A 55634-nucleotide genomic window follows, 5' to 3' on the forward strand; every position below is an offset into this window, starting at 1 on the left:
AAGAATGAAAAACGGGCGCTTGCGCGCCCGTGGACCAACCAACGGTATCAGCCGTTGCGACGCGCCTGCGTTTCGGCGGGGCGCAGCTTCGCGGCCAGCTTGTCGAGCACGCCGTTCACGTACTTGTAGCCGTCGGAGCCGCCGAACGTCTTCGCGAGTTCGACGGCTTCGTTGATGATCACGCGGTACGGCGTTTCGACGTGGTGCGTGAGCTCGAACGTCGCGATCAGCAGCACCGCGCGTTCGACCGGCGACAGCTGATCGATCGGACGGTCAAGCGACGGCGCCAGCGCGTCGACGAGCGTCGCATGCTCGCGGATCACGCCGTGCAGGATCGCTTCGAGCAGTTCCTTGTCAGCCTTGTCGTAACCGAGCGCGCCGCGCAGTTGCGCGTCGATCTCGCCGGAGGGCGCGTTCGACAGCAGCCACTGGTACAGGCCCTGCGTCGCCAGCTCGCGCGATTGTCGGCGGGCGCTCTTCTTCATGCGCGCTCCTCTTCGTCGTCTTCGTCTTCCTCTTCGTCCTCGTCGTCGCCGAGCTGGTCGAGGGCCATCGTCAGGTTGGCCATCTCGACGGCGACGCGTGCGGCGTCACGACCCTTTTCGGTCATGCGCGCGACGGCCTGCTCGTCGGTTTCGGTCGTCAGGACCGCGTTCGCGATCGGCAGGTTGAAATCGAGACCGATGCGGGTGATGCCCGCGCCGCTTTCGTTCGACACGAGTTCGAAGTGGTAGGTCTCGCCGCGGATCACCGCGCCGAGCGCGATCAGCGCGTCGAACTGGCCGCTTTCGGCGAGCTTCTGCAGCGCGAGCGGGATTTCCAGCGCGCCGGGAACCGACACGAGCAGCACGTCTTCACCGGTGACGCCGAGGCGCTCCAGTTCTTCGACGCACGCGTCGGCGAGGCCGTTGCACACGGGTTCGTTGAAGCGCGATTGCACGATGCCGATACGCAGGCCGTCGCCTTCGAGATTCGGTTGGTATTGTCCGATTTCCATGATCTGGTCCGTGGTGTGGATGAACGGTTGTAGGGCGAAAGCGCCGTGGCGGGTTACGCGTGGGACGCCGGGCAGGACGTGGCTTCGCCGCCGGGCATCGGGATGAAGCCCGTGACTTCGAGGCCGTAGCCGGACATGCTGCCCAGCTTGCGCGGATTCGACAGCACCTGCATCTTGCCGACGCCGACATCGCGCAGGATCTGCGCGCCGATGCCGAACGTCTTGAAATCGACCGGCCGGCGCTTGAGCGCAGCGGCCTTTTCTTCCTCGTCGAACGCCTTGAAGACGTCGATCAGGTGTTCCTTCGTGTCGCCGCAGTTGAGCAGCACGATCACGCCGAGGTCGCGTGCGGCGATCTCGCGCATCGCCGCGTCGAGCGTCCACGAGTGGGTCGACACGCCCGTCTCGAGCAGATCGAGCACCGACAGCGGCTCGTGCACGCGCGCCGGCGTGTCGACGTCGGGCGACGGCGTGCCGCGCACGAGCGCGATGTGCGGCGAGCCGCTCGGCTGGTCGCGGTACAGCACCGCGCGGAACGTGCCGTGCGCGGTCTGCATCGTGCGCTCGGCGATCCGCTCGATGATCGACTCGGTGCGGCTGCGGTACTGGATCAGGTCGGCGATCGTGCCGATCTTCAGGTTGTGTTCCTTCGCGAATTCGATCAGGTCGGGCAGGCGCGCCATCGTGCCGTCGTCCTTGATCACCTCGCAGATCACCGCGGCCGGCGTGAGGCCCGCGAGCGCCGTGAAGTCGCAGCCGGCTTCGGTGTGGCCCGCGCGCACGAGCACGCCGCCCGGTTGCGCCATGATCGGGAACACGTGGCCCGGCTGCACGATGTGCTCGGGGCGCACGTCGTGCGCGACCGCCGTGGCGATCGTGTGCGCGCGGTCGGCGGCCGAGATGCCGGTCGTCACGCCTTCGGCCGCTTCGATGCTGACCGTGAACGCGGTGCCGTACTGCGTGCCGTTGCGGTAGGTCATCAGCGGCAGGTGCAACTGCTTGCAGCGTTCCTGCGTCAACGTCAGACAAATCAGGCCGCGGCCGTACTTGGCCATGAAGTTGATCGCTTCCGGCGTGACGAATTCGGCGGCGATCACGAGGTCGCCCTCGTTTTCGCGGTCTTCTTCGTCGACCAGGATCACCATCCGGCCGGCTTTCAGCTCGGCGATGATGTCGAGCGTGGAGGCGAGCGTCATAAGGGGGCGAGAAAGAGGAAAGTGCGTATTTTACGCCAGCCGGACGGCGTTTCGGCTGGCGCGGGCGGCGCGGGGCCGGCGAGCCTGCCGGAAAGCGGTGCGGCCGGCCCGTGAAGCAGGCCTGCCCGGACTGCCCCTGCCGCGCTGGGCGGGCGGCCATGGGGCGCTCCGGGCCCGGCCGCGCGTCACGCGTGGTCGTTGCGGCCGCCGAGGTAGTCCAGCTTGCCGAGTTCGACGCCGCTGTGGCGCAGGATGTCGTACGCGGTCGTCACGTGGAAGAAGAAATTCGGCAGCACGAAGTTCAGCAGGTACGACTGGCCGGTGAACTCGATCGGGCCGACGCGCATCTTCAGCACGATCTGGCGCGCCTCGCTGCCGTCGATCTGCGCGGCGTCGAAGCTTTTCAGATAGTCGATCGTCTTCTGGATGCGCGCATGCAGTTCGTCGAAGGTTTGCTCGACATCCGGGTAGCTCGGGATCTCGGCGCCGGCGAGCCGCGCGGCGCAGCCCTTGGCCGTGTCGGTCGCGATGTAGACCTGGCGGACGAGCGGCAGCATGTCCGGATAAAGGCGTGCGCCGATGAACACCGACGGATCGATCTGCTTCTCGGCCGCATGCGCCTGCGCCTTGCCGAGGATGTGCTGCAGGTTGGTGAGACCGCGGATCAAGACGGGCAGCGAAGCCTGGTACATCGAGATGGACATGGGGACGACTCCAATGGGAAGAATGGCGGCCGCTACGCGGCGCGTCGTACGTGGCGGCATGGGAACCGCTGTCGACGCATCTTAGCGCGGCGGCATGACCCGTGCGCGTCGTTGGCCGTTCGGCCAGGTATCGGCTGGCCGGATGGTCAACGAGCAAACGCGATCGCGATGCTGTCGCTTGGGATGGCCGACGGGGCGGCCCAGCACGAAGTAGGGCGGGAGCAACGCTCGGTGGAGCGACGGGGCTGCGGCGACGCCCGGACAATGCCGGGCCGAACCGTCAGCCGTCGTTACATATATGGGACCGAACTGCCCGATCAGTCCTGCTGGACGCCCTGCGACGCCGACAGCATCCGCTCCACGTACCGCGCGATCATGTCGACTTCGAGGTTGACCTTGTCGCCGGCCTTCACGTGACGCAGCGTCGTGACTTCGACCGTATGCGGAATCAGGTTGATCGAGAATTCGCAGCCGTCCGCGCGATCGTCGACCGTATTGACGGTCAGGCTCACGCCGTTCACCGTGATCGAGCCCTTGTACGCGAGATAGCGGCCGAGCTCGCGCGGCGCGACGATTCGCAATTCGTGCGACTCGCCGACCGGCGCGAAGCGCGTGACGGCGCCGAGGCCGTCTACATGGCCCGACACGATATGCCCGCCGAGGCGGTCGTGCGCGCGCAGCGCCTTCTCCAGGTTCACTTCGCCGGGCTGCGCGAGACCGACCGTCCGGTTCAGGCTTTCGCGCGACACGTCGACGTCGAACGTGGTGTCGGTGTTCTCGATCACCGTCATGCACGCACCCTGGATCGCGATGCTGTCGCCGAGCGCGACATCCGCCAGGTCGAGGCCGCCGGCCTGCACGGTCAGGCGCACGCCGGCTTCGGCCGACGTGCCGAGCGCGGCGATCGATTCGATGCGGCCGACGGCCGCGACAATTCCGGTAAACACCGTGACGATCCCGTTCAGTGAGAGGCGTCGGGCGGCGTGAGCCGCGCGAGGATCCGCAAGTCGTCGCCGATCCGCTCGAGCCCGTGGAACGACAGCCGGGTGCGCGCATCGAGGCTGGCCGGCGCGGCGAGATCGAACATGCCGGCCGCGTCGGCGCCCAGCAGGCTCGGCGCCAGATAGACCAGCAATTCGTCGACGCACCGCTCGCGCAGCAGCGAACCGTTCAGCTTGTGGCCGGCCTCCACGTGCAGTTCGTTCACGCCGCGCGCGCCGAGCGCGGCCAGCATCGCGGGCAGGTCGACCTTGCCGTGCGCATTCGCGAGCGGCACGATTTCCGCGCCGCGCGACCTCAGCACGTTCGCTCGGACTTCGCCGGCGGCGTCGAGCCGGCCGCAGAAAATCAGTAGCGGCGCGCCTTCGAGCAGCCGCGCGTCGAGCGGCAGGTCGAGGCGGCTGTCCACCAGGATGCGTTGCGGCTGACGCGGCGTGTCGATGCCGCGCACGGTCAGCAACGGATTGTCCTCGCGCACCGTGCCGATGCCGGTGAGGATCGCGCACGCGCGTGCGCGCCACGCGTGCCCGTCGAGGCGCGCGGCCTCGCCGGTGATCCACTGGCTTTCGCCGGACGGCAGCGCGGTGCGGCCGTCGAGCGACGCGGCGGTCTTCATCCGCACCCACGGGCGGCCGCGCGTCATCCGCGACACGAAGCCGATGTTCAGCTCGCCGGCCTCGTGCGCGAGCAGCCCGCAGCGCACGTCGATACCCGCGTCGCGCAGCATCCCGAGGCCGCGCCCCGACACCTGCGGGTTCGGGTCTTCCATCGCGGCGACGACTTTCGCGACGCGCGCGTCGATCAGCGCGTTCGCGCACGGCGGCGTGCGGCCGAAATGGCTGCACGGTTCGAGCGTCACGTAGACGGTCGAGCCCGCGACGTCGTAGCCGCGCGAGCGCGCGTCCTTCAGCGCCTGCACTTCCGCGTGATCCTGGCCGGCCGGCTGCGTGAAGCCTTCGCCGATCACGTCGCCGTCCTTGACGATCACGCAGCCGACGCGCGGATTCGGCGCGGTCGTGTACATGCCGTGCGCGGCGAGCGCGAGCGCGCGCTGCATGTGGGCGAAATCGGTATCCGAGAACATGCGCGCGGCCCCGGGTCAGGCGGCGAGTGCCGCGAACGCGCGGCGCGCGGCCGCGAGCGTCGCGTCGATCACCGCGTCGTCGTGCGTGCTCGACACGAAGCCGGCTTCGTATGCGGACGGCGCGAAATACACGCCCTCGTCGAGCATCAGGTGGAAGAAGCGGTTGAAGCGCGCGATGTCGCTCTGCGTGACTTCCGCGAAGCTGCCCGGCACGCGCTCGGCGAAGTACAGGCCGAACATCGCGCCGATCGAGTCGGCCGCGAACGGCACGCCGGCCGCGCGCGCTTGCGCCGCGAGGCCGTCGGCGAGCCGCTTCGTCTGCGCGGTGAGCGCGTCGTAGAAGCCCGGCGCCTGGATCAGTTGCAGCGTCTTCAGGCCCGCGGCGACCGCGATCGGGTTGCCCGACAGCGTGCCGGCCTGGTAGACGCCGCCGAGCGGCGCGAGGTGGGCCATGATGTCGCGGCGGCCGCCGAACGCGGCGGCCGGCATCCCGCCGCCGATCACCTTGCCGAGGCAGGTGAGGTCGGCCGCGATGCCGTAGTACGCCTGCGCGCCGCCGAGCGCGACGCGGAACCCGCACATCACCTCGTCGAAGATCAGCACGGCGCCGTGCTTCGTGCACAGCGCGCGCAGCGCGCCCAGGAATTCTGGCGTGCCGCGCACGAGATTCATGTTGCCGGCGACCGGCTCGACGATCACCGCGGCGATCTCGTCGCCGAATGCGCCGAACGCTTCCTCGAGCGCGGCGACGTTGTTGTATTCGAGGACGGTCGTGTGCTTCGCGATGTCGGCGGGCACGCCAGCCGAGGTCGGGTTGCCGAACGTCAGCAGGCCCGAGCCGGCCTTGACCAGCAGGCTGTCCGCGTGGCCGTGGTAGCAGCCCTCGAACTTGACGATGCGGCTGCGGCCCGTGAAGCCGCGCGCGAGACGCAGCGCGCTCATCGTGGCCTCGGTGCCGCTCGACACCATCCGCACCTGCTCGATCGACGGCACAAGCTTGCAGATTTCCTCGGCGATCTCGATTTCCGCTTCGGTCGGCGCGCCGAACGAGAAGCCGTCGGCGAGTACGTTCTGCACGGCCGACAGCACTTCCGGATGGACGTGGCCGACGATCATCGGGCCCCACGAGCCGATGTAGTCGATGTACTGCTTGCCGTCGGCATCCCAGAAATACGGGCCTTGCGCGCGCGCGACGAAGCGCGGCGTGCCGCCGACCGACCGGAACGCGCGCACCGGCGAGTTGACGCCGCCCGGAATGGTCTTCTGGGCGCGTTCGAAGAGAAGCTGATTGTTGGACATGAGCGAAACCTGCGAGAGAAGGGCGCGGGGGCCGGTGCACGGGCCGCGGCGCCTGGGCGGAACGATCGTCCGATTGTACCGGAGACGCGCGCGGCAAGCCCGCCGGCCGGTCCGCGGCCTTTCGGCGCGCGGCATCGGCCGGCCGGAAAGGCGCGCGTGATGCGACCCGGTTTCCGCTTATCGCGGCGGCTTGCGCTTGCCGGTCAATTCGGCCCAGCGCTTTTCGAGCGGGCCTTCGACCATCGGCTTGATCGACGTGCCGGAGCTCTGCGCATCCCAGGTCTGGACCGAATACGGATGGACGCGCAGCGCGTCGCGGGCGATCACGACGTCCTGATGCGCATCGACCAGCCAGTCGTACACGAAGTCGATGCACAGCCGGTAGCCGCGCTTCGTCGACGGATCGGGCACCTCGTACGGCGCGCGCGTCACGTAGCCGGAGCCGAACACGCCCTTCGGTTCCTTCGCGACGCGGTGCAGGAACACGCGGTCGCCCGGCAGGATGCCGCGCGCGAAGCCGCAGCCCCACACGTCATGCACGGCCTCGCCGGCCTTCACGCGCGCGGCGACGTCGGGCAGCTCGGGCCACGGCCATTTCTTGGGGCTCCAGATCAGCAGGAAAGCGGTCATCGGGTGGGTCGTACGTCGAATGGTCAGACGAGAGTGGCAAGCAGCAAGCTTAATCGAATCCGCCCGCGCGTTCGTTCCGCGCATGACGAACATGGGCGTTTCGCGGCGTGCCGCCGCACGCGGCCCAAGGCACGCAAAAAAGTTGCGCGTACAATCATGAGCCTGAACGCGTCGCTTGCGGCGCGGTTTCCCGTCTTCACCGCCACGCGCGCCCCGATGCGCGCGGGCTCCCATTCCGGATACCCATGTCTCACGTCGTCCGGCGCCGGCCCGATGCCCGGCTGATCCTGTTGCTCGGCGCGCTCGCGGCCTGCGGGCCGATCGCCACCGACATGTACCTGCCGAGCCTGCCGTCGATCGCCGACAGCTTCTCCGTCAGCGCCGGCGCCGCGCAGCGCACGCTGACGAGCTTCATGGCCGGCTTCTCGATCGGCATGCTGCTGTATGGCCCGCTGTCCGATACGTGGGGCCGCCGCCCCGTGTTGCTCGGCGGCATTGCGCTGTTCACGCTCGCGAGCATCGGCTGCTTCGTGTCGGGTTCGATCGACATGCTGATCGTCGTGCGTTTCCTGCAGGCGCTCGGCGCCGGCGCCGCGTCGGTGCTCGCGCGTGCGATCGCGCGCGACGCGCACGAGCCGAGCGATGCGGCGAAGGTGCTGTCGATGGTCGCGATCGTCACCGCGGTCGGGCCGCTGCTCGCGCCGCTGATCGGCGGCCAGATCCTGCGTTTCTCCGGTTGGCGCGGTGTGTTCGTCGTGCTGGCCGTGTTCGGCGCGATCTGCGCGACGACCGCGTATCTGCGCGTGCCCGAAACCTGGCCGAAGGAGCGGCGCAAGAGCGCGGCCGTGCTCGCGTCGTTCGCGTCGTACGGGCGCATCCTGTCCGACCCTGTCGCATGGGGGCACATGCTGTGCGGCGGGATGGCGTTCGCGTCGATGTTCTCGTACATCACCGCGACGCCGTTCGTGTACATCGAATATTTCCACGTGTCGCCGCAGCACTACGGGCTGCTGTTCGGCCTGAACGTCGTCGGGATCATGATCGGCAACTTCGCGAACACGCGGCTCGTCGGCCGCATCGGCTCGCTGCGCATCATCTCGGCCGCGTCGCTCGTGAGCTGCATCGCGTCGCTCGCGGTCGCGTTCGTCGCGCTGACGGGGTTGGGGGGGCTGTGGTCGATCGTCGTGTGCCTGTTCTTCGTCGTCGGCGTGGTCGGGATCCTGTCCGCGAACTGCACGACCGACCTGATGCACCGCTATCCGCACAACGCGGGCGCGTCGGCTGCCGTGTTCGGCGCGATGCAGCTGGCGCTCGGTGCGCTCGCGAGCGTCGCGATCGGCGCGCTCGCGGACGGCACGCCGTTCGCGATGGGCGTGACGATCGGCGTTACCGGCGTGTTGTGTTTCGTCGGGCGCTATCTCGTGCTGCGCTGGCACGGACGGCCGGTGAAGGCGGGTGCCTGAGCGGCGTGACGGAACTGACGGAGGGCGCGAGTATGTCGACGCTGTTCGCCCAAGCGACAACCTGAGCGAACACCATGCCGATGTAACCCGGCCAGCGATGCGGGGCAAGCATTGGGTTATTTCCGCGTCCGCATCACTTGGACCGGTCTGACGAGCGATTGTCGAGTCGATAGCTGCGCTTCGGGTTGATCACGAATCGCCTGACTTCGGTCTCGAGTTCCTGGCTGTGATACAGATCCAGGCATTTCAAAAAATCAAACCTCACGCCCTTGATTTCGGACTCGACGACCGGATTGCGATAGTCGCGTGCAAGAAAACGATTGACCAGCGATTTGCCCGTGTCGGGGTTCCGTTCCAGATCGAAGTCGGTCCAATCCATTAGTGCACTGGCGCTGCTTCCCGCGTCCATCGCAGCGGACGGTTCATTCCGATAAGCGGTCGCGACGCATTCGGCGAGCACCATGTCCTTGTAGTTCTGCGCGTAGGTTCGGGCGCCGGCTTGTGGCGACGACGACGTATCCGTGGCGTGGCTGGGTTGTGCCGCGAACATCAGGGCCCAGAACATCACACACCGGAGCAGTGGATTTTGTCTGATGGCAGACTCCAGAGGTATGCACAGATCCAACACATCGCCTAAAAGATGAACCGGCTATGTGGCTAGGAGCAATCAGCGCGGTAGGCTTTCCAAGCGCTGATTGCTCCACTCTCCATCCAAAATAGCCTGATAGAGCATGCCTAGAGTCAGTGGTACTTTGTCATATTTTTCTCGGCGTTTTCTGGAGAAAGCCATCCGCGCCACTTCAATCAAGCTAAAGCCCTCTCCTGAGAAGTAGCGATTGAACTCAAAATCTCCAACTTGTACTGGAAATTTATCGAAGAAGCGCTCCATAAACTCAACCGCATCGTCGCCAGTGATATCCAAATCGCCCTCGACGGCATGATCTTTTGTGAGAATTTTTTGGGGACTAACACCGGTCTCCCTTCTCACAAAATCCTCAAACTCGTTCCACGTAAACTGGCTCATCAGAACACCTTGTCCTCAGGCTTAACAAGCGCGTTATAGCGCGACACGGAACGAATGCTGATCATCGTGACATCCTTGGCAGCAATGACCCAACCAACGACAGGAACTGCGCGCCCAACGAAAACCCCAATGTCTGCGCGTAGGTGCGGCCGAGTGTTTGCAGTGAAGATGGGCCGTTGTCTGCCCGACTCGGGTTAGCCAATAGCATGAGCGCGCAAACATCGAGTACGGTAGCTTGTTGACGAGAGATCCATGACCGGTAACCCAAATACCGCATTTATTCCCGGTCGACATGTTTCCTTCCCGCGGGATTGAACCGGGGTTTCCAGATGACGTTCGATGTGCCGATAGGCAACTTTCCAGAGCAGGTTCCTTAATGTGCTTGCATCCAACTCAAAAGTCTCCGCCAGATTCCCTTTTGGCCGGGCCGCTCTTCGCGATTTTTATCGGAAGAAAGGTAGTCGAATATAAAATTCGAAATTCCTTCTATTGTAGGTGGGCAGTCTGGGTTGTTTATTGTTGGCATGTTGAAGTGTCGAAACACTGCTAACAAGAATAAGGAGATGTCATCGTGATATATCTTAAAATCGTCAAGGACGTTCGTGTTTTTTGACACTTCGCTTCGGTCAATGAATGCAACTTCCCTGACGAAAATTTCAATCACCGTTTCAATTATTTCTTGTTTCGAGGGGCGTGTTTGAGATTTGGTTTCCATGTCTTGCATCATACGCGCACTTTCCTATGAGGGCTGCATCAATCACAGCCATGGCAATGGCACCCGCTCCGGAGGCTCGTCCAAGTACTCCAAATACACGAACCGTGCCGAACGCTTTCTTGGCGAAATTTGCAATCGGGCCGTGCGGCAATAATAACCTCGGGAAAAATCTAACTCCAATGTCGCTGACGATATTCGTGTACTTACTTGAATTTCCTATTACTGGGTGTCCAAGTATTGATTTTTTGATTGGGATTCCTCCCGCTGCGACTAGCAGCGTTGTTCCGGTTAGACCGTAATACACTTTCGCGCATTTTCATAGATCTGCTCCGACGGATTCAGTTGACTTTCCCGGGTCGAGGGGTGTTGAAGAATATAGTAATTCATAGTCGAGCTTGTTTTTGGAAGGGACTGCAATAATCCCGCTCGTGTTGGTGGGGAATCTGTTGAGTTCGAGTGACAGTTGCGATGTATTGGGTGTGAAATTGCTGTTGGTTGATCGATTTATTTCTTTTGTTGCAGAAATTATTTCAAAATTAAGTGACATATTTTTTGGTTTGGAGATTGTCGTGTTTGAGCCAGTTGCGGTAAAGGAATCATTCCATGTGGCTTCGAGGATATCCGAATTTCGAGCCCTTCAGTCTCCCTGGCCAATTGGCGCAATATCGCCATGGCGCTGTATCCCTTGTCACCATTGGCGATGCAGCTCGAATTGCAAAGACGTGGCCTTGTTGCACAGTGTTAATTCGTCGACTCGTCCACTGCGGCACGCCAACGCCAAGCGGCTCCCCAATGCAAAACACCCCGAACGCCGGGCCTGAATCCAGCGTTCGGGGTGTCGTTCACCGAGGCGTTTTTTTTACCGCTGCGTCAATCCCGCGCGACATCCTTCGCCGCCGGCGAAGCCCCATGACTCAACCAGTCGAGCACGTCGGCCGTTTCGTCGTCGGTGGCGCGCGCCCGCGCCTGCGCGACCGCCTCCGGCAACTCGCCGTTGGTCGACGCGCGACGGATCGCGACGCCCACCGCGAGGATGTCGATCATCAGCAGATGCAGGATCCGCGAGATCATCGACAGTTGCGACTCGCGCATCTCGATGTGGTCGGTCTCGAGCGCGACGGTCGCGCGCTTCGCGAGCGGCGTGTTGCTCGACGTGATCGCGATCACCTTCGCGCCGGCCTGCATCGCGACGTCGAGCACGCGCAGCAACTCGGGCGCGCGTCCCGACTTCGACACCGCGACGATCACGTCGCCCTTGCCAAGCAGCGCGGCCGATGCGGCCTGCATGTACAGGTCGCCGTACGCGATCGTCGGAATCCCGAAGCGGAAGAATTTGTAGTGCGCGTCCTGCGCGACGATGTTCGAGTTGCCGAGCCCGTAGAACTCGATGCGCCGCGCGCCGTTCAGGATCTCGATCGCGTTCTCGACGTGCTCGAAATTCAGGTGCTCGCGCAGTTGCAGGATCGCGGACACCGTGTTGTCGAGCACCTTCGCGCCGAAGTCGGTGGCCGTATCGCCGAGGTGCACCTGGCTGTGGCTCATCGGGATCGTGCCGGTGAGGCCGGTCGCGAGCTTCAGCTTGAAATCCGACAGCCCCTGGCAGCCGAGCGAGCGGCAGAAGCGGATCACGGTCGGCTGGCTCACGTCGGCCTTGCGCGCGATGTCGACGATCGGGTCGTTGATGATCGAGCGCGGATGGTTCAGCGCGAGATCGGCCACGCGGCGCTCGGCCGGCGTCAGCGCGTCGCGCATCTGGCGGATTCGCTCGAACACCGCCGACGACGCGCCGCCGGAACGGTTCGACAACTGTTCCGCGAGAATCGCCGACACACCGAGGAACGCCGGATATTCGGCGGTGATCAGGTACGTCGGGATGTTCTCGAGGTAGTGCGTGAAGCGGCCCTTCGCCTCGAAGCGCGCGCGGAACGACGAGCGCGTGAACAGTTCGCCCAGCTTCAGCGCGACGCCGCCGCCGATGTACACGCCGCCGAGCGCGCCGAGCGTGAGCGCGACGCTGCCCGCGAACGCGCCGAGAATCCCGCAGAAACATTCGACCGTCTCGAGCGCGAGCGCATCGCCCGCATGCGCGCGCTCGACGATCTCGACCGTGTCGACGGATGCCGCGACGCGCTTCTTGTCGCGCGCGGCGAGTGCGCGATAGATGATCTCCATGCCGGGGCCCGCGCACACACGCTCGAACGACACGTGCGGAAACTTCTTGCGCGCGTACTGCAGCACCAGATCCTCGCGCTCGTCCTGCGGCGCGAACGACGCGTGGCCGCCCTCGCTGCCGAGCGCGATCCAGCGGTCGTCCGCCGGGATCAGCCCCGACACGCCGAGCCCGGTGCCGGGCCCGAGCAGGCCGATCACGCTGTTCTGGCGCCGCGTGCCGCCGCCCACCTGCACGCGTTGCGCATCGGTCAGGCCCGGCAGCGCCATCGCGAGCGCGGTGAAATCGTTGACGACCAGCAGCGTGTCGAAGCCGAGCGCGCGGCGCGTCGCCTCGATCGAGAAGCTCCAGTCGTGGTTCGTCATCGTGACCTGGTCGCCGTCGACCGGGTTCGCGATCGCGATCGCCGCGTGGTTCACGCGGCTGATCTTCACGTCCTTCAGGTATTTGCGGATCGCATCGGTGATCGTCGGATAGTCGGCGCCGGGATACACGCGGATCTGCGTGATCTCGCCGGGGCCGGTTTCCAGCGCGAAGCGCGCGTTGGTGCCGCCGACGTCCGCGAGCAGGCGCGGGCCGTCGGCATGCTGACCCGCGACGACCGCCTTACTTTGCACACCAGTAGACATCGAGCTGGGTCCCCTTGTCGTTGGCCAGTTGGGAAATCGCGTTCTTCTGCAGCGACGCGGCCGCGGCGTCGAGCACGTCGCGTTTGCGCTCGCCCGCGATCAGCAGGAACAGCCGATCGACGCGCTTGAGCGCATCGAGCGAATAGCTCACGCGTGCATGCGGCGCCGCGCCCGGATGCACGGCGACGAAGCGTTCCGGCGTCGTGATCGCGTGGTCCCATTCGGGTGCGTCGGCGAAGATCGACGCGGTGTGGCCGTCCTCGCCCATGCCGAGCACCGCGACGCTCGGCACGCGGTAGTCGGCGTTTGCGTTCAGCGCGGCGACGTGCGCGTCGAGCGTGCCGCGCGTGTCGACGAGCGGCAGGAAGCGGGCAGGGGCCGCCGCGTGCTGCAGCAGCGTGTCGCGCACGAGTTGCGCGTTGCTGGCCGCGTCGTCGTCCGGCACCCAGCGGTCGTCGACCAGCGTGACGTCGACGCCGGCCCAGTCGAGCGCCGCATGCGACAGCGTGTGCAGGAACGGGCGCGGGCTGGTGCCGCCGGACACCGCGAGCAACGGGCGCGCGGGGCCGGCGAGCGCCGCGCGCAGCGCATCGCCGACGGCGCGCGCGAGCGCTTCGCTTTGCGCTTCCTGGGTGTCGAAAGCGTGGATCTCGATCACATCTCCTCCGGACTGCTTTGTCTGTTCAAATCGTACGAATCGTGGGGCACGTTGTCGCGTACGGTGGCGTACGCGGCAACGGTTTGCATCAGTTTTCTTCTTCGAGCCAGCAGGTATCGTGCTGCGCGAGCATCGCGCTCGACGCGGCCGGCCCCCACGTGCCCGCCGCGTACGGCTTCGGCGGCTTCAGCGTGCGCGCCCATTCGTTCAGGATCGGCTCGACCCACTGCCATGCCGCTTCCTGTTCGTCGCGACGCACGAACAGCGCGAGCCGGCCGTTGATCACGTCGAGCAGCAGGCGCTGGTACGCCTCCATCTGCCCTTCCTTGAAGAACTGGTCGAACGCGAGGTCGAGGTGCACGCTCGCGAGGTTCATCCCTTCGCCCGGCTGCTTCGCGAGGCAGTACAGGCGGATCGTCTCGTTCGGCTGCAGCCGGATCACGAGGCGGTTCGAACCGGGGCGCAGCGCGGTCGGCCCGAGCGCCGAATGCGGCACCGGGCGGAAGTTGACGACGATCTCCGCGACGCGGTCGGCCAGCCGCTTGCCGGTGCGCAGGAAGAACGGCACGCCGGCCCAGCGCCAGTTCTCGATCTCGACCTTCAGCGCGACGAAGGTCTCGGTCTGGCTGTCGGGCTTCACGCCCGGCTCGGTCGCGTAGGCCGGCACCTGCGCGCCCTTGATCACGCCCGCATGATACTGGCCGCGCACGGCAACCTTGCCGATGTCGCGCGGATCGATCGGCTTCAGCGCGCGCAGCACGCGCAGCTTCTCGTCGCGTACCGAGTCGGAATCCATCGAGTGCGGCGGCTCCATCGCGACGATCGACAGCAACTGCAGCAAGTGGTTCTGCACCATGTCGCGCAGCGCGCCCGTATTGTCGTAGAAGTCGCCGCGCGCCTCGACGCCGAGCTCCTCGGCGATCGTGATCTGGATGCTCTCGACCCATTCGCGGCGCCACAGCGGCTCGAACAGCGCATTGCCGAAGCGCAGCGCGAGCAGGTTCTGTACCGGCTCCTTGCCTAGGTAGTGGTCGATCCGGTAGATCTGGCCTTCCGCGAAGATCTCGCCGACCGCGTCGTTGATCGCGTTCGACGATTTCAGGTCGTAGCCGAGCGGCTTCTCGAGCACGATGCGCGCGCCTTCGTTCAGGCCGACCGACGCGAGCGCCTTGCAGATCGGCACGAACAGCGACGGGCCCGTCGCGAGATAGAACACGCGGATGCCGGGCAGCGACGCCACCGCGTCGCGCAGCACGCCGTAGTCTTCCGCGCGGCCGAGGTCGAGGTGCACGTAGTCGATGCGATCGAGGAAGGACTTCCACGCGGCGTCGTCGAACGCGTTGCCGGCCGCCTTCGCCGCATGCGGCTTCACGTGCGTGTCGACCCATTCGAGATAGGCTGCCCGATCCGATTCGTGTCGCGCCACGGCGACGATCCGGCCGCTCGCCGCCAGCATGTTCGCGCGGTGCGCTTCGAACAGCGCGGGCAGGATCTTGCGCATCGACAAATCGCCGGTGCCGCCGAAAAGTACGAAGGTAAAGCTGGAATCGGTATGCATGTGTCTCCGCCGTGTTGGGGTGCCCGGAAGCGATCCGTAGTGCGATAAAAATATTTTTGACACTGAATTGTAGTTTAACTACAATCCGCCGCAAGGGGTAGCACCTGGGTGAAGAAAAAAAGAAGTGCGGTCGATGAACTGCGCGAGCTTCGCCTTCGGGAGCGCCTTGTGCCGAATGTTATCGGACATTGGCGGTGCGCATCGTCGGCGCGCCGTCGGCCCCGGGCTCGCGTCGCATCATCGCGGCGGGCCAGAAACACAAAGAGGAGACACGCCGTTGAATCTCGATTCACGCTTTCTGTAAGAGCCCGGCCGGTCATCGGCCCCGTACGCTGCATGCGTCCCGCGGCTCGATTTCCCCGTCGTTATCAAGAAGCCGGTTCCCGGTCAGGGAACCTCACGAGTTGATTCAGTCTGGAGGAGATAAGTAATGAAAGTTCGCTCGATCATGGGCGCGCTCTGCGCCGCAGGCCTGATGGCTGGCGCCGTGGCGGCGCAGGCAGCCGAGAACGTAACCGTGCTGCACTGGTGGACCTCGGGCGGCGAGTCGAAGGCCGTCGGCGTGCTGAAGGACGACCTGCAGAAGCAGGGCTACGTGTGGAAGGACTTCGCGGTCGCGGGCGGCGCCGGCGCCGCGGCGATGACCGCGCTGAAGACGAAGGTGATCAGCGGCGATTCTCCGTCGGCCGCGCAGATCAAGGGCCCGCTGATCCAGGACTGGGCCGATCAAGGCGTGCTCGTCAACATCGATTCGGCTGCCGGCGACTGGAAGCAGAACCTGCCGCCGGAAATCGACAAGATCATCAAGTACAAGGGCCATACCGTCGCCGCGCCGTTCTCGGTGCACCGCGTCAACTGGCTGTACATCAACAAGGCCGCGCTCGACAAGGTCGGCGCGAAGGTGCCGACCACCTGGCCTGAATTCTTCGCGGTGGCCGACAAGCTGAAGGCCGCGGGCATCCAGCCGATCGCGATGGGCGGCCAGCCGTGGCAGGACCTGACGCTGTGGGAGGACGTCGTGCTGTCGCAGGGCCCGGCGTTCTACAAGAAGGCGCTGGTCGACCTCGACCAGGCGACGCTGACGTCGCCGCAGATGGTGTCGGTATTCGACACGGTGCGCAAGATCCAGGGCTACTTCGATACCGGCCGTAACGGCCGCGACTGGAACCTCGCGACCGCGATGGTCATCAACGGCAAGGCCGGCATGCAGTTCATGGGCGACTGGGCGAAGGGCGAGTTCGAGAACGCGGGCAAGAAGTCGGGCAAGGACTACATCTGCGCACCGGTGCCGGGCACGGCGAACGCGTACACGTTCAACGTCGATTCGTTCGTGTTCTTCCAGCAGAAGGGCGAGAAGAACGCGACGCCGGGCCAGCTCGCGCTCGCGAAGACGATCATGACGCCGGACTTCCAGGAGCAGTTCAGCCTGCTGAAGGGCTCGGTGCCGGTGCGTCTCGGCGTGAAGATGGACAAGTTCGACGACTGCGCGAAGAAGTCGTATGCCGACGAGCAGACCGCGATCAAGTCGGGTGGTTTCGTGCCGTCGCTCGCGCACGGCATGGCGCAAGGCGACGCGACCGCCGGCGCGATCACGGACGTCGTGACGAAGTTCATGAACTCGCAGCAGGATTCGAAGAGCGCGGTCGCCGCGCTCGCGAAGGCCGCGAAGGTCAAGTAACGCGCGCCAGGCGCCCGGCCGGACACGCTTCATCGGCCGGGCGTTTTTGCATGTGCAGCAAACGGGCTCGCCCGCGAGCCCGTGCCGTACCCGGCGCCGGCCAGGCCTGCGTCGCCCTCGTTCCAGGAGTCGAATCAAGTGGCTGCCCCTCTTAGCGGAAACGGATCCGGCGCTGCCGCCGCACGGCGTACGTCGCCGATGTCGGCCTTCGCCGATCGCTGGATCCCGAAGCTCGTGCTCGCGCCGAGCGTCGCGATCGCCGTCGTGTTCATCTACGGCTTCATCCTGATTACCGGCTATCTGTCGCTGACCAACTCGCGGCTGTTGCCCAACTACGAATTCGACGGTTTCGGCCGTTACACGGACCTGTTCCAGAACGACGTGTGGTGGACCTCCGCCGCGAACCTCGGCTGGTTCGGGATCCCGTTCATCGCGATCTGCGTCGCGCTCGGGCTGTTCCTCGCGATCCTGCTCGACCAGCGGATCCGCAACGAAGGTGCGCTGCGCGCGATCTTCCTGTACCCGATGGCGCTGTCGTTCATCGTCACGGGCACCGCGTGGCAGTGGATCCTGAACCCCGGCCTCGGCCTCGAGAAGGTGATGCACGACTGGGGCTGGACGAGCTTCTCGTTCGGCTGGCTCGACGATCCGGACAAGGCGATCTTCTGCGTGGTGATCGCGGCCGTGTGGCAGTCGACCGGCTTCGTGATGGCGCTGTTCCTCGCGGGGCTGCGCGGCGTCGACGGCGAGATCTTCAAGGCCGCGCAGGTCGACGGCGCGACGCTGCCGACCATCTACCGCAAGATCGTGATCCCGAGCATGCGCCCGGTGTTCTTCTCGGTGCTGCTGATCCTCTGCCACATCACGATCAAGACCTTCGACCTCGTCGTCGCGCTGACGGCGGGCGGCCCGGGCACGTCGTCGTCGCTGCCGGCCATGTTCATGTACACGTTTTCGTTCAACCGCGGCCAGCTCGGGCTCGGCGCGGCGTCCTCGGTGATGATGCTCGCGACCGTGGTCGCGGTGCTGGTGCCGCTGATGTATATGGAATCGAGGAGCACCCGCAATGCAGCCTAAGATGACGATCAGCCGGGCGGTGATCTATGCGGCACTGATCCTGTTCGCGCTGTATTTCCTGTTTCCGATCTACGTGATGCTGTCGACGTCGTTCAAGGACCTCGACCAGCTGCGTACCGGCAACCTGCTGACGCCGCCCACCACGTGGACCGTCGACCCGTGGGTGAAGGCATGGAGCGGGGCGTGTACCGGCGTGCGCTGCGACGGGATGAAGCCGTTCTTCCTGAACTCGCTGCAGATGGTGATCCCGGCCGTGCTGATCTCGTCGCTGATCGGCGCGTTCAACGGCTACGTGCTCACCCACTGGCGCTTTCGCGGTGCGGACGCGTTGTTCACGATGATGCTGGTCGGCTGCTTCATTCCGTTCCAGGTGATCCTGCTGCCGATGGCGCGCCTGCAGGGAATGCTCGGCCTCGCGAACACGATTCCGGGCCTCGTGTTCGTGCACGTCGTGTACGGGATCGCGTTCACGACGATGTTCTTCCGCAACTTCTACGTGAGCGTGCCGGCCGAACTCGTGAAGGCCGCGCGCATCGACGGCGCCGGCTTCTTCACGATCTTCACGAAGATCCTGCTGCCGGTGTCGCTGCCGATCTTCATGGTGTGCCTGATTTGGCAATTCACGCAGATCTGGAACGACTTCCTGTTCGGGATCGTGTTCTCCGGCGTCGATTCGATGCCGATCACGGTCGCGCTGAACAACCTCGTCAACACGTCGACGGGCGTGAAGGAATACAACGTCGACATGGCCGGCGCGATCATCGCCGCGCTGCCGACGCTGCTCGTCTACATCGTCGCCGGCCGCTACTTCGTGCGCGGGCTGACGGCAGGCGCGGTGAAGGGGTAAGCGCGGCTTTTCCGATACGACGAACCGGCCGCGCACCCCGCGCGGCGCATCGAAACGAACCCGACGCGGCGCCGGCGTGCGCCGCGCGAGACGAGACAGAGGATTCACAGCATGGCAAGCCTTTCCATCCGTGACGTGTACAAGACCTACCCGAACGGGGTGCCGGTCCTGAAGGGTGTCGACATCGAGATCGAGGACGGACAGTTCCTGATCCTGGTCGGCGGCTCGGGCTGCGGGAAATCGACGCTGCTCAACATGATCGCCGGGCTCGAGACGGTCACGAGCGGCGAGATCTGCATCGACGGCAAGGTCGTCAACGACCTGTCGCCGAAGGATCGCGACATCGCGATGGTGTTCCAGTCGTACGCGCTGTATCCGTCGATGACGGTGCGCGAGAACATTTCGTTCGGGCTGAACATCCGCAAGGTGCCGAAGAGCGAGCAGCAGCAGATCGTCGATCGCGTGTCGGCGATGCTGCAGATCCAGCACCTGCTCGACCGCAAGCCGGGCCAGCTGTCGGGCGGCCAGCGCCAGCGCGTCGCGATGGGCCGTGCGCTTGCACGCGATCCGTCGCTGTTCCTGTTCGACGAACCGCTGTCGAACCTCGACGCGAAGCTGCGTATCGAGATGCGCGCGGAAATCAAGCTGCTGCACCAGCGCCTCGGCACGACGATCGTCTACGTGACGCACGACCAGATCGAGGCGATGACGCTCGGCGACCGGATCGCGGTGATGAAGGACGGCGTGGTCCAGCAGTTCGGCGCGCCGCAGGAGATCTACGATTCGCCGTCGAACCTGTTCGTCGCGGGCTTCATCGGCGCGCCGCCGATGAACTTCATCAACGGCCGCCTGGTCGAGCAGGGCAGCGGCATCGCGCTCGAGATCGACACGGGCCTCGCGCGCAGCGCGCTGAACCTGCCGTTCGACGCGGCGAAGCTGAAGTCGCACGTGGGCCGCGAGGTGATTCTCGGGTTGCGCCCGGAGCGCATCACCGACGCACGCAACGCACATCACGGCGAGGCGTCGAAGCTGCAGCCGATCGACGTGCGCGTCGACGTGACCGAGCCGACCGGGCCGGACACGCACGTGTTCGCGCAGGTGAACGGCAAGCGGATCGTGAGCCGCGTGCATCCGGCCGCGAACCCGCAGCCAGGGCAGACGCAGTCGCTGCTGTTCGACGTGTCGAAGGCCGTGCTGTTCGATCCGGCGTCGGAAGAACGGATCGCGTGAGGCAGGCGGAATCAGGCCTTCGGCGATGCGTCCGGATCACCGTTCGATCCGGATGCCGTCGATTGCCGGGATTCATGGGCGTAGCGGACTTGTCCGCGCAGGTGCCGTGGCCCGCGCACGTCGTGATAGCGGATGGAGGCAGTCACGGGCTCGGCAATGACAAGAAGTACGAACCGATCGCATGCATGAGCGGCATGAACAGAAGGCACGCGAAGACCGCCGGAAAATAAAATCTCGAGCGGCGGACGGTGGAGAACAGGCCGGCCACGGCGACGACCAGACAAACGGTCGCGAGTGTACCGAACAGGTCGCTATCTGCGATTACCGAAAAGAACGCACGCATCCTTGCCTCGGCATTACTGATTGAATGCAGCGAAATTCCAGCGATACAGCTGGAATTGCTTTAGAAAGTCCTTCACTTCGGCGCCTGTGGTCTCGTTTCTGTAGTCCCACCCTTCCTCGCCGGGGGTGTAGTACCCGTTTTCGACGCCCATACCTGCATAACTGGCGCTTTGCGGATCTGCACGATTGTGGCCGAATATCCTCATGATCGTCGTGAATGGACGGACGATCACACCGCTCGAATTGCCCTGCATGATCGAAACAGACGAGGGCGAGGTGTTCGTGACCAACTGAACGTGATGCCCGATGCCTGCGCGATCATTGGCCTGTACGAGCATGTCTCCCGCGCGGAGCGACTCGGCCGTCGTAAGTCGTACGGTATTCGAACCGGTGCGTTGTGTGTCCGGTGCGCCGAAAGTCAGCGCGACCATCTCGGCGAAGCCGTACATCGTCGAATCGTATCGCTGGTGTTCCGATTCGCCGTAGATTTCCATGTTTCGATAACTGCGCACACCGGTGGTCAACTTGAGCGGCAACCCGCGCAGGGCCGCGAACTGGACGAGTAACCGTAGCGCGAAGTCCTCGCATGTAAATCGATTCTCACGCGTACTGCCGTTGCGGTCCCAGTACGTTTCCTTCTGCAGCTGTTGTGCCAGTTGCGGAATTGCGCGCTGGTATTCGCCGACGTCGGCGTCGGTCCATCTGCGGACCGTTTTCCAGAATGTCTTGAATCGGACGGTGACGGGTTTCGGCGACGGGTCGTTTGTCGGCGTGGTCTTGCGTGCCGCGATCCGTTTGTATCGATTGCCTTCAGGAGAAACGTGGACGCGTTCGGGCATGACTATTCCGCGAGATAGATCGTGATGTTTTCGGCACAGGAAGTGGACGCGAGCAAGTGCGTTTGTCCGTGCGCGTCCGTTCGTCCGTATTCAAACGCCCCGGTGTCTCGCTGCAATGCATAGGCGACGTCGCTCAGAGGGGCACCCTCGGCGTCCCGAAGAACGAAGCAATCGTTATAGACGAGTTGGGGCGCTGCCGTGACCGTATCGGTTGTGACGAGTTCGGATTGCGTCCGGGGGGCGCAATTCGAAGCGTCTATTTTCCATTGACGGCCGTATCGGGAAATGATGCGGGGAGGGCGCTCACAGCGACATCGGACCCAATCGTTGCTCAGGGCTTGAACTCGTCCCGCGGAAGTGAAATCGCGCAGTCGCTTTTTGCTCGGCGCGCCAGGGGCCGCCTCAATTGTCCCGACGCTCTCGCATGTGCTGCACCACGCGCGTTGTCCGACGAACGTAATCTTCCGGCGTTTGCCGTCGTCACCCACGATCGTTCCGCACTTACCGCCATCGAGTACGTAGCCGCCGCTGTCCAGCGGATCGTCTTCAACTACCGCGTAAAAAATTGTCATCCCAGTCCACTCGTTCGCGTTTGTTCGGCGGAACGTAACACGGCACTGCGGAGCATGAAAGGTAAATGTAAATAATTGTGTCCGATAGACCGCGTGTTTTGGGATCACCGGCGTGCGGCGACGAGAGCCGGTTTCGACGGCTCCCCGTGACTCAAACGACGCCCGGATTCAATGCGGCAACCGCACGTCGAACTTGAACGTCGCCAGCCGCGCGGCGAGGATGAAGCCGGTCGCGAGCAGCACGCTGTACACCGAGTCGAACTGCAGCCACACGAGCAGCAGGTAGAACCAGCAGCCGACGAACGCGCAGGTCGCGTACGGCCGCGAATCGCGCAGGATCAGCGGGATGTCGTTGCACAGCACGTCGCGGACGATCCCGCCGACCACGCCGGTAATCACGCCCATCATCACCGCGATGAAGCGCGGCATCTCGGCGTCGAGTGCGATCGACGTGCCCGAGATGCTGAAGATGCCGAGCCCGATCGCGTCGGCGATTAGCAGCAGCCGTTCGGCCGACAGCCGCGACAGCATCCGCAGTACGAACGGCGCGAACAGCGCAAGCACGAAGATCGCGATCACGTAGTCGTCGTGCACGACCCAGTAGAACGGCCGGCGCTCGAGCAGGATGTCGCGCAGCGTGCCGCCGCCGAAGGCGGTCGCGAGCGCGACGACGAACGTGCCGACCGAGTCGAGGCGGTTCTTGCGCGCCTCGATGAACCCCGAAATCGCGAATGCGAGCGTGGCGATCGCCTCCAGTACCGCGATCGCGAGCGTCAGCCTAGGATGCGGCACGCGGCCCCCGGTCGGCCGGCGTCGCATGGGGCTGCAGCAGCACGAGCACCGCGCCCGCGCCGCCGTCGTGGCCGCGCGCCTCGCAGAATGCGATCACTTCCTCCTTCTGCACGAGCCATGCGCGCACCTTGCCCTTCAGCACGGGTTCCTTGCCGATCGAGCCGAGCCCCTTGCCGTGGATCACGCGCAGGCAGCGCAGCCCTTTCTTGCCGGCTTCGCGGATGAATTCGGCGAGCGCGTCGCGCGCTTCGTCGCGCCGCATGCCGTGCAGATCGATCTGCGCCTGCACGATCCACGCACCGCTCCTCAGCCTGCGCACGACGTCGCGGCTGATGCCGGGGCGGTGGTAATACAGCGAATCGTCGCTGTCGAGCAGCGTCTCGGGATCGAACTCGTCGGACAGCGTCGCGTTCAGCACGGCTTGCTCGTCGCGCTGCGTCTGCTTCGGCACCGGGTCGGGCGGCGTGCGGCCCGACGACGCGCGCGGCGGCGCGTTCAGCGGCCGGATCGCGCCGATCTCGTTGCGGAACAGATTCGCGTCGGCTTCCGCCTTGCGCTCGGCCTTCTCGGTTTCGATGCGCGCGCGTTCGCGACGATCGGCTTCGCCTTGCAGCGACTTGCGCAACGCGCCGAGGCCCGCGAGGCCCTGACCGCGCAACGCGGCCGCGTCGAGGGCGGGCGGCGGCGCCTCGGGCGCCGGGGTCACGGGGCGGGCAGCGATCTTCCGCTTCGCGGGATCGCTCGGGTGGGGCTGGTTCTTCGCCATGATTCGGTAACGGGGCAGGCGCGTTCGGGCGCGCGGGCAGAAAAAAAGCCGCTGCGCGGCGGCAGCGGCTTTCCGGTCGAGCCCGCTTCGCGGCAGCGGACGCCATTGTAGCGCCCGCCGCGGCGAGGCTCCCGGCTCACTTCTTGTCGTGCAGGCTCTCGAGGTAGCGCTGCGCGTCGAGCGCGGCCATGCAGCCCGTGCCCGCGCTGGTGATCGCCTGGCGATACACGTTGTCCTGCACGTCGCCTGCCGCGAACACGCCCGGCACGCTCGTCGACGTCGCGTTGCCTTGCAGGCCGCTCTTCGTCAGGATGTAGCCGTCCTTCATTTCGAGCTGGCCCTGGAACAGGTCGGTGTTCGGCTTGTGGCCGATCGCGACGAACACGCCCTGCACGTGCAGGTCTTCCGTCGCGCCGGTCTTCACGTTCTTGATGCGCAGGCCCGTGACGCCCGATTCCTCGCCGGTCACTTCGTCCAGCACGTGATCCCACTTGATGTCGACGACGCCTTCCTTCTGCTTCTCCAGCAGGCGGTCGATCAGGATCGGCTCCGCGCGGAACTTGTCGCGGCGGTGGATCACGGTGACCTTCTTCGCGATGCCGGTCAGGTAGAGCGCTTCCTCGACGGCCGTGTTGCCGCCGCCGATCACCGCGACTTCCTGGTTGCGATAGAAGAAGCCGTCGCAGGTCGCGCAGGCGGACACGCCCTTGCCCATGAACGCTTCCTCGGACGGCAGGCCGAGATACTGCGCGGATGCGCCGGTCGCGATGATCAGCGAGTCGCACGTGTATTCGCCCGAGTCGCCGATCAGGCGGATCGGCTTTTCGTGCAGCTTCGCGGTGTGGATGTGGTCGAAGACGATTTCGGTGTTGAAGCGCTCCGCGTGCTCCTGGAAGCGCGCCATCAGTTCCGGGCCTTGCACGCCCTTCGCGTCCGCCGGCCAGTTTTCGACATCGGTCGTGGTCATCAGCTGGCCGCCCTGCGCGATGCCGGTAATCAGCACCGGGGACAGATTGGCGCGTGCCGCGTAGACGGCGGCCGTGTAGCCGGCGGGGCCGGAACCGAGAATCAGGACTTTGGCGTGTTTGGGCGTGGACATATGCGAATCCGTAAAAGGCGGCCGCGGCGGGCGGGGTAGGGCTCGCCGTACGATCCGGGTTGACCGGGATGCCGTCATAGATGGGTATCAGACGCGCATTATAAAGGCCCCGTTGCTGCGCTGCCGAACGAGAGTTTCAATCGTGGCGATAGCGTTTGGCGGCCTGCCGTCCGTACCGGGGCGGCGGGGCGGGCGGCGGTTTGCCATGTGGCGGCGCGTTTTCGCAGGGGCGGGCATCCGGCCGGGTGGCGGCCGCCGCCGGCGCCGGTCCGGCACCCCCGTTCCCGTCATGTAACCGTCATTTACACTTGGCGGCGCGATGCAGCGTTTACAATAAGCGCGATCGAACGACAGGCGGGCGCACGGCCCGTCCTCTTTATACGGATTCATGGCAAAAGCTCCTTATTCCGCCCAGGCACAGGCGTTGCCGCACCGGATGTCGAAGCTCCTCACGGAGATCCGCTGGATTCTCCAGGTCGCGCTCTGCGCCTTTCTGGTGATGGCCCTGCTGAGCTACAGCCGGCGCGATCCGAGCTGGACGCACGCGGCCCAGGTCGATCACATCTCGAACTGGGCCGGCCGCGTCGGCGCGTGGACCGCCGACATCATCCTGCTGCTGTTCGGCCTGTCGGCCTACTGGCTGATCGTGCCGCTCGGGCGGCGCATCGCCGTCAACTACCGCCGCATCACGCGTCACGAGGCGATTCCCGACGAACCGGAGCGGCCGATCGGCTGGCTCACCGAAATCTTTGCGTTCGTGCTGGTCGTGCTCGCCTGCGACGGCATCGAGGCGTTGCGCATGTGGTCGCTGAAGGTGCAGTTGCCGCGCGCGCCGGGCGGCGTGGTCGGCGAGGCCGTCGCGGGCGCGATGTCGCATGCGTTCGGCTTCACGGGCGGCACGCTGCTGCTGCTGATCGCGCTCGCGATCGGCCTGTCGCTGTATTTCCGCTTCTCGTGGCTGTCGGTGGCCGAGCGCGTCGGCGGCGCGATCCTGTCCGCCGTCAACGTCGCGAAGCTGCGCCGCGAGGCCGAGCGCGACCGCAAGCTCGGCGAGGCCGCGGCGGTGCGCCGCGAAGGCAAGGTCGAAGAGGAGCGCGTGCGCATCGAGGATCACGAACCGGTGACGATCGTGCCGCCGGTCGTCACGCCGGCGAAGTCCGAGCGCGTCGAGCGCGAGCGCCAGGTGCCGCTGTTTACCGACCTGCCCGGCGATTCGACGCTGCCGCCGGTGTCGCTGCTCGACCCGGCGCCGAAGACGCAGGAAGCGATTTCCGCCGATACGCTCGAATTCACGTCGCGCCTGATCGAGAAGAAGCTGAAGGACTTCGGTGTCGAGGCGAGCGTCGTCGCCGCGTATCCGGGCCCGGTCGTCACGCGCTACGAGATCGAGCCGGCCACCGGCGTGAAGGGCAGCCAGATCGTCAACCTCGCGAAGGATCTCGCGCGTTCGCTGTCGCTCGTGTCGATCCGCGTGGTCGAGACGATTCCCGGCAAGAACTACATGGCGCTCGAGCTGCCGAACCAGCGCCGCCAGACGGTGCATCTGTCCGAGATCATCGGCTCCGAGGTGTATGCGGCCGCGCCGTCGGCGCTGACGCTGAGCCTCGGCAAGGACATCGGCGGCAAGCCGGTGTGCGCGGATCTCGCGAAGATGCCGCACTTGCTCGTGGCCGGCACGACCGGCTCGGGCAAGTCGGTCGGGATCAACGCGATGATCCTGTCGCTGCTGTACAAGGCCACCGCCGAGCAGGTGCGCCTGATCCTGATCGATCCGAAGATGCTCGAAATGAGCGTCTACGAAGGCATTCCGCACCTGCTGTGCCCGGTCGTCACCGACATGCGCCAGGCCGGCCATGCGCTGAACTGGACGGTCGCGGAGATGGAGCGCCGCTACAAGCTGATGAGCAAGCTGGGCGTGCGCAACCTCGCGGGCTACAACAACAAGATCGACGATGCGGCCAAGCGCGAGGAGAAGATTCCGAACCCGTTCAGCCTGACGCCGGACGATCCCGAGCCGCTCGGCCGCCTGCCGAACATCGTCGTCGTGATCGACGAGCTGGCCGACCTGATGATGGTCGTCGGCAAGAAGGTCGAGGAACTGATCGCGCGGATCGCGCAGAAGGCGCGTGCGGCCGGCATCCACCTGATCCTCGCGACGCAGCGCCCGTCGGTCGACGTGATCACGGGCCTGATCAAGGCGAACGTGCCGACGCGGATCGCGTTCCAGGTGTCGTCGAAGATCGACTCGCGCACGATCCTCGACCAGATGGGCGCCGAATCGCTGCTCGGGATGGGCGACATGCTCTATCTGCCGCCGGGTAGCGGGTTGCCGGTGCGCGTGCACGGCGCGTTCGTCGCCGACGACGAAGTGCATCGCGTCGTCGAGAAGCTCAAGGAGCAGGGCGAGCCGAATTACGTCGAGGGCCTGCTCGAGGGCGGCACCGCCGACAGCGACGAGGGCTCGGCCGGTGCGGGAACCGGCGAAGGCGGCGGCGAGTCTGATCCGCTGTACGACCAGGCGGTCGAGATCGTCATCAAGAACCGCCGCGCGTCGATCTCGCTCGTGCAGCGTCATCTGCGGATCGGCTACAACCGCGCGGCGCGGCTGCTCGAGCAGATGGAGCAGTCGGGGCTCGTGTCGGCGATGTCGTCGAGCGGCAACCGCGAAATTCTTGTGCCGGCGCGCGACGCGGAATGAGTCCGCGGCGCCCGCAGCGCCGGCCACCCAGGGAGAAAACCGCAATATGCAGCAACTTTCGTTCGTCCCTTCCCTTCGTTCGACGCGGCGCTGGCTCGGCGCGGCGCTCGCCGGCGCATCGCTGATGCTCGCGGCGACGCACGCGTTCGCGGGCGGCACCGAGCAACTGAAGGCCTTCGTGTCGCAGGTGCGTTCGGCGAAGGGCGATTTCACGCAGCAGATCGTCAAGGCGCCGGCCAAGGGCGCGAGCGCCGCGCAGGCCGCGCCGAAGCCCACCGACAATTCGAGCGGCACGTTCGTGTTCGCGCGGCCGGGCAAGTTCATCTGGACGTATCAGAAGCCGTACCAGCAGGTGCTGCAGGCCGACGGCGACAAGCTCTACGTGTACGACCGCGACCTGAACCAGGTCACCGAGCGCAAGCTGAACGGCGCGCTGGGCGCGAGCCCGGCCGCGATCCTGTTCGGCAGCAACGATCTCGACAAGAGCTACACGCTGCGCGATGCGGGCGAGAAGGGCGGCATCGAGTGGCTCGAGATGCTGCCGAAGGCTCAGGACACGCAGTTCCAGCGGATCGGCATCGGCTTTCGCAACGGCACGCTCGCCGCGATGGAGTTGCACGACGTGTTCGGCAACGTCACGCTCTTGACCTTCACGAACATCCAGACGAACCCGTCGCTGAAGGGCGATACGTTCAAGTTCGTGGTGCCGAAGGGGGCCGACGTGATCAACGGCTGACGTTCGTTGCGCCGTTTTCCCGACACGGGCCTGCCGTCAACGGCAGGCCCGTGTTGTTTGGGGACGCGTGTAACGGGCGCGTGCAACAGACGCGTGTAACGGACGCGTGTAACAGGCGCGTGCAACAGACACGAGTACCGGCGCGGGCACCAGACGCGTGTACCAGCCCCGGCGGCGCGCTCGCGCGGCTGTCATAATGTCGGGTCCGGCGGCCGGTTCGGCCGCTACCGTTTGATGTGGAGCGAGGGTTCATGTCCGACCTGTTTCAAGTCGAGCCGCGCCGCCCGCTCGCCGAGGCGCTGCGGCCGAAAACGCTCGCCGAGGTGATCGGCCAGACGCATTTGCTGGGCGAAGGCAAGCCGCTGCGGCTCGCGTTCGAATCCGGCAAGCCGCATTCGATGATCCTGTGGGGGCCGCCCGGCGTCGGCAAGACGACGCTCGCGCGGCTCACCGCGCTCGCGTTCGACTGCGAGTTCATCGCGCTGTCCGCGGTGCTCGGTGGCGTGAAGGACATCCGCGAGTCGATGGAGCAGGCGAAGGACACGCTGAACCGCACCGGCCGCCACACGATCCTGTTCGTCGACGAGATCCACCGTTTCAACAAGGGGCAGCAGGATGCGCTGCTGCCGTTCGTCGAATCGGGCCTCGTGACCTTCATCGGCGCGACGACCGAAAACCCGAGTTTCGAGGTCAATTCGGCGTTGCTGTCGCGGGCGCAGGTGTACGTGCTGAAGTCGCTGAACGACGACGAGATGCGCCAGTTGCTCAAGCGCGCGCAGGAAATCGCGCTCGACGGCCTCGCGTTCGACGACAAGGCGGTCGATACGCTGATCGGCTATGCGGACGGCGACGCGCGCCGCTTCCTGAACCTGCTCGAACAGGCGCAGACGGCGGCGACGTCGGCCGGCGTCGCGACGATCGATGCCGATTTCGTCGGCAGCGCGATGACGCTGAATGCGCGCCGCTTCGACAAGGGCGGCGACAACTTCTACGACCAGATTTCGGCGCTGCACAAGTCGGTGCGCGGCTCGAGCCCGGACGGCGCGCTGTACTGGTTCTGCCGGATGATCGACGGCGGCGCGGATCCGAAGTATCTCGCGCGGCGTATCGTCCGGATGGCGTGGGAAGACATCGGCCTGGCCGACCCGCGCGCGCTGCAGGTGGCGAACGACGCGGCCGAAACCTACGAACGCCTCGGCTCGCCGGAAGGCGAACTCGCGCTCGGGCAGGCCGTCATCTATCTCGCGTGCGCGGCGAAGAGCAACGCCGGCTACAACGCGTTCAACCAGGCGATGGCGTTCGTGAAGCAGGACAAGTCGCGCGAGGTGCCCGTGCATCTGCGCAATGCGCCGACCAAGCTGATGAAGGAACTCGGCTACGGCCACGCCTATCGTTACGCGCACGACGAGCCGAACGCGTACGCGGCCGGCGAGACGTACCTGCCGGACGGGATGCGCGAGCCGCGCTGGTACCAGCCGGTGCCGCGCGGGCTCGAATCGAAGATCGCCGAGAAGCTCGCGTGGCTGCGCGAGCTCGATCGCGAGGCCGGCAAGAAGGACTGATCGAACTGATGGCGCCGCGCGGGCCGGTTCGATCCGCGCAGCCGTGGACGCATCAGCGCTTGCGGCCCGGCTGCTGTCTCTTCCAGTATTCGAACGGCTCTTCGTGGCATTCGATGTCGAGTTCGGCGACCCGCGCATGCAGGCGTTCCTGCGCGTCGGCGATCGCGAGGTTGTAGATCGCGGGTGCGATCTCCTGAATGAAGAAATGCAGCAGCGCGCCGGCCTGGATGTTGCCGATCGGCTCGTCCATGTTTTCCGTGAAATAACGTTGCAGCGACGTGATCGCGCGGTCGCGCACGTCCTTGTCGAGTTCGATGGTCATCGGATTCCTTCGCGTGCTGTGACGCGGAGCTGGCGCTCCGCCTGATACGGTTGCCGCCCGCCGGGGCGGACATGTTGCGATCCGTCATGACGACGCGCGCGGCAATTCGCCGTCCGCCGATGCGGCGGACAGGCAACGCGATACTGCCATGGCCGGCCGTTTGCGGCATTGTCCGTCCGGCCAACGCCGTGGCGGCCGCGGGGTGCGTTAGAATTCCCGTCTTACACAACGATTTTCCAAGTCCTCCCATGCTCGACATCCAGTTGCTGCGCAAAGACCTCGACGGCGTCGCCAAGCGCCTCGCCGATCGCGGCTACACCCTCGACGTCGCAGCGTTCTCCGCCCTCGAAGCGGAACGCCGTGCGATCCAGACCCATACCGAAGAGCTCCAGGCGCGCCGCAACAGCCTGTCGAAGCAGATCGGCGCGATGAAGGGGAAGGGCGAGGACACGTCGGCCGTGATGGCCGAGGTCGGCGGGATCGGCGACGCAATGAAGGCGTCGGAAGCCAGGCTCGGCGACATCCAGGCGCGCCTGTCGGAGCTGATGCTCGGCATGCCGAACGTCGCGCACGAAAGCGTGCCGGTCGGCAAGGACGAAGCCGACAACGTCGAGGTGCGCCGCTGGGGCACGCCGCGCCAGTTCGACTTCGCGGTGAAGGATCACGTCGACGTCGGCACGCCGCTCGGCCTCGATTTCGAGACGGGCGCGAAGCTCGCCGGCGCGCGCTTCACGATGCTGCGCGGCCCGATCGCGCGCCTGCACCGCGCACTCGCGCAGTTCATGATCGACACGCACACGCAGCAGCACGGCTATACCGAAACGTACACGCCGTACATCGTGAACCCGGAGATCCTGTACGGCACCGGCCAACTGCCGAAGTTCGCGGACGACATGTTCCGCGTCGAGAAGGGCGGCGAGGAGAACAAGGTCACGCAATACCTGATCTCCACGTCCGAGATTTCGCTGACGAACACCGTGCGCGAGTCGATCGTCGACGCATCCGCGCTGCCGATCAAGCTCACCGCGCATTCCCCGTGCTTCCGCTCGGAAGCCGGGTCGTACGGCCGCGACACGCGCGGGATGATCCGTCAGCACCAGTTCGACAAGGTCGAGATGGTGCAGGTCGTCGCGCCCGAAACGTCGTATGCGGCGCTCGACGAGATGGTCGGCCACGCGGAAGCGATCCTGCAGAAGCTCGGCCTGCCGTACCGCGTGATCACGCTGTGCACGGGCGACATGGGCTTCTCGGCCGCGAAGACGTTCGACCTCGAGGTGTGGCTGCCAGCGCAGAACACCTATCGCGAAATCTCGAGCTGCTCGAACACCGAGGCGTTCCAGGCGCGCCGGATGCAGGCGCGGTTCCGCAACGCACAGGGCAAGCCCGAACTCGTGCACACGCTGAACGGTTCGGGTCTGGCGGTCGGCCGGACGCTCGTCGCGGTGCTGGAGAACTACCAGAACGCGGACGGCTCGGTCACGGTGCCGGAAGTGCTGCGTCCGTACATGGGCGGCATGGAGCGTATCGACGCGCCGGCGCAGGCGTCGTAACGCGGCCGTTCGGCGCCTTCGCAAAAAATTTGCAAAAAGGGCTTGTCGGCCACGAAGAGATCGTCTTATAATCTTTTTCTCGCGGAAACGACCAGCCGCGAAATGCAGTAAGGAAGGAGAGGTGGCAGAGTGGTCGAATGTACCTGACTCGAAATCAGGCGTACGGTTTCCCCGTACCGTGGGTTCGAATCCCACCCTCTCCGCCAAAATACGAAGCCCCTTGATCCGGAAGGATCAAGGGGTTTTTCGTTTTGGGTCGCCGGTGCAATGTGCCGATTGCCGATGCAGTGACAGCGGGCGGGCTACCGGCGCATCGGATCGTGCGGATGCCGATAGCAGCGCGATCGTGCCGCATCTTCAATGCAGGCTCGCTGCATGGACGACGACTACCACCGCTAGTGCCGCACCGACTGTCGGAAGTCCTGACGGTTGTTGCATTGCTGCCTCCCGTCGTCACGGGGCCATGTTCCTGCTGCCGGAAACGGTGTGACGGGCTCGCTTCGGCACCGCGCGTGCGAAACCGGACGCCGGCGCCCGAACCGTTTCAAGCGGTGCCCGCCGGTTTCCACACCGTCCTCGCCGAACCGTCACGCCCCAGCCGGATACTGCGCCAGCACCTTGTCTCGGATCGACGGCTTGATGTTCGATTGCGCCATGTCGCCGCGATAGTGCGCGACGACACGCGGGTTCATCACGCGATACCAGAGCGGCGGCACGTACGCGAGCAGGATCATCGTCGCGTAGCCGGCCGGCAATTGCGGCGCATCGTCGAAGTGGCGCAGCGCCTGGTACGAGCGCGTCGGATTCGCGTGATGGTCGGCGTGCCGCTGCAACTGGTACAGGAACAGGTTCGTGACGACGTGATTGCTGTTCCACGAATGCTGCGGCGTGCAGCGTTCGTAGCGGCCGCTCGGCAGCTTGCGGCGCCCGAGCCCGTAGTGCTCGACGTAGTTCACCACTTCGAGCAGCGAAGCGCCGTAGACGGCCTGGATCACGAGGAACGGGATCACGATCTTGCCGGCCATCGCGATCGCGATGCCCCATACGACCGCGGTCATCGCCCATGCGTGCAGTACTTCGTTGCGCCACGTCCAAGGCGAACGCCCGAGGCGCTCGAGGCGGGTTTTTTCGAGTCGCCATGCCGAGCGGATGCTGCCCGTTACCGTGCGCGGCAGGAACGCCCAGAACGATTCGCCATAGCGCGCGCTGGCCGGGTCCTCGGCGGTCGCGACGCGCACGTGATGGCCGCGGTTGTGTTCGACGTAGAAGTGGCCGTACGCGACCGGTGCGAGCGTGATCTTCGCGAGCCAGCGTTCGAAGCGGTCGGTCTTGTGCCCGAGCTCGTGCGCGGTATTGATCGAGATGCCCGTCGCGGCGCCGAGCGACAGCGCGAAGCCGACATAGTCGTACCACGCGAGCGCGTGCGTGCCGACGATCCACACGCACATGAAGAACGCGACGTATTCGACGAAAGTCGCGAGATAGACGATGTACCGGTAATAGCGTTCGCGCTCGAGGTGCGGCACGACGGCCTCGGGCGGATTGTCGCGATCGTCGCCGATGAGCGTGTCGAGGATCGGGATCACGCCGAACGCGAACAGCGGACCGAACCACCAGAACACATGGAAGCCCGTCGACCGCGCGAGCTGCGCGGCGAGGATCGGCAGCGTGATCGTCAGCGCGCCGAGCAGCCACAGGTAACGCTTGCCATCCGACCAGCCCGAAGCCGATCCGTCGGTCGTTGCCATTGTCTCCCTCCAGCCGGCCGGCCCGCAGGCGACCGCATGCAAGATCTTCGAATCCTCGTGGTCCGCGACGCGCGCGGCGGCCCCCGGATCGTCGCCCGGATCTGCCTGTTATACGACCGGCGTGCGCGCTTGCCAAACCCCCGCGCTAGGCGTGATGCTCCAAACGGCGGAGCATGCGCCACGCGCGTATCGAAGCGCCCAGACGCGCCGATTGAAACATGCAGGTAGGGGCGAATCTGTCCGTGGGGTTGGCGCGTTCGTCAGATGAATGGCCCGGCGCGTGATGCGCGCATGCCGATGCGATGGGACTGCAACAAATGTTGCATCGCAATAAGAAGGCCGGCGAAGTATTGCTGCAGCGCGTGTTTCGTTTGCTTGTATTACGTCGCATTACGGCCGCGGCAAGGCAATGGAACGCGGCTCGAAACCGGAGGGCCGCGCATCGCAAGGAGAACGAGGCGAAACGCGGGATCACGACAGCACATTTACCGTCCAACAATCTGCGCCGATGCATCGATGCTGCACGTGCACACCGATCAGCGCGGGCCGTTGCCGATGACCTCCGCCGCCTTTCGATCCGCGCCGCCGTTTGAAAATTACGATTTGACTCATGCCCCGCTTTCGGTTGAAGCTACTAGCTTGCTGTCCGAAGGGGGCTGTGCCTGCATGAGTTCGACCTTGACCGTTCGTCGTATCGCTGCCGATCAGGGCGGCGTGTATCGCGAACTCCGCGCTGCATCGCTGCGTGAGCCCTACGCGCCCGGCGAAGCGCCGGAGGCCGAATTGCTGACCGTCGAAACGGACGCAGCGTCGGCGATCGCCGCGCAGCGCGCCGTGTCCGACGAGTCGACGACGTTCCTGCTGTACACCGAAGGCCATCCGGCCGGCATGATCGGCGCGTATTTCGACAACACGCCCGATCGGCGCGCGTTCGTCAGCGAACTGTGGGTCGCGCATGCGGTGCGTCACCTGCGCGGTGGCGTGCTGCTGCTGGAGACGGCCACTGCATGGCTCGCCGAGCGCGGCGCCACCGACGTCTATGCGTGGATCGCCGATGCGAACCGCAACGCGATCCGTTTCTACGAGCGTGCGGGTTTCGGCAACACCGGCGAACATGCGCCGATCGCGCGGATGCCCGGCGCGATGAAATCGCTGTTCGTGTCGCAGGTGAAGCACTGACGCTATCCCGACACGCCAGCCGGGCGGCGCGATGACAGCGCGATCGGCCGCTGGCCTGCCCGCCTGCCGGTTGCGCGTCCGCCCGGGCCGCCGCAACCCCGAGTCCCAAAAATAATGGCCGCACGCGTGGACGCCTGTAAAATACGCAAAAAATTTTTGCAGAGTGTCCATGTCGCTTAAAAAATCGCCATTCTTCGAGCTGCGCAGCGGATCGGTCGATACGTTGCTGTTCACCGTGAAGACGACCGATCTCGATGCGTTGCGTGCCGAACTGGTCAAGCGCTTCGAAGCGACTCCCGAGTTTTTTGCCGACGATGTCGTCGCGATCGACGTCCGCCGCCTGGCTGACGGCGAACGCGTCGCGCTCGCGGACATCCGCCAGATGCTGAACGACGTGCGGATGCGTCCGGTGGGCGTCGTCGCGCTGGCTACGCAGGGCTGGGCGGGGGAAGCCGGCCTGCCGTTGCTGGAGGCGCGCGATCGCCGCGCGCCGGCCGCGAAACCTGCCGACGAAGCGGAACCGGCGGCCGTGCCAGCCGTCGACACCGCCGCCGCCGGGGAACCCGAAGCGGCGCCCGAACAGTCGCCGGAACCCGCGCCGGCGCTCGGGCAAGCCGGCGCGCAGACGCTGGTGATCGACCGGCCGTTGCGTTCGGGGCAGCAGATTTACGCGAAAGGGGACCTCGTGGTGCTCGCGCCGGTCAGTCACGGCGCGGAGATCATCGCGGAAGGCAATATTCATATCTACGCGCCGTTGCGCGGCCGTGCACTCGCCGGCGTGCACGGCAATCACGACGCGCGCATTTTCTGCACGTGTCTCGAACCGGAACTGATTTCGATCGCGGGTATCTATCGAACCACCGAGAACCCGCTGCCCGCCGACGTACTGGGCAAATCGGTGCAGATCCGGCTCGAAGAGGAAAAACTGATGATCGAACCGCTGCGCCTGACGTAATCCACGCGGTGCGCTCCGGATCGATCGGCTCTCATTGACGAACACAGGGTATTGGGTAAATGGCAAAAATCATCGTGGTGACCTCGGGCAAGGGCGGCGTGGGCAAGACGACGACGAGCGCGAGCTTCGCGTCGGGTCTCGCGCTGCGCGGCCACAAGACGGCCGTGATCGACTTCGACGTCGGCCTGCGCAACCTCGATCTCATCATGGGCTGCGAGCGTCGCGTCGTGTATGACCTCGTGAACGTGATCCAGGGCGAAGCGAACCTGAACCAGGCGCTGATCAAGGACAAGAAGTGCGAGAACCTGTTCATCCTGCCGGCGTCGCAGACGCGCGACAAGGATGCGCTGACGCGCGACGGCGTCGAGAAGGTGCTGAACGACCTCGTCGCGATGGACTTCGAATACATCGTCTGCGATTCGCCGGCCGGTATCGAAGCCGGCGCGCTGCACGCGATGTACTTCGCGGACGAAGCGCTGATCGTCACGAACCCGGAAGTGTCGTCGGTGCGCGATTCGGATCGCATTCTCGGCATCCTGTCGTCGAAGACGAAGCGCGCGACCGAAGGCAAGGAGCCGATCAAGGAACACCTGCTGATCACGCGTTACAGCCCGAAGCGCGTGAGCGAAGGCGAGATGCTGTCGCTCGAGGACATCAGCGAGATCCTGCGCATCAAGCTGATCGGCGTGGTGCCCGAGTCGGAAGCCGTGCTGCACGCATCGAACCAGGGTCTGCCGGCCGTGCATATCGACGGTACCGACGTCGCCGAAGCGTACAAGGACGTCGTCGCCCGCTTTCTCGGCGAGGACAAGCCGCTGCGCTTCACCGATTACCAGAAGCCGGGCCTGCTGCAGCGCCTCTTCGGCAGCAAGTAACGGAGGCCGCCCATGTCCATCCTTTCGTTTCTCCTCGGCGAGAAGAAGAAGTCCGCATCGGTCGCGAAGGAGCGCCTGCAGCTCATCATCGCGCACGAGCGGGTCGGCGGCCGGCCGCCGGCCGATTACCTGCCGGCGCTGCAGAAGGAACTCGTCGCGGTCATCTCGAAGTACGTCCATATTTCGGACGATGACATTCGCGTGAGCCTCGAGCGCCAGGACGATCTCGAAGTCCTCGAAGTGAAGATCGAGATTCCGCAAGCCTGACGCTTGCGCGTGTCCCTCCGCACGGCGGCGCCCGCCGCCGTGCGCGTCTTACGCCCTGTTGCACTTTCGGGCACGCCGTAACACGGCGCCTGTCGGCCGTCATCCCCCGTCGCGCATTGAACGAATACGCTCGCGTAACTTGTTCAACCAGGAGGTTGTGATGGCTGTCTCTACCGTTTCACGTCGTCTCGTTTCGCTCGCGCTGTTCGCCGCGGGCCTGTCAGCCGTCGTCGCGCCGCTTGCCGCGCATGCGGACGAAATTCTCGTCGGCACGCCCGTGATCGCGCCGCAGGGGCGCATGGTCATCGCCGAGCCGGTCGCCGTGCGTACCGAGGAAGTCGTCGTCGTCGCGCCGAATGCGCCGCCGCCCGTGCGCTACGAGGTCGTACCGGCCACGCGCGTGGGCTACGTGTGGGAGCGCGGGCACTGGCGCTGGGACCATGGCCGCTACGTGTGGATCGGCGGTCACTGGGAAACCGAACGCGTCGGCATGCATTGGGTGCCGGGCCACTGGGATCAGCGCGGGCCGAACTGGTTCTGGACGCGTGGCCACTGGGCTTGAGGCAGGCGTGCGATGAAAAGAACCGCAATCGCCATCGCGCTCGTCGCGATCACGCTGGCCGGGTGCATCGTCGTGCCGGCGCGGCCGGTCTACTACCGGCCGGCGCCCGTCGTGATCTATTGAGTGTCGCGCGGGCCGGGCTGGGCCGGGCCGTCTGCGCCGGTCGCAGCCGGCGGCCCGGTATCGTCCGACGCCGGTGTCGGCGCGGCGCGGTCGGCCACCGCCGCGGCGGCCGGCTCGTCGCCGCCTTCGTCGCGCAGCGTATCGAGCGGGTCGGCGGGGGCCGCGTTTTCATCCTGGGGTTCGGCAACGTTGCTCGCGGTGGCTGCCGTCGCCGCAGCGGCCGCGACGGGGGGCGCGAGATAGCGCTGCGCAAGCGTTTCGTAGAGCGGCGGCGCGAAAAAGCGCGAGACCCGGCTCGATACCAGCGCGGTCGCCATCAGCGAAATCACGAGCGCATGCCCGTTGATCATTTCCATCACGATCACGAACGACGTGATCGGCGACTGCGTAACGGCCGCCAGATAGCCGACCATCGCGAGTGCGATCAGCATCGGCAGGCTCATGTTGCTGAACACGGCGTGCAGCAGGTTGCCGAAGCCGGCACCGATCGACAGCGACGGCGCGAAGATCCCGCCCGGGATGCCCGGCAGGTACGACGCGACCATCGACACCATCTTCAGGAACGGATAGAACACCGACAGTTGCTGACTGCCGTCGAGCAGGCCGCGCGCCTCGGCATAGCCGCTACCGAACGTCGTGCCGCCGGATACGAGCCCCACGACGGCGATCACGAAGCCGCACAGCGCGGCGAACCTGATCGGCCGCTCGCGATACAGGCCCAGCAGTTGCGCGGGTAGCCAGCGCCCCGTATTGAGCAGCAGCCAGCAGAACAGGCCGCCCGCGATGCCCGTCACGATCGCGGTGACCAGCACCGCCACCGCCAGCAGTTTCGGGAAATGGAGGCCGGCGTTGATCGTGCCGAAATACGTGTAGTTGCCGTTCAGCCCGAGCGCGACGACGCCGGCGAGGATGATCGCGGTGATCAGTACGCCGCTGGCGCGCGCGGAGAAGCTGCGAGTCAGTTCCTCGATCGCGAACACGATGCCGGCGAGCGGCGTATTGAACGCGGCCGACAGCCCGGCTGCCGCGCCGGCCAATACGAGCTGGCGTTCGATCTGCGCGTTCGAGCGCGGGTAGAAGCGCCGCAGGTTGAACATCAGCGCCGCGCCGACCTGCACGGTCGGCCCTTCGCGGCCGATCGTGAAGCCGCCGAGGATGCCGAGGAACGAGATCAGTACCTTGCCGAACAGGATGCGCAGCGTCAGCAGGCGGGCGCCGAACGCGCTCGGCCGCGCATGCAGTGTCGCGATCACCTGCGGGATGCCGCTGCCCTCGGCGCCGCGGAAGAAGCGGCGCGTGATCCATGCCGACAGCGCGGCGATCGCCGGCGTCAGCAGCAGCGGCAGCCACACGGCGTGATCGCGCATCGCGCGGAAAGTCTCGTAGCCCCAGTCGATCAACCGGGCGTACAGGACGGCCGCGAGCCCGACGACGATCGCCCCGAGCCAGAAAACACCATATTGGCGCCAGATTCGCAGCGAGCGGCGGGTGAGGGCGGGAAACAGCGCGGGAAGGGCGGGGCGCGGCATTGGCTCGGGCCGGAGGGCAAAGAGGGAATTATAAAAAGAACCGGATGCCAGCGGGGGACCGCGGAAGCCGATAGGGAATGACAAAAATCCACAAAAGAGATGCAATTTGTTGCAAATGTAATGCTCGCGTAATGTCTGTACATAGCAAGCGTCGTTAGCATGCCAAGATAACCCGTCGAGAACCCCGCCAATCGTGAAACGCATCCTCATCGTGAAAGTGACGTCGCTCGGCGACGTCGTCCAGACGCTGCCTGTCGTCGCCGACCTGCATCGCGCCTTCCCCGGCGTGACGGTCGACTGGGCCGTCGACGAATCGTGCGCGGAGGTCGTACGCTGGCATCCGGGCGTGAGCGCCGTCCTGTGCGCGCCGCTGCGCCGCTTCAAGAAAATGCGCAATGTCGGCGACCTGAAGGCGATCTCGGCATCGATCGGTGCGTTGCGTGCGCATCGTTACGATGCGGTCATCGACCTGCACGGCGTCTACAAGAGCGCGATCATTTCGTCGCTGGCGCGTGCCGCGCGCCGTGTCGGCTACCAGACGCAGGATCTTGGCGAAACGGGCGCGCGCTTCGCGTATTCGCACCGTTTCGGCCCGCGGCCGGACTGCGACGCATGGCACGGGATGCGCGTGAGTGCCGGCGAAGCGCTCGGCTACGTGCCCGAAGGGGCTGCCGCGTACGGCATCGTCGCGCCGCAGGATGCGAGCCTGCCCGCGGCCGTGACCGACGGCGGGCCGTTCATGCTGCTGTTCCATGCGACGTCCAACCCCGACAAGAAGTGGCCGGCCGAACACTGGGCCGCCCTTGCCACGGAGATGATGGCGCGCGGCGTGCGCGTGTTGCTGCCGTGGGGATCGGCGGCCGAGCACGACGATGCGCGGGATATCGCCGCTCGTGCGCCGGGCGCGATCGTGTTGCCGGCGATGACGGTGCGCGAGCTGGGCGCGGCGCTGGGCCGGGCCGCGCTCGTGGTGGGGGTCGATACGGGGTTCGTGCACATGGCGCACGCGTTGCAGCGGCCGACCGTGATGATTTTCGTCGCGACGTCGCGCCACCATTGCGGCATCGGCGGCGCGCCGCATGCGCTGTCGATCGGCGAGCCGGGCGCGATGCCGACCGTCGACGAGGCGCTGGACGCGATCGATACGGTCTGCCCGGCCTACGGCACGTTGCGCGCGCGGCTGTCCGCCTGACGCGGCGCGGCGGCCGTGGTCAGGCCAGCAACATCTCGACCGTGACGACGGCGGCGATGGCCGCCAGATTCGCCAGCAGCGCCTCGAACACGACGCCGCGCCAGGTCTTCGGCCGGAACCGTAGCGCGAGCAGCAGCGCGCCACCCAGCGCGAGCGCGAGGATCACGACGAGATCGGCATTGGCGAGGCGGATATTCATGGCGGCGGCTCCTGTCGGGGCGGGATATCCGGGCGCGCGACGACGCGCCCAGGATCGAGTATAGAGCGCGCCCGCCGCCGTACAACCCGGGTCGCCCCGGAGGGTCAGACGAGCGACGCGTCGCGCGTTTCGCGCATCAGCAATACGCCGATCAGGCTGATCGCCGCCGCGACCGACACGTAGCCGCCGACCCACGACAGCCCGCCGCGCGCAGCCAGCAGTTGCGCGATATACGGTGCGATCGACGCGCCGAGAATCCCGCCGAGGTTGTACGCGACGCCCGCGCCCGTATAGCGGACGTTGGTCGGGAACAACTCCGGCAGCAGCGCGCCCATCGGCGCGAACGTCACGCCCATCAGGAACAGTTCGATCGTCAGGAACAGCGCGACGAGCGACATCGAGCCGCTGCCGAGCAGCGGCGCCATCGCGAACCCCGACAGCAGCGCGGCGAGCGCGCCGGCGACCAGCACCGGCTTGCGGCCGAAGCGGTCCGACGCCCATGCGGACAGCGGCGTCGCGAGCCCCATGAAGACGACCGCGAAACACAGCAGGCCGAGGAAGCTCTGGCGCGGAATATGCAGCGCCGACACGCCGTACGACAGCGAGAACACCGTCGAGATATAGAACAGCGTGTAGCAGACGACCATCGCGAGCGCGCCGAGCAGCGTCGGCTGCCAGTGCTGCGTGACGAGCGTCGCGACAGGCACGCGCACGCGCTCGTTGCGGTCGAGCGCCGCCTGGAACGCGGGCGTTTCGGTGATCTTGAGCCGCACGTACAGGCCGAGCGCGACGAGCACTGCGCTGACGAGGAACGGGATGCGCCAACCCCAACTGCGGAACTGCTCGTCGGACAGCGACAGCGCGAGCGCGAAGAACAGCCCGTTCGACATCAGGAACCCGACCGACGGCCCCAGTTGCGGGAACATCCCGAACCAGCCGCGCTTGCCGTGCGGCGCATGCTCGGTCGCGAGTAGCGCCGCGCCGCCCCATTCGCCGCCGAGGCCGATCCCCTGGCCGAAACGCAGCACGCACAGCAGCACCGGCGCGAGCGTGCCGATCGCGTCGTAGCCGGGCACGAAGCCGATTGCGGTGGTGGACACGCCCATCACGAGCAGCGAGGCGACGAGCGTCGACTTGCGGCCGATACGGTCGCCGAAGTGTCCGAACAGGAACGAGCCGATCGGGCGCGCGATGAACGCGATGCCGAAGGTGACGAATGCGGACAGCGCCTGCGCCGTTGCGGAGCCGTGCGGAAAGAACACGGGGCCGATGACGAGCGCGGCGGCCGTTGCGTACACGTAGAAATCGTAGAACTCGATCGCGGTGCCGATGAAGCTCGCGAACACGATGCGCCGATGGCTGACGGCGCCGGCCGAACCGCTTGCGTGTGCAACGGCCGGGGGGGATGCGGACATGGATGTCTCCGTTTTGTCGTTGGGGCAGCCGGCTGAGCGTGCGTTCGGCAGGCGACGGCCTGCCGGGCGCTGCCGGGCAAATGATCGATGCGGATGACGCGATGGCGGCGTGGACGCGCGCCGTGGCGCGGACGTCACCCGCCGGTCGACGATGGAGACGGGTACGTCGCCGCCGCCCGGTGCCGGCGTGGTCGGCTCGCTTGCTGGGTGCGGCGCGCGAACGCACGCGCGGCGTGATGGCCGCGCGAGTGCGGAAAATTATAGCCAGCAGCGCCGTGCACCGGCAATCGGGCCGCGGCGGCGCGTCAGTCGATCGACTGCGCCTGCGCGGACGCGGTGCTTTGCAGCTGGAAGTGGCCGTCGTCGTTGAAGAGCCAGCCTTCCATCAGTTCGAGCCGGCCGTTGCCGTCGAGCAGCCGTGACGGCGGCGCCGGCAGCGGCGCCGAGCGGCGCAGCGACGCGAGCGCGAGCGCTTCCGCCTCGCTGTCGCCGTTGCTGCGATAGACGGACGCGTTGATCACGCGGCCGCTGCCATCGACGGTGAAGGCCACGACGACGAGCGAGCGCAGCATGGCCTGCGGCGTGCCGTGCAGCATGCCGGACGGATTGCGCTCGGCGACGCGATGCGCGACCTCGACGCGATACTGGTCGAGCGTGCCGCTGCGTATGACCGACGGAATCGTCAGGACCGAGCGTAGCGACGAAGGCGGCGTGATCGTGCACGCGGCGAGCAGGGCGACGACGGCTAGCGCAGCGACACGCAGCCGGACGACGCGCGGACGGAGAAGGGGGCGCATGACGGGATGGCCGGGAGGGACGATAGAAAAATGATAGGCGTACCGACGCGAGACGATATGGGGGGAAACGCATAGCGCGCGGGATCGGTTGCTGCGATCGCTGATGATGACGGCCGGGCGCCGCGTCGAGCGACGTGCATCGCGCGCGGTGCGTCGCGAGGTGACGCGACATGTGACAGCGTCAGCGATGGACGCGCATGTTGCAAGGTTGAAAGCCGCGGCACGCTGCGATCGTCCGGCCGCGCGGCGCGGCCAGCCGATGCGGCGACCTCGACCGGCCTTCCGCGCCATCGCCGGCGATGCTTTGCGGCCGCGTCAGAAGCCGTGCGTCACGAGCGACAGTACCGACAGGTCCGGGTGCGTGCCGTCGATGATGCTCTTGCCGACGTGCACGCCTTCGCGGGTCGCCTCGTCGAGGCTCGCGAAGCTCTCCTCGCCGTCCGCGTGGAACGGCACCGCATGGCCGGGCAGCGCGGGATTCACGCCCGGATGGCACACGTAGCCGGTGTAGGTATAGCGCGTGTCGCTGCCGGGCATCGCGGCCGGCACGACATGGATCTCGAAGCCTTCGTAATCGACGTGGTCCGTCGCGCTCGACAGGTCGGTCATGGCGATCTCCGTGTGCCGCGCGCACGGGTGGCGCGTGCGGCATCGAATACGCGGCGGCGTTTGTCGCCGTGTTGAACGAATTCTAGGTGATGGCGAGCGGGGTGGGGAGGCGTGCGGCGATGTGCGGCGGCATGCGCCCGGGCGCGCGTACCATGCCGATCCGGTGCCGATTCCTGAGCGCGATTGCGTTTCCGTTGGGCGCCGTGGTGCCGGTCGTCCTGCTGCTCGGCGTGCCGCAGCACGGCGCGAATGCTCGTCCGTCTCGACTGATGAACGTGTCGCGTCGCGACTTCATTACTTGCAGCGCGCGTCCTTGCGCTGCACGACGACGATCACCGGATATTTCTGGCCGTGATCGAGTTCCACGCGCGCGACGACGGTCAGCGTCGCCGGGTCGGAATCGTCGTATACGCTGACCTGTTCGTTGCGCAGATAGGTCACGCCGGTGCAGTTCGACGTGCGTCCGTCGTCACCCACCTTGCACTGAAGCTCGTTGTCCTTCAGGTAGTTGTATGGCGACGGGCTCGCGAGGTATTCGCTCAGGCCGCGCGGCGAACCGCCGACGCCGGTCACGTACGCGATCGCGCACGATGCTTGCGCGTCGCCGGAGGCAGTGTCGGCCGCTGCATGCGTGCTGACGGCAACCAGCAGCGCGGCGAGCGACGAGACGAGGAAGGGCTTCATGACGTGGGGTTCCCGTTTCGCGAATCGGAGCGCGGGATTGTAACGGCATCCGGCGCGACGTGTCGGCTCGTGCGGGGCGCACGCGTGCGACAAACAAAAAACCCCGTCATTCTGCGAATGGACGGGGTTCGGCGAATTTCCTGGCGGAAGCGGTGAGATTCGAACTCACGGACAGTTTCCCGTCGCTGGTTTTCAAGACCAGTGCCTTAAACCGCTCGGCCACGCTTCCACACGAGGCGGCATTGTAACCGAAATGCCGCCTCGTTCATTCGTTCAGTCGTCGCGCAGGAACAATTCCTGCAGGTCGTTGAGGAAACGCTGGCCGAGCGGCGTCGGCGCGATTTGCGTGAAATCGCGCGTGATCAGTCCGCGCCGTTCCGCTTCCTTCAATGCCGGCTCGATCGTACTCATCGGCAGGCCCGTGCGTTCCGCGAAGCTGTGCACGGGGAAGCCCTCGACGAGCCGCAGCGTGTTCAGCATGAACTCGAACGGCAGGTCGCGCGCGCCGACCTCACGCTCTTCCTGCACGGCCGTGCCGGCCTTCGCCTGTTCGATGAAGGTCGCCGGATGCTTGTAGCGCGCCTGCCGCAGGATCCGGTTCGGGAACGACAGTTTCGTATGGGCGCCCGCGCCGATCCCGAGATAGTCGCCGAAGCGCCAGTAGTTCAGATTGTGCTTGCACTGATGATTCGGCTTCGCGTACGCGGACACTTCGTAGCGCCCGTAGCCGGCTTCGGCCGTGCGCGCATGGATCCATTCCTGCATGTCGGCCGACGCGTCGTCGTCGGGCACGACGGGCGGGAATTTCGCGAACAGCGTATTCGGCTCGAGCGTCAGGTGATACAGCGACAGGTGCGGCGGCGCGAACGACAGCGCCGTCTCGATGTCAGCGCGGCATTCGTCGAGCGTCTGGTTCGGCAGCGCGAACATCAGGTCGAGGTTGAAGTTGTCGAAGTTCTTCGCGGCGATCTCGACGGCCGCGCGTGCCTGCGCGGTGTCGTGAATCCGGCCGAGCGCCTTCAGGTGCGCCTCGTTGAAGCTCTGGATGCCGACCGACAGGCGGTTCACGCCGCTTGCGCGGAACTGCGCGAACTTCGCGGCTTCGAACGTGCCCGGATTCGCTTCCAGCGTGATCTCGGCATCGGCGTCGAGCGGCAGCAGCGCGCGCACGTCGGACAGCATCCGGTCGAGGCCGGCCGCCGACAGCAGGCTCGGCGTGCCGCCGCCGATGAACACGGTATGCACCTGCCGGCCCCACACGAGCGGCAGCGCCTGCTCGAGGTCGGCGCGCAACGCGTCGAGATACTCGGCTTCCGGAAACCGTTCCCCTTTCCATTCGTGGGAGTTGAAGTCGCAGTACGGGCACTTGCGCACGCACCACGGGAAATGCACGTACAGCGCGAGTGGCGGCAGCGACGTGAGGCGCACCTGGCCGGGCGACGTGAAGGTCGCGACGACGCGTGCGCCGGTTTCCGCGGCCTGGCTCATGCGGCCTCCCGCTGCGAATGCGTGATGAAGACGATCATGCGGGTTCCTCTGCGAGCCGCGCGAGCAGCGCCTTCAGCGCGAGCGCGCGATGGCTGTGCGTGTTCTTGACGGCCGGCTCGAGTTCGGCTGCCGTCGCGCCGAGCGACGGCAGGTAGAAATACGGGTCGTAGCCGAATCCGTGCCCGCCGCGCGGCGTATCGACGATCTCGCCGGCCCAGCGGCCTTCGGCGAACAGCGGCTCGGGATCGTCCGCGTGACGCACGAGCGCGAGCACGCAGCAATAGTATGCGCGCCGGTCGTCGACGCCGCGCAGTTGCTCGACGAGGTACGCATTGTTCGCCGCGTCGCCCTTGTCGCGGCCCGCGCGCTGCGCGTAGCGCGCCGAATAGACGCCTGGTGCGCCGCGCAGCGCGCGCACGCACAGGCCGGAATCGTCGGCGATCGCCGGCAGCCCGGTGAGCCGCGACGCGTGGCGCGCCTTCGTCAGCGCATTCTCGATGAACGTGCCGAACGGTTCTTCCGCCGCGGGCACGGCCAGGTCGCCCTGCGGCACGATCTCGATGCCGACCGTGGAAAACAGCGCGGTGAATTCGCGCAGCTTGCCGGCGTTGTTCGACGCGAGCACGATGCGCGACAGCGGCGCGAGGGTGCGGTCGTCACGCATGGTTCGTGCCCAGGACAGCTTTCTGCAACTGCACGAGCTCGGCGATCCCGCCTTGCGCGAGGTCGAGCAGCGCATTCATCTCGGCGCGCGAGAACGGCACGCCTTCGGCCGTGCCCTGGACTTCGACGAAGCCGCCCGCGCCCGTCATCACGACGTTCATGTCGGTGTCGCAGCGCGAATCTTCCGCGTAGTCGAGGTCGAGCACCGGCGCGCCTTCGTACACGCCGACCGAGATCGCGGCGACGTGGTCGGTGATCGGCGAGCGCGCGAGCTTGCCGGCCGCGATCAGCGTCGACACGGCGTCGTGCGCGGCGACGAACGCGCCGGTGATGCTGGCCGTGCGCGTGCCGCCGTCGGCCTGGATCACGTCGCAGTCGATGTGGATCGTGCGCGGGCCGAGCGCCTCGAGATCGAACACCGCGCGCAGCGCGCGGCCGATCAGGCGCTGAATTTCCTGCGTGCGGCCCGTCTGCTTGCCGCGCGCGGCTTCACGGTCGCTGCGCGTGTGCGTCGCGCGCGGCAGCATCCCGTATTCGGCGGTCAGCCAGCCTTGCCCGCGCTCGCGCAGGAATTCGGGCACGCGCTCGGCGACGCTTGCGGTGCAGAGCACCTTGGTGTCGCCGAATTCGACCAGCACGGAGCCTTCGGCGTGTTTCGTGTAGTGGCGCGTGAGGGCGACCTTGCGCAGTTCGTCGGCGCGGCGGCCGCTCGGGCGGGAAACAGAAGACGTCATGGGGAAATCGCGGAAGGAGAGGAAACTCCGATTTTAGCGCCGAACGCCGCGCGCGCCCGGCGGGGTGTCCCGCAAAAATGGGATAATGCGCGCTTGCCGCCCCGCGCTTTGCGATGCGCCGGGCGCCTCGACATATCCCCCCCGCCCGCGAGGGCATCAGACGGCGAGACGAACCATGATCTACAGCATGACGGGCTACGCGAGCGCGACGCGCGAACTCGCGACGGCCACCGGCAACGGCGGCACCAGCGTGTCGGTCGAACTGCGCACCGTGAACTCGCGCTTCCTCGATCTCAATTTCCGGATGCCGGACGACGTGCGCGCGTGCGAATCCGCGCTGCGCGAAATGCTGATGAACAAGCTGTCGCGCGGCAAGGTCGACGTGCGTATCAACCTGCAGCGCGGCGAGCAGAGCATCGGCGCGGGCGCGCTGAACCAGTCGGCGCTCGGTCAGCTTGCCGAACTCGAACGCGCGGTGCTCGATTCGTTCCCGGGCGTCGGCCGCCTGCGCGCGGGCGAGATCCTGCGCTGGCCCGGCGTGCTCGCCGAGAGCGGCGTGTCGGCCGACGCGATCCGGGACGCGGTGCTCGCCTGCGGGAAGGAAGCGATCGGCGAGCTCGTCGTCGTGCGTTCGCGCGAAGGCGCGCAACTGGCGGCGATGCTGCTGTCGAACGTCACCGAGATGGAGGCGATCGTCGCGCGCATCACGCCGCTCGTGCCGGAGCTGATCGCGAAGCATCAGCAGAAGATCGTCGAGCGGCTGCAGGAAGCGCTCGGCCTCGCGGCGCCCGAAGGCGGCTCGACGGTCGTCACGCGCGAGGAAGCCGCGGAGCGCATCCGTCAGGAAGTGACGATGTACGGGATCCGGATCGACATCGCGGAAGAGCTGTCGCGGCTCACCGCGCACCTGAACGAAACGCGTCACGTGATCGAGAAGGGCGGCCGCGTCGGCAAGCGTCTCGACTTCATGATGCAGGAACTGAATCGCGAAGCGAACACGCTCGGCTCGAAGGCGGCGGCGAAGGAACTCGCCGACGCGTCGATGGCGCTGAAGCTGCTGATCGAGCAGATGCGCGAGCAAGTGCAAAACCTGGAGTAAGAGAGATGAAACGACCCCCACGCTCACTATGTTTGCTGCCCTCCGAGGGGGCGGCCCGGCGGAGGCTGTCATGACCGATTCCCATCGCGACGGCCACGCGTCGCATTCGCTGCACGGCGGCGTCTATCCCGGTAACCTGTTCATGGTCGTCGCGCCGTCGGGCGCCGGCAAGTCGACGCTCGTGAATGCGCTGCTGTCGAAGGACAGCGACATCTGCCTGTCGATCTCGTACACGACGCGCAAGCCGCGCCCCGGCGAGCAGGACGGCCAGCACTACCACTTCACGACCGTCGAGGATTTTCGCGCGCGTCACGCGGCACACGAATTCCTCGAGAGCGCGGAAGTGCACGGCAACTACTACGGCACGTCGCGCGTCTGGATCGAGGAGCAGATGCAGAACGGCCACGACGTGCTGCTCGAAATCGACTGGCAAGGCGCGTTGCAGGTGAAGAAGCAGTTCCGCAACGCGGTCGGCATCTTCATCCTGCCGCCGTCGCTCGACGCGCTCGAGGAGCGCCTGAAGAAGCGCGGCCAGGACGAGCCGAACGTGATCACGCGACGCCTGCTGGCGGCCGGCAGCGAGATCGCGCACGCGTCGGAAGCGGAATACGTGGTGATCAACGAGAATTTCGAGCGTGCGCTCGCGGAACTCGAATGCATCGTCGCGGCGACGCGCCTGCGTTTTGCTTCGCAGTACGCGCGACACACGGAGCTGTTCATCGAGCTCGGCATCCATCTGCCCCACGCGGAATGACGCGGGGCACGAGGGACATAAGGTAGAATAAGGACTATATTCAGAAGGAATCACCAACATGGCTCGCATTACCGTCGAAGACTGCCTGAAGCAAATCCCGAATCGCTTCGAACTGGCGCTCGCCGCCACCTATCGCGCGCGGCAGCTCGCGCAAGGCCATACGCCGAAAATCGAAAGCCGCGACAAGCCGACCGTCGTCGCGCTGCGCGAAATCGCTGCCGGCCAGGTCGGCGTCGAGATGCTGAAGAAGGTGCCGGTGTAACGCGCATCCGGCCCGTTCCAGCCATGTAGTCCACGCGCGCAACGACTCGACCTGGAGGCGAATATGAGCACCACCCCATCGTCCGCCTCCGCGGATCCGACCACCGAAGCCACGGCCCAGTCGCCTGCGCGCCAGTACATCGACGCGGTCCTCGAACAGTCCTTCCGGCATCTGTTCGGGCCGACCGCCACCCCGGAGCAGCCGCGCAAGCACGGCGTCGTTTCGATCGCGAAACTGACGGCCGCGCTTGCCGAGTATCTCGCTCCGGACGAAATCAAAGAGGTCAAGGCGGCGTTCCACTTCAGCGACGAAGCCCACCTCGGTCAATATCGCCAGAGCGGCGAACCCTACATCACCCATCCCGTCGCCGTCGCGGAAATCTGCGCCGGCTGGAAGCTCGACGCGCAGGCCGTGATGGCCGCGTTGCTGCACGACGTGATGGAAGACCAGGGCGTGACCAAGAACGAGCTGGCCGAGCGGTTCGGCCCGAAGGTCGCCGAACTGGTCGACGGCCTGTCGAAGCTCGACAAGATGGAATTCCGCAGCCGCGAGGAAGCGCAGGCGGAAAACTTTCGCAAGATGCTGCTCGCGATGGCGCGCGACGTGCGCGTCATTCTCGTGAAGCTCGCCGATCGCCTGCACAACATGCGCACGCTCGGCGCGGTGCCGATGGAAAAGCGCCGCCGCGTCGCGCGCGAAACGCTCGACATCTACGCGCCGATCGCGCACCGGCTCGGGTTGAACAACACGTATCGCGAGCTGCAGGACATGAGCTTCGCGAACTTCAACCCGCATCGCTACGCGACGCTCGAGAAGGCGGTGAAGGCCGCGCGCGGCAATCGCCGCGAAGTGATCAGCAAGATCCTCGAGGCCGCGCAGCGTGCGATGGCCGACGCGAAGATCGACGCCGAGATCACCGGCCGCGAGAAGACCATCTACAGCGTCTATCGCAAGATGCGCGACAAGCAGCTGTCGTTCTCGCAGGTGCTCGACGTGTACGGCTTTCGCGTCGTCGTCGACAGCCCGCTCGACTGCTACACGTGCATCGGCGCGCTGCACGCGCTGTACAAGCCCGTGCCGGGCAAGTTCAAGGATTACATCGCGATCCCGAAGATCAACGGCTATCAGTCGCTGCACACGACGCTCGTCGGCCCGTTCGGCGCGCCGATCGAGTTCCAGGTGCGCACGCGCAAGATGCACGAGATCGCCGAGGCGGGCGTCGCCGCGCACTGGCTGTACAAGAACGGCAGCGCCGATCTCAGCGACGTGCAGAAGCGCGCGCACCAGTGGCTGAAGTCGCTGCTCGACATCCAGAGCGAAGCGGGCGATTCGAGCGAATTCCTCGAGCACGTGAAGATCGACCTGTTCCCCGACGCGGTCTACGTGTTCACGCCGAAGTCGAAGATCATGGCGCTGCCGCGCGGTGCGACGGCGCTCGATTTCGCGTATTCGATCCACAGCGATCTCGGCAACCAGTGCGTGGCCGTGAAGATCAACAACGAGCTGCTGCCGCTGCGCACCGAGCTGAAGAGCGGCGACATCGTCGAAGTGATCACCGCGCCGTATTCGAAGCCGAATCCCGCGTGGCTCGGCTTCGTGCGTACCGGCAAGGCGCGCTCGGCGATCCGCCACTACCTGAAGACGATGCGCCTGAACGAGTCCGTGCAGCTGGGCGAGCGGCTCGTCGACCAGAGCCTGAAGGGCTATGGCCTCGCGCTGGCCGATGTCGAGCCGGAAGTGTGGGAGAAGCTCGTGCAGTGGACGGGCAACAAGAGCCGGCAGGAAATCTTCGCGGACATCGGCCTCGGCCGCCGCGTCGCCGCGGTGATGGCCAAGCGCATCGAGGTGCTGATGAGCGGCCGCGACGCGGACGACGATCTGCCGAAGTCCGAGCGGCATCCCGCGCATCATGCGCCGCCGGTCGTGATTACCGGCACCGAGGGGATGTCCGTGCAGTTGTCCGCATGCTGCCGGCCGATCCCGGGCGACGCGATCATGGGTTACATCGGCATCGGTCTGGGCATGGCGATTCATACGACGGATTGCCGTGTCGCGCAGCGCATCCATCGCCGCGATCCGGGCCGCTGGATCGATGTCGAATGGGCGCCGCAGCCGGGTCGCCTGTTCGATGTCGCGGTGAAGGCGCTCGTGAAGAACACGAAGGGCATCTTCGCGCGCGTCGCGGCGGACATCACGTCGGCCGACGCGAACATCGTCCATATCGCGATGGACGAGGATCTGACCCACGAATCGACGGTGCTGCGCTTCGTGATCCAGGTCAGCGACCGCGTGCATCTCGCGAACGTGATGCGGCGCGTGAGAACCAATCCGGATGTGATGCGGATCATGCGAGAGCGCTCGACCGACGACGGGGCACATGCGCGCCATGACGGTGGCATGCGCATCGAGCGCGAGCGGCAGGATTACTGACATTCACGCGCCCCTTCGCGGGGGGAATGCGGTGATCCACGGACGGCGGCCAATGGCCGCCGTTTTCGTTGGGGCGGTCGAAACTGCACGCGACGTTTGCCGAGGGCGTGGGGGCGATGGTGCGGACGAGGGGGGCGCGAAGCGGGCGCAAAAAGAAAAAGGGCTTTCCCGGAGGAAAGCCCTTTTAAGGTGGCGCGGCTGGCAGGATTCGAACCCACGACCCCTTGGTTCGTAGCCAAGTACTCTATCCAACTGAGCTACAGCCGCACGCAAAACGGTACTGCTTCAACTGTCGGAACCTTCTGCGATGGGAAGGCCCCCAAATAAGTGGCGCGGCTGGCAGGATTCGAACCCACGACCCCTTGGTTCGTAGCCAAGTACTCTATCCAACTGAGCTACAGCCGCACGCAACAACACACTTCTACTGCTTCGAACTGAAAGGGCCTTCGGTTCGGAAGGCCCTCGAAAAGGTGGCGCGGCTGGCAGGATTCGAACCCACGACCCCTTGGTTCGTAGCCAAGTACTCTATCCAACTGAGCTACAGCCGCACGCAGAAGCGGAAGTATAGCAGAGTCGTATAAAAAGGGAAGCCTTATTCGCGAATTTGGTGCGATGGCCTTGGCCGGGCGCCCTTCGTGTACCCTTGGAGGATCAGTCATTCACGTTGAATCCGCATCATGAACAAGGCGTTTGTCAAAGAGTCGGACGGTGACGACGACGATCTCGACCCGGCTCAACCCGCGATTCCGGCGGGCGCGAAGAACTACATCACGCCGGCCGGCCACAAGCGGCTGAGGGACGAGCTGCTGAACCTGATCGACGTCGAACGTCCCGAGGTCGTGCGGCTCGTGTCGTGGGCCGCCTCGAACGGCGACCGGTCGGAGAACGGCGACTACATCTACGGCAAGCGGCGGCTTCGCGAGATCGATCGCCGCATCCGCTTCCTGACGAAGCGGCTCGACCTCGCCGAGGTCGTCGACGCGAGCCGGCAGGAGAACGTCGACCAGGTTTTCTTCGGCGCGACGGTCGATTATGAGACGCCGGACGGCGAGGACCACACGGTGACGATCGTCGGCATCGACGAGGTCGATCTCGACCGCGGCTGCGTCAGCTGGATTTCGCCGGTCGCGCGTGCGCTGATCAAGGCGAAGATCGGCGATACCGTCACGCTGATGACGCCGGCCGGCCCTCAGCCGATCGACATACTCGACGTCCGGTATCCGGCGCGCGGCGACGCCTGAGCGTCGGCCGGCGCGACGCGGCAAAGCAAAAGCGCCCCGTCGGGGCGCTTCGTCTTTCCGCGTACGGCGAATGTGCCGGTCGCTCAGAAGCGATGGCGCAAGCCGGCCGTGACCGCGATCTGCTTGTTGGTCGACGATGCGGCGCCCAGCCCGTTGATGTTGGCGCCGAGGTCGAGTCCGTCGCTGTTGACCTTCTGGAACTCGCCCTGCAGGTACACGTCGGTGCGCTTCGACAGCGCGTAGTCGGCCTGCAGATTGAACTGGTGCCAGGTCGGCTTGTCGCCGGACAGGCGGCCCTGCGTATACGTGTAGGAGCCGGCGAGCGACAGGGCCGGCGTCAGCGCGTAGCGGCCGTTGACCTCGTAGTTGCTGAAGCGGCCGCTGTCGCCAAGGCCCGTGATGCCGCCCGTCACGCCCGATTGGCCGGCGCTGATCGCGCGCAGGCCGCTAAGGCGCGTCTGCGTGAACACGAAGCCGACCGTCGCCGGGCCGAACCCGTAATTCAGGCCGGCGCCCCAGGTACGCTGCACGCGCGACGCGAAGGTCCAGTCGCCGGTGACCGCACCCGGATCGGAGGCGGCCTGCGCGAGCGCGTTGACGTCGCTGTTCAACTGCAGGTAGGCCGCGGCGAAATTGAAGCCGAGGTAGCTGTACGACACGCCGCCGCTATACGCGCGGTTGTTCGCGAACGCCGACGAATTCGAGAACCCGTACAACGCACCGAACTTGAGGCCGCCGTAGTTGGCGCTCTGGTACTTGACCGAGTTGTTGATCCGGAACGAGTTGTTCAGGTTGTCGTTGTCGAACGGGTGGGCGAACTGGGTGCCGCCATACTGGGTACCGGTCAGCGACAGCGGCCCGAGATAGTCGACCACGCTGTCGTATTGACGGCCCAGCGTCAGCGAGCCGTAGGTGGTGTGCGCGAGGCCCACGAACGCCTGCCGGCCGAATTCGCGGCCGTTCTGCTTGAGCGTGCCGTTGTTGATGCCGAAACCGTTTTCCAGCGTGAAGATGGCTTTCAGGCCGCCGCCGAGATCCTCGGTGCCGCGCAAGCCCCATCGGCTGCCGTTGATCGAACCGCTCGTTTCCTGCCAGGCGCTGTGGCCATGCTGATTGTTCGTGTAGGTGATGCCTGCGTCGATCAGGCCGTACAGCGTCACGCTGCTTTGCGCATGGGCTGCGGTGACGAATACACCCGACAACGCGGCGACGATCAAGGTCTTTTTCATGGATCTGTCTCCAAACAGGATGTCGATCGAACCTGCGGCGGACCGGCCGTGTTCGCCTGACGCCGTAGTCGCTCCGGCGGCGCGGCCGTGCGATCGTCAGAAAGCCACCTTCAGTGTATGAAGGGCGCCGAGCGAGGGCGGCTGGCGCTTTAAGAAATAATGTATTTTGGAATCCGCAAAAATCGACGGGCGCGCGCGAACGCTTGTCACGCAAGGACTTGCGGCGGTGCAGCGAAAGGAGCCAGCAATAGGGACGACGTAACGGGCGTTGCGCGGTCGCGACAGACGGTCAGCGGCGAGCGGGGGCTTCTATAGCGCGATTATTGACACATCGGCAATAGAGGTTTGTGTGGAGCATGGATAATGAAAGGTGGTTCTCTCGCTATACTGCGATCTCTGCTTTCCGAAGCAGACTTTTTCGTTGACGGAAAAGATCTCCAAACCTTTGTCGGCGCGACTTCCCAGTCGCGCTTTTTTTTGCCCCGCTGCCCGGCGCGCTACCGCGTGTACGAGCGGCGCTTGCGCTTGCCCGCAGGCGCGGCATCTTCTGCTTCGACCGGCAGCGGCGTGTAGGTCCAGTCTTCCATCACGTAGTGACGGGCATCCAGAGGCGATGCGAGCAGGTTCTGCCAGTGATCGCCGTGCCACGTCATATCGAATTCGGCGTCGCACGGCGCTTCGCGCGCGGACTCGGCCAGGGCGCGGGACTTGCGACGTACGCGCCCGAGCCGGCTCGCGAAGCGCTTGATTCCGTCCAGCCACATGACCCTCTCCTTCCTTTCGGCGTTGCTTCAGGATCGCAATGTCTCCGCATTTCCGCAACCCGGAAAAAACCCGAGGATTTTACCGGGTCGATTTGTCCCCGGTAGAAATTTCGCGCCCGATGATTATCGAGGATCCGATCCCGGTAATGTTGACAGGTTTTTGATGCGAATCAATTAATCAAGGATGATGGTGTACCGATTCCAGCGGTATTAGCATCTTTTCGATAAAGCACACGTCAAAAATTTTCTTGACGCACCCGGATTGTCCAATTTATAAAGTCAGCACTCCGTCCTCGGGCGGCGCGCCGGTACGGATGCCGGCGCAATGTTTCGGGATTTCGGGTAACGGCTATAAAAATAGCTTTTTTGATCTTATCGAGTGGGGAACGCAGACATGGATACCGGTATCGTGAAATGGTTTAACGATGCTAAAGGTTTTGGGTTTATTACGTCGGACAATGGCGGTGAAGATTTGTTTGCGCACTTTTCCGAAATCCAGATGAACGGCTTCAAGACGCTGAAGGAAAACCAGCGTGTTTCGTTCGACGTCAAAGTCGGGCCGAAAGGCAAGCAGGCAGCGAATATCCAGGCGGTCTGACGCGCCTCGCATTGCCGATCACGTCCGGCCCCCGCATCGCGGGGGCTTTTTGTTTTCCGGGGACGGAGCATGCCGGCTCGGGCTGGCCGCGAGTACGCATGCCGGTGCATACTCACGAAAGCACCGTTTCCCAGTCTTTTCATGTCCGATTCCCGTCCGCCCGATCCCGCCAGCGAACAGCCGCTAGTCTTCGTCGACCTTGAAACCACCGGCGGCTCGTCCGCCGACCATCGCATCACCGAAATCGGCGTGGTCGAAATCGGGCCGCTCGGCGTGTCGACGTGGTCGAGCCTCGTCAATCCGGGGCAGGCGATTCCGCCGTTCATCCAGCAACTGACGGGCATCTCGGACGCGATGGTGCGCGATGCGCCGACGTTCGCGTCGCTCGCGCCGGCGCTGTTCGAGCGGCTCGACGGCAAGCTGTTCGTCGCGCACAACGCGAGCTTCGATCGCGGCTTCCTGCGCGCCGAATTCGAGCGAGCCGGGCTCGCCTTCAATCCCGATGTGCTCTGTACCGTACGGCTGTCGCGCGCGCTGTTTCCGCGCGAATCGCGGCACGGGCTCGATGCGTTGATCGAGCGGCATGGGCTCGTGCCGGCCGCGCGCCACAGGGCGCTGGCCGATGCCGACCTCCTCTGGCAGTTCTGGCGCCAACTGCACGACATCGTGCCGCTTGAGCGGCTGCGCGACCAGATCGCGCGGACGACGCGCCACTTCCGTCTGGGTGGCGACCTGACCGAGGCATGGCTGGATACCGCGCCGGCAGGGTGCGGCGCGTATGCGCTGTTCGGCGAGCGCGACGAAGCGCTGTATGTCGGCCGCAGCGTGCGCGTGCGGCAGCGGCTGCGCGCGCTGCTGACCGGCGAGCGCCGGTCGTCGAAGGAAATGCGGCTGGCGCAGCAGGTGCGGCGCGTCGAGTGGCGCGAGACCGGCAACGAGCTCGGGGCGATGCTTGCCGAAGCGCAATGGATCGCGCGGTTGCGTCCGTCGTATAACCGGCGC

At 65.7% G+C, this 55634-nt stretch carries 53 protein-coding genes, 5 tRNA genes and 2 pseudogenes (1 of these 60 running past the window's edge); 23 read left to right on the top strand and 37 right to left on the bottom strand.

The genetic code is table 11. The annotated features are described in order from the left end of the window. Positions 1-47: 47 nt before the first annotated feature. The 8 genes from nusB to WS64_RS02950 all read right to left on the bottom strand — a co-directional run bounded on the left by nusB (position 48) and on the right by WS64_RS02950 (position 6909). A complete protein-coding gene (gene nusB / locus WS64_RS02915) occupies positions 48-485 on the bottom strand; it encodes a transcription antitermination factor NusB (RefSeq protein ID WP_059638876.1) in 438 nt (145 codons plus the stop codon). Then, a complete protein-coding gene (gene ribH / locus WS64_RS02920; protein ID WP_034206641.1) occupies positions 482-997 on the bottom strand; it encodes a 6,7-dimethyl-8-ribityllumazine synthase in 516 nt (171 codons plus the stop codon). Before ribH ends, nusB begins: the two co-directional genes overlap by 4 nt. Before the next feature lie 53 nt (positions 998-1050). Beyond that, positions 1051-2193, bottom strand: coding sequence for a bifunctional 3,4-dihydroxy-2-butanone-4-phosphate synthase/GTP cyclohydrolase II (gene ribBA, locus WS64_RS02925; protein WP_059574141.1), 1143 nt, complete (start codon positions 2191-2193; stop codon positions 1051-1053). A gap of 185 nt (positions 2194-2378) precedes the next feature. Next, positions 2379-2897 (bottom strand): DUF1993 domain-containing protein, encoded by a 519-nt coding sequence (locus WS64_RS02930; protein WP_059574140.1) that lies wholly within the window; start codon positions 2895-2897, stop codon positions 2379-2381. A 317-nt stretch (positions 2898-3214) separates the two neighbouring features. After that, complete coding sequence (locus WS64_RS02935; protein WP_060965686.1) at positions 3215-3844, bottom strand: riboflavin synthase; 630 nt, start codon at positions 3842-3844, stop codon at positions 3215-3217. Between the two features lie 14 nt (positions 3845-3858). Beyond that, on the bottom strand, positions 3859-4980 hold the full coding sequence (ribD, locus tag WS64_RS02940) for a bifunctional diaminohydroxyphosphoribosylaminopyrimidine deaminase/5-amino-6-(5-phosphoribosylamino)uracil reductase RibD (protein ID WP_059638878.1): 1122 nt from the start codon (positions 4978-4980) through the stop codon (positions 3859-3861). Between the two features lie 15 nt (positions 4981-4995). Then, on the bottom strand, positions 4996-6279 hold the full coding sequence (gene hemL / locus WS64_RS02945; RefSeq protein ID WP_060313002.1) for a glutamate-1-semialdehyde 2,1-aminomutase: 1284 nt from the start codon (positions 6277-6279) through the stop codon (positions 4996-4998). A 177-nt stretch (positions 6280-6456) separates the two neighbouring features. Further along, entirely contained in the window at positions 6457-6909 is a 453-nt protein-coding gene (locus tag WS64_RS02950) for a hypothetical protein (RefSeq protein ID WP_034182952.1), read from the bottom strand. Between the two features lie 245 nt (positions 6910-7154). On the opposite strand from WS64_RS02950, the gene WS64_RS02955 reads away from it, so the two are divergent. After that, positions 7155-8372 carry a Bcr/CflA family multidrug efflux MFS transporter gene (locus WS64_RS02955; RefSeq protein WP_059574136.1) on the top strand — a complete coding sequence of 406 codons (1218 nt, stop codon included), beginning with the start codon at positions 7155-7157 and terminating at the stop codon, positions 8370-8372. 133 nt (positions 8373-8505) lie between these two features. On the opposite strand, the gene WS64_RS02960 is transcribed toward WS64_RS02955, so the two are convergent. The 6 genes and pseudogenes from WS64_RS02960 to zwf all read right to left on the bottom strand — a co-directional run bounded on the left by WS64_RS02960 (position 8506) and on the right by zwf (position 15126). Next, on the bottom strand, positions 8506-8937 hold the full coding sequence (locus WS64_RS02960) for a type VI secretion system amidase immunity protein Tai4 (RefSeq protein ID WP_059638881.1): 432 nt from the start codon (positions 8935-8937) through the stop codon (positions 8506-8508). 102 nt (positions 8938-9039) lie between these two features. Continuing rightward, on the bottom strand, positions 9040-9396 hold the full coding sequence (locus WS64_RS02965) for a DUF1493 family protein (protein ID WP_060313018.1): 357 nt from the start codon (positions 9394-9396) through the stop codon (positions 9040-9042). Then, positions 9396-9530 (bottom strand): annotated as a pseudogene (locus WS64_RS35565) (STM2901 family protein); the annotation flags it as partial. The gene WS64_RS02965 and the pseudogene WS64_RS35565, both read right to left, overlap by 1 nt. A gap of 1451 nt (positions 9531-10981) precedes the next feature. Continuing rightward, on the bottom strand, positions 10982-12910 hold the full coding sequence (locus tag WS64_RS02970) for a bifunctional transcriptional regulator/glucokinase (RefSeq protein WP_060313024.1): 1929 nt from the start codon (positions 12908-12910) through the stop codon (positions 10982-10984). Next, positions 12888-13568, bottom strand: a complete 681-nt coding sequence (pgl, locus tag WS64_RS02975; protein WP_060965687.1) for a 6-phosphogluconolactonase — start codon at positions 13566-13568, stop codon at positions 12888-12890. Before pgl ends, WS64_RS02970 begins: the two co-directional genes overlap by 23 nt. 88 nt (positions 13569-13656) lie before the next feature. Next, complete coding sequence (zwf, locus tag WS64_RS02980; RefSeq protein ID WP_060313028.1) at positions 13657-15126, bottom strand: glucose-6-phosphate dehydrogenase; 1470 nt, start codon at positions 15124-15126, stop codon at positions 13657-13659. Positions 15127-15556: 430 nt separating this feature from the next. On the opposite strand from zwf, the gene WS64_RS02985 reads away from it, so the two are divergent. The 4 genes from WS64_RS02985 to WS64_RS03000 all read left to right on the top strand — a co-directional run bounded on the left by WS64_RS02985 (position 15557) and on the right by WS64_RS03000 (position 19958). Further along, positions 15557-16804, top strand: coding sequence for an ABC transporter substrate-binding protein (locus WS64_RS02985; protein ID WP_059574129.1), 1248 nt, complete (start codon positions 15557-15559; stop codon positions 16802-16804). Between the two features lie 138 nt (positions 16805-16942). Further along, positions 16943-17881, top strand: coding sequence for a carbohydrate ABC transporter permease (locus WS64_RS02990; RefSeq protein WP_059499909.1), 939 nt, complete (start codon positions 16943-16945; stop codon positions 17879-17881). Next, positions 17871-18728: a carbohydrate ABC transporter permease gene (locus WS64_RS02995; protein WP_011544828.1), complete on the top strand. Its 858-nt coding sequence runs from the start codon at positions 17871-17873 to the stop codon at positions 18726-18728. The genes WS64_RS02990 and WS64_RS02995 overlap by 11 nt, the downstream gene beginning before the upstream one ends. A gap of 111 nt (positions 18729-18839) precedes the next feature. Next, complete coding sequence (locus tag WS64_RS03000; RefSeq protein ID WP_060313032.1) at positions 18840-19958, top strand: ABC transporter ATP-binding protein; 1119 nt, start codon at positions 18840-18842, stop codon at positions 19956-19958. A 142-nt stretch (positions 19959-20100) separates the two neighbouring features. Here WS64_RS03000 and WS64_RS03005 read toward each other — a convergent pair whose 3' ends face one another. From WS64_RS03005 to trxB, 6 genes are all read right to left on the bottom strand, one after another. Further along, on the bottom strand, positions 20101-20301 hold the full coding sequence (locus WS64_RS03005) for a hypothetical protein (RefSeq protein ID WP_060965688.1): 201 nt from the start codon (positions 20299-20301) through the stop codon (positions 20101-20103). A 13-nt stretch (positions 20302-20314) separates the two neighbouring features. Next, positions 20315-21139, bottom strand: a complete 825-nt coding sequence (locus WS64_RS03010) for a hypothetical protein (protein ID WP_060965689.1) — start codon at positions 21137-21139, stop codon at positions 20315-20317. 2 nt (positions 21140-21141) lie between these two features. Next, on the bottom strand, positions 21142-21711 hold the full coding sequence (locus tag WS64_RS32215; RefSeq protein ID WP_081103767.1) for a PAAR domain-containing protein: 570 nt from the start codon (positions 21709-21711) through the stop codon (positions 21142-21144). A gap of 168 nt (positions 21712-21879) precedes the next feature. Then, entirely contained in the window at positions 21880-22530 is a 651-nt protein-coding gene (locus WS64_RS03015) for a trimeric intracellular cation channel family protein (RefSeq protein ID WP_059574124.1), read from the bottom strand. Then, on the bottom strand, positions 22490-23269 hold the full coding sequence (locus tag WS64_RS03020; protein WP_059574123.1) for a Smr/MutS family protein: 780 nt from the start codon (positions 23267-23269) through the stop codon (positions 22490-22492). Before WS64_RS03020 ends, WS64_RS03015 begins: the two co-directional genes overlap by 41 nt. 136 nt (positions 23270-23405) lie before the next feature. Next, positions 23406-24368, bottom strand: a complete 963-nt coding sequence (trxB, locus tag WS64_RS03025) for a thioredoxin-disulfide reductase (protein WP_059574122.1) — start codon at positions 24366-24368, stop codon at positions 23406-23408. Between the two features lie 388 nt (positions 24369-24756). Between trxB and WS64_RS03030 the strand changes: the two genes are divergently transcribed. The 3 genes and pseudogenes from WS64_RS03030 (at position 24757) to WS64_RS03040 (ending at position 29364) form a co-directional block, all read left to right on the top strand. Then, positions 24757-27066 (top strand): DNA translocase FtsK, encoded by a 2310-nt coding sequence (locus tag WS64_RS03030; RefSeq protein ID WP_060965690.1) that lies wholly within the window; start codon positions 24757-24759, stop codon positions 27064-27066. 88 nt (positions 27067-27154) lie between these two features. Beyond that, a pseudogene (lolA, locus tag WS64_RS03035) lies at positions 27155-27802 on the top strand (outer membrane lipoprotein chaperone LolA); the annotation flags it as partial. A gap of 251 nt (positions 27803-28053) precedes the next feature. Beyond that, complete coding sequence (locus tag WS64_RS03040; RefSeq protein ID WP_059574119.1) at positions 28054-29364, top strand: replication-associated recombination protein A; 1311 nt, start codon at positions 28054-28056, stop codon at positions 29362-29364. Positions 29365-29416: 52 nt separating this feature from the next. Here WS64_RS03040 and WS64_RS03045 read toward each other — a convergent pair whose 3' ends face one another. Then, on the bottom strand, positions 29417-29686 hold the full coding sequence (locus tag WS64_RS03045; protein WP_060965691.1) for a DUF2164 domain-containing protein: 270 nt from the start codon (positions 29684-29686) through the stop codon (positions 29417-29419). Positions 29687-29934: 248 nt separating this feature from the next. Between WS64_RS03045 and serS the strand changes: the two genes are divergently transcribed. Then, on the top strand, positions 29935-31236 hold the full coding sequence (serS, locus tag WS64_RS03050; protein WP_059574117.1) for a serine--tRNA ligase: 1302 nt from the start codon (positions 29935-29937) through the stop codon (positions 31234-31236). A 115-nt stretch (positions 31237-31351) separates the two neighbouring features. After that, positions 31352-31442 (top strand) — tRNA-Ser (locus WS64_RS03055). Positions 31443-31823: 381 nt separating this feature from the next. Here the strand turns inward: WS64_RS03055 and WS64_RS03060 are convergent. Then, positions 31824-32984, bottom strand: coding sequence for an alkane 1-monooxygenase (locus tag WS64_RS03060; protein ID WP_060965692.1), 1161 nt, complete (start codon positions 32982-32984; stop codon positions 31824-31826). 555 nt (positions 32985-33539) lie between these two features. Here WS64_RS03060 and WS64_RS03065 point away from each other — a divergent pair. The 5 genes from WS64_RS03065 to WS64_RS03085 all read left to right on the top strand — a co-directional run bounded on the left by WS64_RS03065 (position 33540) and on the right by WS64_RS03085 (position 36822). Then, entirely contained in the window at positions 33540-34163 is a 624-nt protein-coding gene (locus WS64_RS03065; RefSeq protein WP_226093718.1) for a GNAT family N-acetyltransferase, read from the top strand. Positions 34164-34332: 169 nt separating this feature from the next. After that, entirely contained in the window at positions 34333-35118 is a 786-nt protein-coding gene (gene minC / locus WS64_RS03070; RefSeq protein ID WP_060965693.1) for a septum site-determining protein MinC, read from the top strand. 59 nt (positions 35119-35177) lie between these two features. Beyond that, on the top strand, positions 35178-35993 hold the full coding sequence (minD, locus tag WS64_RS03075) for a septum site-determining protein MinD (RefSeq protein WP_006476635.1): 816 nt from the start codon (positions 35178-35180) through the stop codon (positions 35991-35993). A gap of 12 nt (positions 35994-36005) precedes the next feature. Beyond that, positions 36006-36260: a cell division topological specificity factor MinE gene (gene minE, locus WS64_RS03080; RefSeq protein ID WP_006476634.1), complete on the top strand. Its 255-nt coding sequence runs from the start codon at positions 36006-36008 to the stop codon at positions 36258-36260. Positions 36261-36420: 160 nt separating this feature from the next. Further along, on the top strand, positions 36421-36822 hold the full coding sequence (locus WS64_RS03085) for a YXWGXW repeat-containing protein (protein ID WP_060965694.1): 402 nt from the start codon (positions 36421-36423) through the stop codon (positions 36820-36822). A gap of 116 nt (positions 36823-36938) precedes the next feature. Here WS64_RS03085 and WS64_RS03090 read toward each other — a convergent pair whose 3' ends face one another. Next, positions 36939-38474 carry a chloride channel protein gene (locus WS64_RS03090; protein WP_060965695.1) on the bottom strand — a complete coding sequence of 512 codons (1536 nt, stop codon included), beginning with the start codon at positions 38472-38474 and terminating at the stop codon, positions 36939-36941. A 193-nt stretch (positions 38475-38667) separates the two neighbouring features. On the opposite strand from WS64_RS03090, the gene waaC reads away from it, so the two are divergent. Then, positions 38668-39666 carry a lipopolysaccharide heptosyltransferase I gene (gene waaC / locus WS64_RS03095; protein WP_060965696.1) on the top strand — a complete coding sequence of 333 codons (999 nt, stop codon included), beginning with the start codon at positions 38668-38670 and terminating at the stop codon, positions 39664-39666. A gap of 19 nt (positions 39667-39685) precedes the next feature. Here the strand turns inward: waaC and WS64_RS03100 are convergent, their stop codons facing one another. The 9 genes from WS64_RS03100 to rph all read right to left on the bottom strand — a co-directional run bounded on the left by WS64_RS03100 (position 39686) and on the right by rph (position 46255). Next, the gene (locus WS64_RS03100) at positions 39686-39865 is read right to left on the bottom strand and encodes a hypothetical protein (RefSeq protein WP_059638893.1); all 180 of its coding nucleotides are present in this window, start codon (positions 39863-39865) and stop codon (positions 39686-39688) included. A gap of 104 nt (positions 39866-39969) precedes the next feature. After that, the gene (locus WS64_RS03105) at positions 39970-41280 is read right to left on the bottom strand and encodes an MFS transporter (RefSeq protein WP_060965697.1); all 1311 of its coding nucleotides are present in this window, start codon (positions 41278-41280) and stop codon (positions 39970-39972) included. Between the two features lie 305 nt (positions 41281-41585). Then, positions 41586-42077, bottom strand: coding sequence for an energy transducer TonB family protein (locus WS64_RS03110; RefSeq protein ID WP_059574109.1), 492 nt, complete (start codon positions 42075-42077; stop codon positions 41586-41588). Positions 42078-42392: 315 nt separating this feature from the next. Beyond that, the gene (locus WS64_RS03115; protein ID WP_060313063.1) at positions 42393-42686 is read right to left on the bottom strand and encodes a hypothetical protein; all 294 of its coding nucleotides are present in this window, start codon (positions 42684-42686) and stop codon (positions 42393-42395) included. A 294-nt stretch (positions 42687-42980) separates the two neighbouring features. After that, complete coding sequence (locus tag WS64_RS03120; protein ID WP_059638897.1) at positions 42981-43370, bottom strand: hypothetical protein; 390 nt, start codon at positions 43368-43370, stop codon at positions 42981-42983. A gap of 141 nt (positions 43371-43511) precedes the next feature. Then, a tRNA-Ser gene (locus tag WS64_RS03125) sits at positions 43512-43599 on the bottom strand. Between the two features lie 44 nt (positions 43600-43643). Beyond that, positions 43644-44858 carry a radical SAM family heme chaperone HemW gene (hemW, locus tag WS64_RS03130; protein WP_060313069.1) on the bottom strand — a complete coding sequence of 405 codons (1215 nt, stop codon included), beginning with the start codon at positions 44856-44858 and terminating at the stop codon, positions 43644-43646. Between the two features lie 34 nt (positions 44859-44892). Further along, positions 44893-45522 carry an RdgB/HAM1 family non-canonical purine NTP pyrophosphatase gene (gene rdgB, locus WS64_RS03135; protein WP_060965698.1) on the bottom strand — a complete coding sequence of 210 codons (630 nt, stop codon included), beginning with the start codon at positions 45520-45522 and terminating at the stop codon, positions 44893-44895. After that, a complete protein-coding gene (rph, locus tag WS64_RS03140) occupies positions 45515-46255 on the bottom strand; it encodes a ribonuclease PH (RefSeq protein ID WP_060965699.1) in 741 nt (246 codons plus the stop codon). Before rph ends, rdgB begins: the two co-directional genes overlap by 8 nt. A gap of 175 nt (positions 46256-46430) precedes the next feature. Between rph and WS64_RS03145 the strand changes: the two genes are divergently transcribed. The 4 genes from WS64_RS03145 to WS64_RS03160 all read left to right on the top strand — a co-directional run bounded on the left by WS64_RS03145 (position 46431) and on the right by WS64_RS03160 (position 50800). Continuing rightward, positions 46431-47354, top strand: coding sequence for a YicC/YloC family endoribonuclease (locus WS64_RS03145; protein WP_060965700.1), 924 nt, complete (start codon positions 46431-46433; stop codon positions 47352-47354). A 70-nt stretch (positions 47355-47424) separates the two neighbouring features. Continuing rightward, a complete protein-coding gene (gene gmk, locus WS64_RS03150; RefSeq protein ID WP_059574102.1) occupies positions 47425-48108 on the top strand; it encodes a guanylate kinase in 684 nt (227 codons plus the stop codon). A gap of 58 nt (positions 48109-48166) precedes the next feature. After that, positions 48167-48370: a DNA-directed RNA polymerase subunit omega gene (gene rpoZ, locus WS64_RS03155; RefSeq protein WP_006025620.1), complete on the top strand. Its 204-nt coding sequence runs from the start codon at positions 48167-48169 to the stop codon at positions 48368-48370. A gap of 63 nt (positions 48371-48433) precedes the next feature. After that, entirely contained in the window at positions 48434-50800 is a 2367-nt protein-coding gene (locus WS64_RS03160; protein WP_027783823.1) for a RelA/SpoT family protein, read from the top strand. Between the two features lie 190 nt (positions 50801-50990). Here the strand turns inward: WS64_RS03160 and WS64_RS03165 are convergent. From WS64_RS03165 to WS64_RS03175, 3 genes are all read right to left on the bottom strand, one after another. After that, positions 50991-51067, bottom strand: a tRNA-Arg gene (locus WS64_RS03165). A 61-nt stretch (positions 51068-51128) separates the two neighbouring features. After that, positions 51129-51205, bottom strand: a tRNA-Arg gene (locus WS64_RS03170). 66 nt (positions 51206-51271) lie between these two features. Continuing rightward, positions 51272-51348: transfer RNA gene (locus WS64_RS03175), tRNA-Arg, on the bottom strand. A 129-nt stretch (positions 51349-51477) separates the two neighbouring features. Here WS64_RS03175 and greB point away from each other — a divergent pair. After that, the gene (gene greB / locus WS64_RS03180; RefSeq protein WP_006486618.1) at positions 51478-52041 is read left to right on the top strand and encodes a transcription elongation factor GreB; all 564 of its coding nucleotides are present in this window, start codon (positions 51478-51480) and stop codon (positions 52039-52041) included. An 83-nt stretch (positions 52042-52124) separates the two neighbouring features. Here greB and WS64_RS03185 read toward each other — a convergent pair whose 3' ends face one another. Next, positions 52125-53270 (bottom strand): porin, encoded by a 1146-nt coding sequence (locus WS64_RS03185; protein ID WP_059638903.1) that lies wholly within the window; start codon positions 53268-53270, stop codon positions 52125-52127. A gap of 497 nt (positions 53271-53767) precedes the next feature. Continuing rightward, a complete protein-coding gene (locus tag WS64_RS03190) occupies positions 53768-54034 on the bottom strand; it encodes a hypothetical protein (RefSeq protein WP_059638904.1) in 267 nt (88 codons plus the stop codon). A 394-nt stretch (positions 54035-54428) separates the two neighbouring features. On the opposite strand from WS64_RS03190, the gene WS64_RS03195 reads away from it, so the two are divergent. Both WS64_RS03195 and WS64_RS03200 read left to right on the top strand, forming a co-directional pair. Next, positions 54429-54632: a cold-shock protein gene (locus WS64_RS03195; RefSeq protein WP_060965701.1), complete on the top strand. Its 204-nt coding sequence runs from the start codon at positions 54429-54431 to the stop codon at positions 54630-54632. Between the two features lie 141 nt (positions 54633-54773). Continuing rightward, a protein-coding gene (locus WS64_RS03200; RefSeq protein WP_060965702.1) for an exonuclease domain-containing protein crosses the window boundary here: on the top strand, positions 54774-55634 show its 5' portion. 267 nt of this gene lie beyond the right edge of the window; 861 of the gene's 1128 nt are visible here — the first part of the coding sequence; it begins with the start codon at positions 54774-54776; its stop codon lies off the right edge, out of view.

It is taken from the genome of Burkholderia anthina (assembly GCF_001547525.1).
In the GTDB taxonomy this organism is placed as follows: Bacteria; Pseudomonadota; Gammaproteobacteria; order Burkholderiales; family Burkholderiaceae; genus Burkholderia; species Burkholderia semiarida.

Bases quoted from the DNA above. Each gene is read 5' to 3' on its own strand.
- WS64_RS03185 (WP_059638903.1), bottom strand. From the start codon at position 53,270: ATGAAAAAGACCTTGATCGTCGCCGCGTTGTCGGGTGTATTCGTCACC.
- rdgB (WP_060965698.1), bottom strand. From the start codon at position 45,522: ATGCGTGACGACCGCACCCTCGCGCCGCTGTCGCGCATCGTGCTCGCG.
- WS64_RS02995 (WP_011544828.1), top strand. From the start codon at position 17,871: ATGCAGCCTAAGATGACGATCAGCCGGGCGGTGATCTATGCGGCACTG.
- trxB (WP_059574122.1), bottom strand. From the start codon at position 24,368: ATGTCCACGCCCAAACACGCCAAAGTCCTGATTCTCGGTTCCGGCCCC.
- greB (WP_006486618.1), top strand. From the start codon at position 51,478: ATGAACAAGGCGTTTGTCAAAGAGTCGGACGGTGACGACGACGATCTC.
- WS64_RS03110 (WP_059574109.1), bottom strand. From the start codon at position 42,077: ATGCGCCCCCTTCTCCGTCCGCGCGTCGTCCGGCTGCGTGTCGCTGCG.
- minD (WP_006476635.1), top strand. From the start codon at position 35,178: ATGGCAAAAATCATCGTGGTGACCTCGGGCAAGGGCGGCGTGGGCAAG.
- ribH (WP_034206641.1), bottom strand. From the start codon at position 997: ATGGAAATCGGACAATACCAACCGAATCTCGAAGGCGACGGCCTGCGT.
- WS64_RS03100 (WP_059638893.1), bottom strand. From the start codon at position 39,865: ATGAATATCCGCCTCGCCAATGCCGATCTCGTCGTGATCCTCGCGCTC.
- rph (WP_060965699.1), bottom strand. From the start codon at position 46,255: ATGACGTCTTCTGTTTCCCGCCCGAGCGGCCGCCGCGCCGACGAACTG.
- WS64_RS03195 (WP_060965701.1), top strand. From the start codon at position 54,429: ATGGATACCGGTATCGTGAAATGGTTTAACGATGCTAAAGGTTTTGGG.
- WS64_RS02950 (WP_034182952.1), bottom strand. From the start codon at position 6,909: ATGACCGCTTTCCTGCTGATCTGGAGCCCCAAGAAATGGCCGTGGCCC.
- WS64_RS03020 (WP_059574123.1), bottom strand. From the start codon at position 23,269: ATGGCGAAGAACCAGCCCCACCCGAGCGATCCCGCGAAGCGGAAGATC.
- WS64_RS03015 (WP_059574124.1), bottom strand. From the start codon at position 22,530: ATGCGACGCCGGCCGACCGGGGGCCGCGTGCCGCATCCTAGGCTGACG.
- WS64_RS03045 (WP_060965691.1), bottom strand. From the start codon at position 29,686: ATGACCATCGAACTCGACAAGGACGTGCGCGACCGCGCGATCACGTCG.
- WS64_RS03145 (WP_060965700.1), top strand. From the start codon at position 46,431: ATGATCTACAGCATGACGGGCTACGCGAGCGCGACGCGCGAACTCGCG.
- hemW (WP_060313069.1), bottom strand. From the start codon at position 44,858: ATGAGCCAGGCCGCGGAAACCGGCGCACGCGTCGTCGCGACCTTCACG.
- WS64_RS03065 (WP_226093718.1), top strand. From the start codon at position 33,540: ATGACCTCCGCCGCCTTTCGATCCGCGCCGCCGTTTGAAAATTACGAT.
- WS64_RS03005 (WP_060965688.1), bottom strand. From the start codon at position 20,301: ATGCGTGCGTTCTTTTCGGTAATCGCAGATAGCGACCTGTTCGGTACA.
- WS64_RS02965 (WP_060313018.1), bottom strand. From the start codon at position 9,396: ATGAGCCAGTTTACGTGGAACGAGTTTGAGGATTTTGTGAGAAGGGAG.
- WS64_RS02930 (WP_059574140.1), bottom strand. From the start codon at position 2,897: ATGTCCATCTCGATGTACCAGGCTTCGCTGCCCGTCTTGATCCGCGGT.
- WS64_RS03000 (WP_060313032.1), top strand. From the start codon at position 18,840: ATGGCAAGCCTTTCCATCCGTGACGTGTACAAGACCTACCCGAACGGG.
- WS64_RS03115 (WP_060313063.1), bottom strand. From the start codon at position 42,686: ATGACCGACCTGTCGAGCGCGACGGACCACGTCGATTACGAAGGCTTC.
- WS64_RS03060 (WP_060965692.1), bottom strand. From the start codon at position 32,984: ATGGCAACGACCGACGGATCGGCTTCGGGCTGGTCGGATGGCAAGCGT.
- WS64_RS32215 (WP_081103767.1), bottom strand. From the start codon at position 21,711: ATGACAATTTTTTACGCGGTAGTTGAAGACGATCCGCTGGACAGCGGC.
- WS64_RS02960 (WP_059638881.1), bottom strand. From the start codon at position 8,937: ATGTTCTGGGCCCTGATGTTCGCGGCACAACCCAGCCACGCCACGGAT.
- WS64_RS03120 (WP_059638897.1), bottom strand. From the start codon at position 43,370: ATGAAGCCCTTCCTCGTCTCGTCGCTCGCCGCGCTGCTGGTTGCCGTC.
- WS64_RS03010 (WP_060965689.1), bottom strand. From the start codon at position 21,139: ATGCCCGAACGCGTCCACGTTTCTCCTGAAGGCAATCGATACAAACGG.
- ribD (WP_059638878.1), bottom strand. From the start codon at position 4,980: ATGTTCTCGGATACCGATTTCGCCCACATGCAGCGCGCGCTCGCGCTC.
- WS64_RS02955 (WP_059574136.1), top strand. From the start codon at position 7,155: ATGTCTCACGTCGTCCGGCGCCGGCCCGATGCCCGGCTGATCCTGTTG.
- WS64_RS03190 (WP_059638904.1), bottom strand. From the start codon at position 54,034: ATGTGGCTGGACGGAATCAAGCGCTTCGCGAGCCGGCTCGGGCGCGTA.
- minC (WP_060965693.1), top strand. From the start codon at position 34,333: ATGTCGCTTAAAAAATCGCCATTCTTCGAGCTGCGCAGCGGATCGGTC.
- WS64_RS03030 (WP_060965690.1), top strand. From the start codon at position 24,757: ATGGCAAAAGCTCCTTATTCCGCCCAGGCACAGGCGTTGCCGCACCGG.
- WS64_RS03160 (WP_027783823.1), top strand. From the start codon at position 48,434: ATGAGCACCACCCCATCGTCCGCCTCCGCGGATCCGACCACCGAAGCC.
- WS64_RS02985 (WP_059574129.1), top strand. From the start codon at position 15,557: ATGAAAGTTCGCTCGATCATGGGCGCGCTCTGCGCCGCAGGCCTGATG.
- rpoZ (WP_006025620.1), top strand. From the start codon at position 48,167: ATGGCTCGCATTACCGTCGAAGACTGCCTGAAGCAAATCCCGAATCGC.
- ribBA (WP_059574141.1), bottom strand. From the start codon at position 2,193: ATGACGCTCGCCTCCACGCTCGACATCATCGCCGAGCTGAAAGCCGGC.
- hemL (WP_060313002.1), bottom strand. From the start codon at position 6,279: ATGTCCAACAATCAGCTTCTCTTCGAACGCGCCCAGAAGACCATTCCG.
- serS (WP_059574117.1), top strand. From the start codon at position 29,935: ATGCTCGACATCCAGTTGCTGCGCAAAGACCTCGACGGCGTCGCCAAG.
- WS64_RS03090 (WP_060965695.1), bottom strand. From the start codon at position 38,474: ATGCCGCGCCCCGCCCTTCCCGCGCTGTTTCCCGCCCTCACCCGCCGC.
- minE (WP_006476634.1), top strand. From the start codon at position 36,006: ATGTCCATCCTTTCGTTTCTCCTCGGCGAGAAGAAGAAGTCCGCATCG.
- gmk (WP_059574102.1), top strand. From the start codon at position 47,425: ATGACCGATTCCCATCGCGACGGCCACGCGTCGCATTCGCTGCACGGC.
- nusB (WP_059638876.1), bottom strand. From the start codon at position 485: ATGAAGAAGAGCGCCCGCCGACAATCGCGCGAGCTGGCGACGCAGGGC.
- WS64_RS03105 (WP_060965697.1), bottom strand. From the start codon at position 41,280: ATGTCCGCATCCCCCCCGGCCGTTGCACACGCAAGCGGTTCGGCCGGC.
- zwf (WP_060313028.1), bottom strand. From the start codon at position 15,126: ATGCATACCGATTCCAGCTTTACCTTCGTACTTTTCGGCGGCACCGGC.
- WS64_RS02970 (WP_060313024.1), bottom strand. From the start codon at position 12,910: ATGTCTACTGGTGTGCAAAGTAAGGCGGTCGTCGCGGGTCAGCATGCC.
- WS64_RS03085 (WP_060965694.1), top strand. From the start codon at position 36,421: ATGGCTGTCTCTACCGTTTCACGTCGTCTCGTTTCGCTCGCGCTGTTC.
- WS64_RS03040 (WP_059574119.1), top strand. From the start codon at position 28,054: ATGTCCGACCTGTTTCAAGTCGAGCCGCGCCGCCCGCTCGCCGAGGCG.